The sequence below is a fragment of the Caulobacter sp. 602-2 genome (assembly GCF_011043625.1).
Lineage (GTDB): Bacteria > Pseudomonadota > Alphaproteobacteria > Caulobacterales > Caulobacteraceae > Caulobacter.
Map to the genome: position 1 here is coordinate 1 of NZ_JAAKGT010000014.1, position 56,345 is coordinate 56,345.

General features: G+C 68.8%; 50 protein-coding genes and 1 tRNA gene (1 of these 51 running past the window's edge). 24 read left to right on the forward strand and 27 right to left on the reverse strand.

The window, feature by feature from the left end:
* Positions 1–41: 41 nt before the first annotated feature.
* The 4 genes from G5B46_RS21165 to G5B46_RS21180 all read right to left on the reverse strand — a co-directional run bounded on the left by G5B46_RS21165 (position 42) and on the right by G5B46_RS21180 (position 7,635).
* The gene (locus G5B46_RS21165; RefSeq protein WP_165262167.1) at positions 42–2,396 is read right to left on the reverse strand and encodes a transketolase; all 2,355 of its coding nucleotides are present in this window, start codon (positions 2,394–2,396) and stop codon (positions 42–44) included.
* 14 nt (positions 2,397–2,410) lie between these two features.
* Complete coding sequence (locus G5B46_RS21170; RefSeq protein WP_165262169.1) at positions 2,411–5,557, reverse strand: efflux RND transporter permease subunit; 3,147 nt, start codon at positions 5,555–5,557, stop codon at positions 2,411–2,413.
* Complete coding sequence (locus G5B46_RS21175; RefSeq protein WP_165262171.1) at positions 5,557–6,684, reverse strand: efflux RND transporter periplasmic adaptor subunit; 1,128 nt, start codon at positions 6,682–6,684, stop codon at positions 5,557–5,559. Before G5B46_RS21175 ends, G5B46_RS21170 begins: the two co-directional genes overlap by 1 nt.
* A 174-nt stretch (positions 6,685–6,858) precedes the next feature.
* Positions 6,859–7,635, reverse strand: coding sequence for a class II aldolase/adducin family protein (locus G5B46_RS21180; RefSeq protein ID WP_165262173.1), 777 nt, complete (start codon positions 7,633–7,635; stop codon positions 6,859–6,861).
* A 151-nt stretch (positions 7,636–7,786) separates the two neighbouring features.
* On the opposite strand from G5B46_RS21180, the gene G5B46_RS21185 reads away from it, so the two are divergent.
* The 5 genes from G5B46_RS21185 to G5B46_RS21205 all read left to right on the forward strand — a co-directional run bounded on the left by G5B46_RS21185 (position 7,787) and on the right by G5B46_RS21205 (position 13,875).
* Entirely contained in the window at positions 7,787–8,455 is a 669-nt protein-coding gene (locus G5B46_RS21185; protein WP_165262175.1) for a DUF969 domain-containing protein, read from the forward strand.
* A complete protein-coding gene (locus tag G5B46_RS21190; RefSeq protein ID WP_165262177.1) occupies positions 8,452–9,405 on the forward strand; it encodes a DUF979 domain-containing protein in 954 nt (317 codons plus the stop codon). Before G5B46_RS21185 ends, G5B46_RS21190 begins: the two co-directional genes overlap by 4 nt.
* Complete coding sequence (locus tag G5B46_RS21195) at positions 9,386–10,375, forward strand: DUF2891 domain-containing protein (protein WP_165262179.1); 990 nt, start codon at positions 9,386–9,388, stop codon at positions 10,373–10,375. Before G5B46_RS21190 ends, G5B46_RS21195 begins: the two co-directional genes overlap by 20 nt.
* 283 nt (positions 10,376–10,658) lie before the next feature.
* Positions 10,659–13,007, forward strand: a complete 2,349-nt coding sequence (gene ligA / locus G5B46_RS21200) for an NAD-dependent DNA ligase LigA (RefSeq protein WP_165262181.1) — start codon at positions 10,659–10,661, stop codon at positions 13,005–13,007.
* A 1-nt stretch (position 13,008) separates the two neighbouring features.
* Positions 13,009–13,875 (forward strand): exonuclease domain-containing protein, encoded by an 867-nt coding sequence (locus G5B46_RS21205; RefSeq protein ID WP_165262183.1) that lies wholly within the window; start codon positions 13,009–13,011, stop codon positions 13,873–13,875.
* 106 nt (positions 13,876–13,981) lie between these two features.
* On the opposite strand, the gene G5B46_RS21210 is transcribed toward G5B46_RS21205, so the two are convergent.
* Genes G5B46_RS21210 through G5B46_RS21220 form a run of 3 tightly spaced genes read right to left on the reverse strand, consistent with a single transcriptional unit; the run spans position 13,982 to position 16,324 of the window.
* A complete protein-coding gene (locus G5B46_RS21210; protein WP_165262185.1) occupies positions 13,982–15,052 on the reverse strand; it encodes an alpha/beta fold hydrolase in 1,071 nt (356 codons plus the stop codon).
* An 8-nt stretch (positions 15,053–15,060) separates the two neighbouring features.
* Positions 15,061–15,462 carry a hypothetical protein gene (locus G5B46_RS21215; RefSeq protein ID WP_165262187.1) on the reverse strand — a complete coding sequence of 134 codons (402 nt, stop codon included), beginning with the start codon at positions 15,460–15,462 and terminating at the stop codon, positions 15,061–15,063.
* A 4-nt stretch (positions 15,463–15,466) separates the two neighbouring features.
* A complete protein-coding gene (locus tag G5B46_RS21220; RefSeq protein WP_165262189.1) occupies positions 15,467–16,324 on the reverse strand; it encodes an NAD(P)-dependent oxidoreductase in 858 nt (285 codons plus the stop codon).
* A gap of 126 nt (positions 16,325–16,450) precedes the next feature.
* On the opposite strand from G5B46_RS21220, the gene G5B46_RS21225 reads away from it, so the two are divergent.
* The 4 genes from G5B46_RS21225 (at position 16,451) to G5B46_RS21240 (ending at position 19,084) form a co-directional block, all read left to right on the forward strand.
* Entirely contained in the window at positions 16,451–17,350 is a 900-nt protein-coding gene (locus G5B46_RS21225) for a flagellar motor protein MotB (RefSeq protein ID WP_165262191.1), read from the forward strand.
* A gap of 111 nt (positions 17,351–17,461) precedes the next feature.
* Positions 17,462–18,307, forward strand: a complete 846-nt coding sequence (locus tag G5B46_RS21230; protein ID WP_165262193.1) for an arginyltransferase — start codon at positions 17,462–17,464, stop codon at positions 18,305–18,307.
* 127 nt (positions 18,308–18,434) lie between these two features.
* Positions 18,435–18,710, forward strand: a complete 276-nt coding sequence (locus G5B46_RS21235; RefSeq protein WP_165262195.1) for a hypothetical protein — start codon at positions 18,435–18,437, stop codon at positions 18,708–18,710.
* 50 nt (positions 18,711–18,760) lie between these two features.
* Positions 18,761–19,084, forward strand: coding sequence for a hypothetical protein (locus tag G5B46_RS21240; protein ID WP_165262197.1), 324 nt, complete (start codon positions 18,761–18,763; stop codon positions 19,082–19,084).
* Here the strand turns inward: G5B46_RS21240 and G5B46_RS21245 are convergent.
* The 9 genes from G5B46_RS21245 to G5B46_RS21285 all read right to left on the reverse strand — a co-directional run bounded on the left by G5B46_RS21245 (position 19,071) and on the right by G5B46_RS21285 (position 27,205).
* Positions 19,071–19,664, reverse strand: a complete 594-nt coding sequence (locus tag G5B46_RS21245) for a hypothetical protein (protein ID WP_165262199.1) — start codon at positions 19,662–19,664, stop codon at positions 19,071–19,073. The two genes, G5B46_RS21240 and G5B46_RS21245, sit on opposite strands and share 14 nt — an antisense overlap.
* 90 nt (positions 19,665–19,754) lie before the next feature.
* Positions 19,755–20,522 carry an SDR family oxidoreductase gene (locus G5B46_RS21250; RefSeq protein WP_165262201.1) on the reverse strand — a complete coding sequence of 256 codons (768 nt, stop codon included), beginning with the start codon at positions 20,520–20,522 and terminating at the stop codon, positions 19,755–19,757.
* A gap of 31 nt (positions 20,523–20,553) precedes the next feature.
* Positions 20,554–21,879, reverse strand: a complete 1,326-nt coding sequence (locus tag G5B46_RS21255) for a serine hydrolase domain-containing protein (RefSeq protein WP_165262203.1) — start codon at positions 21,877–21,879, stop codon at positions 20,554–20,556.
* A gap of 100 nt (positions 21,880–21,979) precedes the next feature.
* Entirely contained in the window at positions 21,980–22,162 is a 183-nt protein-coding gene (locus tag G5B46_RS21260) for a hypothetical protein (RefSeq protein WP_165262205.1), read from the reverse strand.
* A 75-nt stretch (positions 22,163–22,237) separates the two neighbouring features.
* Positions 22,238–23,464 (reverse strand): SGNH/GDSL hydrolase family protein, encoded by a 1,227-nt coding sequence (locus G5B46_RS21265; protein WP_165262207.1) that lies wholly within the window; start codon positions 23,462–23,464, stop codon positions 22,238–22,240.
* A gap of 195 nt (positions 23,465–23,659) precedes the next feature.
* Positions 23,660–24,454, reverse strand: a complete 795-nt coding sequence (locus tag G5B46_RS21270) for a rhamnogalacturonan acetylesterase (RefSeq protein WP_165262209.1) — start codon at positions 24,452–24,454, stop codon at positions 23,660–23,662.
* The gene (lldD, locus tag G5B46_RS21275; RefSeq protein WP_165262211.1) at positions 24,454–25,593 is read right to left on the reverse strand and encodes an FMN-dependent L-lactate dehydrogenase LldD; all 1,140 of its coding nucleotides are present in this window, start codon (positions 25,591–25,593) and stop codon (positions 24,454–24,456) included. The genes G5B46_RS21270 and lldD overlap by 1 nt, the downstream gene beginning before the upstream one ends.
* Positions 25,594–25,608: 15 nt before the next feature.
* On the reverse strand, positions 25,609–26,370 hold the full coding sequence (locus G5B46_RS21280) for an SDR family NAD(P)-dependent oxidoreductase (protein WP_165262213.1): 762 nt from the start codon (positions 26,368–26,370) through the stop codon (positions 25,609–25,611).
* A gap of 34 nt (positions 26,371–26,404) precedes the next feature.
* Positions 26,405–27,205: an IclR family transcriptional regulator gene (locus G5B46_RS21285; RefSeq protein ID WP_346764959.1), complete on the reverse strand. Its 801-nt coding sequence runs from the start codon at positions 27,203–27,205 to the stop codon at positions 26,405–26,407.
* Between the two features lie 247 nt (positions 27,206–27,452).
* Between G5B46_RS21285 and rhmD the strand changes: the two genes are divergently transcribed.
* The 8 genes from rhmD (at position 27,453) to G5B46_RS21325 (ending at position 38,372) form a co-directional block, all read left to right on the forward strand.
* Positions 27,453–28,631 carry an L-rhamnonate dehydratase gene (gene rhmD / locus G5B46_RS21290; protein WP_165262217.1) on the forward strand — a complete coding sequence of 393 codons (1,179 nt, stop codon included), beginning with the start codon at positions 27,453–27,455 and terminating at the stop codon, positions 28,629–28,631.
* A gap of 42 nt (positions 28,632–28,673) precedes the next feature.
* Positions 28,674–29,537, forward strand: coding sequence for a fumarylacetoacetate hydrolase family protein (locus tag G5B46_RS21295; RefSeq protein WP_165262219.1), 864 nt, complete (start codon positions 28,674–28,676; stop codon positions 29,535–29,537).
* Entirely contained in the window at positions 29,534–30,283 is a 750-nt protein-coding gene (locus tag G5B46_RS21300; RefSeq protein WP_165262221.1) for an SDR family NAD(P)-dependent oxidoreductase, read from the forward strand. The genes G5B46_RS21295 and G5B46_RS21300 overlap by 4 nt, the downstream gene beginning before the upstream one ends.
* A gap of 68 nt (positions 30,284–30,351) precedes the next feature.
* Positions 30,352–31,269, forward strand: coding sequence for an amidohydrolase family protein (locus G5B46_RS21305; protein ID WP_165262223.1), 918 nt, complete (start codon positions 30,352–30,354; stop codon positions 31,267–31,269).
* 29 nt (positions 31,270–31,298) lie between these two features.
* On the forward strand, positions 31,299–31,634 hold the full coding sequence (rhaM, locus tag G5B46_RS21310) for an L-rhamnose mutarotase (protein WP_101717582.1): 336 nt from the start codon (positions 31,299–31,301) through the stop codon (positions 31,632–31,634).
* Between the two features lie 7 nt (positions 31,635–31,641).
* On the forward strand, positions 31,642–35,433 hold the full coding sequence (locus tag G5B46_RS21315; RefSeq protein ID WP_165262225.1) for a beta-galactosidase: 3,792 nt from the start codon (positions 31,642–31,644) through the stop codon (positions 35,431–35,433).
* Between the two features lie 38 nt (positions 35,434–35,471).
* Positions 35,472–36,581: a glycoside hydrolase family 88 protein gene (locus G5B46_RS21320; RefSeq protein WP_109099342.1), complete on the forward strand. Its 1,110-nt coding sequence runs from the start codon at positions 35,472–35,474 to the stop codon at positions 36,579–36,581.
* Positions 36,582–36,746: 165 nt separating this feature from the next.
* The gene (locus tag G5B46_RS21325) at positions 36,747–38,372 is read left to right on the forward strand and encodes an MFS transporter (RefSeq protein WP_165262227.1); all 1,626 of its coding nucleotides are present in this window, start codon (positions 36,747–36,749) and stop codon (positions 38,370–38,372) included.
* Positions 38,373–38,583: 211 nt separating this feature from the next.
* On the opposite strand, the gene G5B46_RS21330 is transcribed toward G5B46_RS21325, so the two are convergent.
* The 6 genes from G5B46_RS21330 to G5B46_RS21355 form a co-directional block, all read right to left on the reverse strand.
* Positions 38,584–40,371, reverse strand: a complete 1,788-nt coding sequence (locus G5B46_RS21330; protein ID WP_165262229.1) for an ATP-binding protein — start codon at positions 40,369–40,371, stop codon at positions 38,584–38,586.
* A gap of 201 nt (positions 40,372–40,572) precedes the next feature.
* Entirely contained in the window at positions 40,573–42,009 is a 1,437-nt protein-coding gene (locus G5B46_RS21335) for a glycosyl hydrolase family 28-related protein (RefSeq protein WP_165262231.1), read from the reverse strand.
* Entirely contained in the window at positions 42,006–42,968 is a 963-nt protein-coding gene (locus tag G5B46_RS21340) for an alpha/beta hydrolase (protein ID WP_165262233.1), read from the reverse strand. The genes G5B46_RS21335 and G5B46_RS21340 overlap by 4 nt, the downstream gene beginning before the upstream one ends.
* Positions 42,969–42,995: 27 nt before the next feature.
* Positions 42,996–44,258: a rhamnogalacturonan acetylesterase gene (locus tag G5B46_RS21345; RefSeq protein ID WP_165262235.1), complete on the reverse strand. Its 1,263-nt coding sequence runs from the start codon at positions 44,256–44,258 to the stop codon at positions 42,996–42,998.
* Positions 44,259–44,415: 157 nt separating this feature from the next.
* Positions 44,416–45,222, reverse strand: a complete 807-nt coding sequence (locus G5B46_RS21350; protein WP_165262237.1) for a hypothetical protein — start codon at positions 45,220–45,222, stop codon at positions 44,416–44,418.
* Positions 45,223–45,479: 257 nt separating this feature from the next.
* A tRNA-Lys gene (locus G5B46_RS21355) sits at positions 45,480–45,554 on the reverse strand.
* 126 nt (positions 45,555–45,680) lie between these two features.
* Between G5B46_RS21355 and G5B46_RS21360 the strand changes: the two genes are divergently transcribed.
* Complete coding sequence (locus G5B46_RS21360; RefSeq protein ID WP_240903599.1) at positions 45,681–46,529, forward strand: hypothetical protein; 849 nt, start codon at positions 45,681–45,683, stop codon at positions 46,527–46,529.
* A gap of 147 nt (positions 46,530–46,676) precedes the next feature.
* Here G5B46_RS21360 and G5B46_RS21365 read toward each other — a convergent pair whose 3' ends face one another.
* The gene (locus G5B46_RS21365; protein ID WP_165262239.1) at positions 46,677–47,789 is read right to left on the reverse strand and encodes an Mrp/NBP35 family ATP-binding protein; all 1,113 of its coding nucleotides are present in this window, start codon (positions 47,787–47,789) and stop codon (positions 46,677–46,679) included.
* A gap of 105 nt (positions 47,790–47,894) precedes the next feature.
* Here G5B46_RS21365 and hflK point away from each other — a divergent pair, with 105 nt between their 5' ends.
* Positions 47,895–49,010: an FtsH protease activity modulator HflK gene (gene hflK, locus G5B46_RS21370; protein WP_165262241.1), complete on the forward strand. Its 1,116-nt coding sequence runs from the start codon at positions 47,895–47,897 to the stop codon at positions 49,008–49,010.
* Complete coding sequence (locus G5B46_RS21375; protein WP_165262243.1) at positions 49,007–49,858, forward strand: protease modulator HflC; 852 nt, start codon at positions 49,007–49,009, stop codon at positions 49,856–49,858. The genes hflK and G5B46_RS21375 overlap by 4 nt, the downstream gene beginning before the upstream one ends.
* A gap of 102 nt (positions 49,859–49,960) precedes the next feature.
* Here the strand turns inward: G5B46_RS21375 and G5B46_RS21380 are convergent, their stop codons facing one another.
* The 3 genes from G5B46_RS21380 to G5B46_RS21390 are packed head-to-tail and all read right to left on the reverse strand — an operon-like array spanning position 49,961 to position 51,990.
* Positions 49,961–50,626 carry an HAD family phosphatase gene (locus G5B46_RS21380; protein ID WP_165262245.1) on the reverse strand — a complete coding sequence of 222 codons (666 nt, stop codon included), beginning with the start codon at positions 50,624–50,626 and terminating at the stop codon, positions 49,961–49,963.
* The gene (gene serB / locus G5B46_RS21385) at positions 50,623–51,471 is read right to left on the reverse strand and encodes a phosphoserine phosphatase SerB (RefSeq protein ID WP_240903600.1); all 849 of its coding nucleotides are present in this window, start codon (positions 51,469–51,471) and stop codon (positions 50,623–50,625) included. The genes G5B46_RS21380 and serB overlap by 4 nt, the downstream gene beginning before the upstream one ends.
* Positions 51,472–51,513: 42 nt before the next feature.
* Positions 51,514–51,990, reverse strand: coding sequence for a hypothetical protein (locus tag G5B46_RS21390; RefSeq protein WP_165262249.1), 477 nt, complete (start codon positions 51,988–51,990; stop codon positions 51,514–51,516).
* Here G5B46_RS21390 and miaA point away from each other — a divergent pair.
* Entirely contained in the window at positions 51,989–52,924 is a 936-nt protein-coding gene (gene miaA, locus G5B46_RS21395) for a tRNA (adenosine(37)-N6)-dimethylallyltransferase MiaA (RefSeq protein ID WP_165262251.1), read from the forward strand. The genes G5B46_RS21390 and miaA overlap by 2 nt on opposite strands.
* Here miaA and G5B46_RS21400 read toward each other — a convergent pair.
* Complete coding sequence (locus tag G5B46_RS21400; RefSeq protein WP_165262253.1) at positions 52,857–53,402, reverse strand: hypothetical protein; 546 nt, start codon at positions 53,400–53,402, stop codon at positions 52,857–52,859. The genes miaA and G5B46_RS21400 overlap by 68 nt on opposite strands.
* A 448-nt stretch (positions 53,403–53,850) precedes the next feature.
* Between G5B46_RS21400 and G5B46_RS21405 the strand changes: the two genes are divergently transcribed.
* The 3 genes in view from G5B46_RS21405 to G5B46_RS21415 are tightly spaced (at most 41 nt apart) and all read left to right on the forward strand, a layout consistent with a single transcriptional unit that may run on beyond the window.
* Positions 53,851–55,656 (forward strand): acetolactate synthase 3 large subunit, encoded by a 1,806-nt coding sequence (locus tag G5B46_RS21405; RefSeq protein ID WP_165262255.1) that lies wholly within the window; start codon positions 53,851–53,853, stop codon positions 55,654–55,656.
* A gap of 41 nt (positions 55,657–55,697) precedes the next feature.
* Positions 55,698–56,255, forward strand: coding sequence for an acetolactate synthase small subunit (gene ilvN / locus G5B46_RS21410; protein WP_101711904.1), 558 nt, complete (start codon positions 55,698–55,700; stop codon positions 56,253–56,255).
* A gap of 5 nt (positions 56,256–56,260) precedes the next feature.
* A protein-coding gene (locus G5B46_RS21415; RefSeq protein WP_165262257.1) for a hypothetical protein crosses the window boundary here: on the forward strand, positions 56,261–56,345 show its 5' end (the start). The gene runs 803 nt beyond the window's last position; only the first 85 of its 888 coding nucleotides appear in the window; its start codon is at positions 56,261–56,263; the stop codon falls past the right edge of the window.

The window sequence follows — 56,345 nt, forward strand, 5'->3', positions numbered from 1 at the left end:
CTCTGGGGGAGGTGGCCCGGAGGGCCGGAGGGGGCCCTTCCCTAAACCAGCAGGTCCGCGCAGGCGTCGAGCACCGCGTCGGCGTCCAGGCGGTACTTCGCATAGAGGTCCGGCAGATCCCCCGACTGACCGAAGGTCTCCAGGCCCAGCGCCCGCAGGCGGTGGCCATGCACCGAGCCCAGCCAGGACAGCGTGGCCGGCGCGCCGTCGACCAAGGTGACCAGGCCCGCATCGCGCGGCAGGTCGGCCAGAAGGCGCTCCACCGTCGAGGTCCGCTTGGTCCCATCCGTCCAGCGCGAGCGGCCAGCGGCGGTCCAGTCGCGGTGCAGCACGTCGGCCGAGGTCACGGCCAGCAGGCCCGCGCCCGGTTCGTCCTCCAGAAGCGCGGCGTGGGCCTCCAGGGCTTCGGGCGCGAGGGCGCCGCTGTAGACGATGGCCAGGCGCGCGTCCGGCGCCGGACGCTTCAGCCAGTAGGCGCCTTCGACGACGCCCTGCTTCCACGATCCGTCCGGCCGCTCAGGCTGGGCGATGCTCCTGGTGGACAGGCGAAGATAGGTCGAGCAGCCGTCGGCGGCCTGGATGCGCTCGAAGGCGTGAGCCATCAACACCGCCGTCTCGTCGGCGAAGGCGGGCTCGTAGCTGTCCAACCCCGGCTGGCTCATGCCGATCAGCGGCGAGCCGATCGACTGGTGCGCGCCGCCTTCCGGGGCCAGCGTCAGGCCCGACGGCGTGGCCACCAGCAGGAAGCGGGCGTCCTGGTAGCAGGCGTAGTTCAGCGCATCGAGGCCGCGAGCGATGAAGGGGTCGTAGAGCGTGCCGACCGGGAACAGACGCTCGCCGAACAGCGGCGCGGTCAGGCCAAGCGCCGCCAGGGCGATGAACAGGTTGTTCTCGGCGATGCCCAGTTCGACGTGCTGGCCCGTCTCGCCCATCGACCACACCTGGGCCGAGGGGATGCGACGGCGCTTGAAGACGTCCTCGTGGGCTCGGCGGTGAAACACCCCGCGCCGGTTCACGAAACCGCCCAGGTTGGTCGACACCGTCACGTCTGGCGAGGTGGTCACCACCCGGCCGGCGAACTCATCCTTGCGGGCGGCGATGTCGAACATGACCTTGCCGAAGGCGGCCTGGGTCGACTGCTCGGCCCCGCCAGCCACCGCCGCCAGCAGTTCGTCCTGGGTCGGCGTGGCCAGGGTCGCCGCCGTGTAGTTGCGATCGTTGGCCGCCGCGAAGGGCGCGCGGGCCACGAGGCCCTTCAACGCCGTGCGCTCGGCCGACGACAGGCCCGACAGCGCGTCCCACTCCTCGCCCTCGACCACGCCCAGCCGCTCGCGCAGCTCGGCGATCTGGGTGGGGTTCATCAGGCCCGCGTGGTTGTCCTTGTGGCCCTGGAACGGCAGTCGCAGGCCCTTGACGGTGTAGGCGATGAAGAACCGCGGGGCGTCGTCCCGGGAAGCCCGTTCGAAGGCCTCCAGGATCGTCTCCAGGCAGTGGCCGCCCAGCTCGGTCATCAGCTCGCCCAGATCGACGTCCTTGTACGACGCCACCAGCGCCAGGGCGTCGGGCTCGCCGGCCAGGTCGGCGGTCAGGCGCTCGCGCCAGGCCGCGCCGCCCTGATAGGTCAGGGCCGAATAGAGGTCGTTGGGCGCGGTCTCGATCCAGGCCTTCAGCGCCGCTCCGCCCGGTCGTTCGAAGGCTTCGCGCTGGCGCTTGGACCACTTCAGGGTCTCGACGGTCCAGCCGGCGGCCTCGAAGATCTCGCCATAGCGGGTGAACATCCGGTCCTTGGTCGTCGCGTCCAGGCTCTGGCGGTTGTAGTCGACGATCCACCAGGTGTTGCGCAGGTCGTGCTTGCAGGCCTCGATCAGGGCTTCGTAGATGTTGCCCTCGTCCAGTTCGGCGTCGCCCAGCAGCGAGATCATCCGCCCCATGCTCTCGGGCTTCACCGAGCCGCGCGCGGCCAGATAGTCCTGGGCCAGAGAGGCGAAGGCCGTGACCGCCACGCCCAGGCCCACCGAGCCGGTCGAGAAGTCGACGTCGTCGACGTCCTTGGTGCGCGAGGGATAGGACTGCGCGCCGCCCAGGGCGCGGAAGGCCTTCAGCTTGTCCAGGCTCTGGCGGCCGAACAGATGCTGGATGGCGTGGAAGACGGGGCTGGCGTGCGGCTTGACCGCTACCCGGTCCTGCGGCCGCAGCGCCTTCATGTAGAGCGCCGTCATCAGCGTGGTCATCGAGGCGCACGAGGCCTGGTGACCGCCGACCTTCAGCCCGTCGCGGCTTTCGCGAAGGTGGTTGGCGTTGTGGATCGTCCACGACGCCAGCCAGAGAATGCGTTCCTCGAGACGTCGCAGCAGCGCGATTTCCTGCCGCTTGGCCGTCAGAGACCCGTCAGCCATGCTTCCTCACCCGTTTATACGGGTGAGGTATGCCCCTCGCCCGCCTTTTCGCGCGCTTCATAGTCCTCGATCTGCCGCGCCGTCCACTCCGGAGATTTCGTGAAGCGTGCGAGCAGGTTGTAGAACACCGGAACGATGAACAGCGTTAGCAGGGTCGCCACGATCGCGCCGAAGAAGATCACGGCCCCGATCGTCTGGCGGCTTCCCGCCCCGGCCCCGGTCCAGAGCAGCAGCGGCAAGGCGCCCATGGCCGTGGCGATCGAGGTCATGATGATCGGGCGCAGGCGCAGGGCCGCCGCCTCGATCACCGCCTCGGTGACCTTCAGGCCCTCGTCGCGCAGTTGGTTGGCGAACTCGACGATGAGGATGCCGTTCTTGGCGGCGATGCCGATCAGGATGATCAGGCCGATCTGGCTGTAGGTGTTGATGGTCGAGCCGGCCATCACCAGGCCGAACAGGCCGCCCAGCACCGCCAGCGGCACGGTCAGCATGATCACCGCCGGGTGGATCCAGCTTTCGAACTGCGCGGCCAGCACCAGGAACACCAGCAGCAGGGCCAGGCCGAAGGCGATGGCGATGCCGCCCGAGCCTTCCAGGTAGTCCTTGGCCTGGCCGCCCCACTTGATGCTGACGCCGGGGGTCGGATGTTGCGCGGCCTGGGCCTGGAAGAAGCTGACGGCGTCCTCGACGGTGTAGCCGGGCGACAGTTGCGTGGTCAGGGTCACCGAGCGCAGGCGGTCGACGCGCGGGCGGTCGGGGGTGTCGCCTCTAAGCTCGGTCCTGACCACCGTCGACAGCGGCACCAGCCCGCCGGCGTTGGTGCGCACCTGCAGCTTGTCGAGGTCGGCCACGCTGCGGCGCTGGTCGAGCTCGGTCTGCAGGATGACGTCGTATTCCTGGCCGTTCTTGATGTAGGTCGTCGCCTGGCGCGAGCCGAACATCGTCTCCAGCGCCCGGCCTACGGCCTGGGCCGAGACGCCGAGGCTGGCGGCCTTGTCGAGGTCGATCTGCACCGACAGGCGCGGCGCGGTCGGCTCGTAGTCGATGCGCGGGCGCGAGAAGCCCGGGTTCTCCTGCGAGGCGGCCAGGATCGGCTTCAGCCAGTTGGACAGCTGGACGTAGTCGTTGCCGACGGCGATGAGGTCGACATTGGTGCCGCCGCCGCCACCGCCGCCCCCGCCGCGCTGGAAGGCGCCGCGAACGCTGGCCACGGCGCGCACGCCGGTGATCTTGGAAAGGTCCTTGTTCAGCTCGGCCGCCACGTCGTCGGCGGTCTTGTCGCGCTCGCCCCAGCCTTTGAGCACCACCACGCCGTTGCCCGAGTTGAACTGGCTCTGGCCAAAGCGCGGAATGGTCAGGATGGTCCGCTCGGCAACGCCGTCCTCGCGATAGCGGGCCATGATCTTCTCGATCCGGGCGCCGATCGCGGCGGTGTAGTCGAAGCCGGCGCCTTCGGGCGCGCTGATCTGGATGTCTACGCGGCCGCGGTCCTCGGCCGGCACCAGTTCCTTGGGCAGGCTGACGAACAGCAGGGCTGCGAAGCCGGCCAGCAGGATCACCGCCCCGCCGGCGGCGAAGCTGGCGGCCCGCACGCCCAGCAGGCTCTCGAGCGAGGCGCGGTAGCTGTCCTTCAGCCGGTCCATCGCCCAGTCCATGCGCTTGTTGAACCAGCCCCCGCCGTGCGCGGGCTTGAGCAGCTTGGAGGCCATCATCGGCGACAGCGACAGCGCCAGCAGGGCCGAGAAGGCCACGGCGGCGGCGATGGCCACGGCCAGCTCGACGAACAGGCGGCCGATATAGCCGGGCAGGAACATCAGCGGCGCGAACACCGAGATCAGCACGATGGTGGTCGCCACCACCGCGAAGAACACCTGGCGCGAGCCGCGCTGGGCGGCGATCAGGGCCGGCTCGCCCTCGTCCACCCGGCGCTGGATGTTCTCGACCACGACGATGGCGTCGTCGACCACCAGGCCGACGGCCAGCACCAGGGCCAGCAGGGTCAGGAGGTTCAGCGAGAAGCCCAGCGGCGCCAGGACGATGAAGGTCGACAGGATGCAGATCGGCGCGACGATCGAGGGGATCAGCGCCGAGCGCCAACTGCCCAGGAAGATCAGGTTGACCAGCGCCACCAGGGCCACGGACATGCCCATGGTGATCCAGACCTCGTGGATGGCCTCGGCGGTGAACACCGAGTTGTCCACGGCCACCACCAGCTTGGTGCCCGGCGGCAGGGTTTGGTTGATGACCTCGACCTCCTTGCGGACGGCCTCGGAGATGGCGACGTCGTTGGCCTGCGACTGGCGGGTCAGGCCGATGCCGACCTGGTCGACGCCGTTGCCCCGGAACAGGCGCCGGCGCTCGTCCGGCCCTTCCTCGATACGGGCCACGTCCGACAGGCGCAGCACGAAGCCGTTGCCGTCGGCGGCGCGGATCGGAAGACGGGCGAAGTCGGCCGGCGTGGCGTAGGCGCGGGCCACGCGGATGGTGAAGTCCTTGGCGCTGCTCTCCAGCGAGCCGGCGGGCAGTTCCAGGTTCTGGGCGTTCAGCGCGTCCTCGACGTCGCTGACGGTCACGCCGCGGGCGGCCATGGCGTCGGCGTTCAGCCAGATGCGCATGGCGTAGATCTTGGCCCCGAACAGGTTGGCCTGGGCCACGCCGTCGATGGTCGACATCCGCTCGACCAGGTAGCGGTCGGCGTAGTCGGCCAGTTCCAGCGGATCCAGCGTCGTCGAGGTCAGGTTCAGGATGATGATCGGCGAGGCGTCGGCGTTGGCCTTGGCGATCTGCGGCGGGTCGGCCTGGTCGGGCAGGTTGGCCGAGACGCGGCTGACGGCGTCGCGCACGTCGTTGGCGGCGGCGTCCAGGTCGCGGTCCAGGCGGAAGGTGATGCTGATCTGCGAGCGGCCGTCGCGCGACGAGCTGTTGACCCGGTCGATGCCCTGGATGCCCGACACCTGGCGCTCGATCACCTGGGTGATGCGCTCTTCGATGACCTCGGCCGAGGCGCCGCGATAGACGGTCGAGATCGACACCACCGGCGGGTCGACATTGGGCAGTTCACGGATCGGCAGCGAGCCGAAGGCCGCCAGGCCGATGACGCAGAGGATGATCGCCGCGACGGCGGCGAATACCGGGCGGCGGACGGAGATGTCGGACAGCATCAGCCGGCCTTACGGTCTTGGCCGGGCTTTCCGCCCTGCGCGCCCGGGCCGCCGGCCGGCTTGGCGACGTCGCGCACAGCGCCGCCGTCCTGCACGCGGTTGAGGCCGTCGGCCACCACCACGTCGCCGGCCTTCAGGCCCGAGCGGATCTCGACGAAGCCGTCGGCCGTCAGGCCGGTGGTGATGTTGGTGCGGCGGGCGACCTGGCCCTTCTCGCCCTTGGCGACCAGGAACACCGAGGCCTGCTGGCCTTCGAACTGCACGGCCGCTTCCGGCACGGCCAGGCCCTGGCGCACGCCCTGGTCGATGGCGACCTTGACCAGCATGCCCGGCTTCAGGCGACCGCCCGGGTTGGGGAACTCGGCGCGGGCCTTGATGGCGCGGGTGGCCGCGTCGATACGGGTGTCGATCTGGGCGATCTGGCCCTGGAAGGTCTCGCCCGGCAGAGCGTCGGGGCTGGCCTTGATCGGCAGGCCCTCGCGCAGGGTGGCGAGGTAGCGGTCGGGAACGGCGAAGTCGACGCGCACCACCGAGGCGTCGTCGAGGCTGACGATGGCCCCGCCCGGCGCGATCAGCGTGCCGGGAGCGACGTCGGAGATGCCGACACGGCCGGCGAACGGCGCGCGGATCACGCGGTCCAGGCGCTGGGCCTTGGCAGAGGCCAGGGCGGCCTTGGCGCTTTCATAGGCGGCCAGGTTCTGCTCGGCCGTGGCGCGCGGGGCGATGCCCTTGTCGGCCAGGGTCTTCCAGCGGTCGTAGTTGCGCTTGGCCTGGTCCAGGTTGGCCTGGGCCTGGGCGATGTCGGCGGTTTCCTGGTCGTCCTTGAGGGTGACCAGCACCTGCCCGCGCGAAACCAGCTGGCCGTCGCGGAAATGGACAGCGGTGATCAGCTCGGTGGTGTTGGAGGTGATCGTCACCGACTGGCGGCCCTTGGCCACGCCCAGCACTTCGATGCGGTCGGTGAAGGGGCGCTCGCCCACCTTGACCTGCGAGACGGCCGTGGCGCGGCCGCCAGGGCCGCCCTGCCCTTCGGCCTTGCCGCCGAACAGCAGCTTGGCTCCGCCGGCCAGGATCATCAGAACCAACGCGACCCCGGCCGCGATGAGGAAGAAGTGCCTGCGGATCACAAATACGCTCCGGCGCCGTTGAACCGGCGCCCTTAAGGTCTAGGTTGGGGCGACATATGACCCCACCCTAGACCCGCGTCTAGTGACACTAGAATTACGCGGCATTTCAACTCTGCAACACTTGAACGCCATCAACTTGACGTAACGTCGGTCGCCAAGCTTGGCCGTTCGCGTCTAGGCCGCGTAGCCAGGGGACTCCCGGTCGAGCTTGCGCAGGCAACCGGGCCAGGCCAGGCCCGCGATCATGCCCAGGCCCATGCCCGTCTGGCTGCGAACCTCGGCCTGCGCTGCCTCAGGAGCGAGCAGCACCTGATCGCGCCCTGCGCTGAGAGCCATCACCTGCTGGGCGCAGGCGCGCTCCAGGAAGAACATCCCGAGCCAGCATTCGGCCGCCGTGCGGCCCACGGCCAGGGTGCCGTGGTTGCGCAGCAGCATCAGACGCCTGTCGCCCAGGTCGGCCACCAGGCGCTCGCGCTCGTCGAGGTTCAGGGCGATGCCCTCGTAGTCGTGATAGGCCAGCTGCGGCGTGACGATCAGCGCCTGCTGGCTCAGCGGCAGCAGGCCCTCGGCATGGGCGGCCACCGCCACGCCCTGGTCGGTGTGCAGATGCATCACGAACTGGGCGTCCTCGCGCGCGGCGTGGATGGCCGAGTGGATCGTGAAGCCCGCCGGATTGATGAAGTACGGCGTCTTGTCGACGACATTGCCGTCGAGATCGACCTTCACCAGGCACGAGGCGGTCATCTCGCCGAAGAACATGCCGTACGGGTTGATCAGGAAGTGGTGCTCGGGCCCCGGGATCCGCGCCGAGATGTGGGTGAAGATCATGTCGTCCCAGCCGTGCACCGCGACCAGGCGGTAGAGGGCCGCCAGGTCGACCCGGGCCTGCCATTCGGCCTCGCTGACCTGATCCTTGATCGATGCGGCGATCGCGCCGGTTCCGTCGGCCATGACGCTTGCTCCCGTAAGTTATCATTGTTGAGTTGAGCGTCGCGCCGTCGGGCGCCGACGTCAAGCGACCCGCGTTCGATCGGATCGTACTTGCCAGCGCCCTTTCCCCGTCGGACGGTCCTGGCGGATTCGAAGACGGGGGATCTGCCGCATGTTGCCCTTGATCGGCGTGGGCGTGATCGTCCTGGGCTTCGCCCTGCGGTTCAATCCGCTGCTGGTGGTGGTCTGCGCCGCCATGGCCTCGGGCCTGGCCGCGGGCCTTGGCCCTCTGGAGGTGCTGGCCGCCTTCGGCAAGGCCTTCAACCAGAACCGCTATGTCAGCATCGCCTGGCTGATCCTGCCCGCCATCGGCGTGCTCGAGCGCTCGGGCCTGCAGGAGCGCGCGCGTATGGCGATCAAGAGCCTGAAGGCCGCCACCGCCGGCCGGATCCTGGTCGTCTACCTGCTGCTGCGCCAGCTGACAGCGGCCATGGGCCTGATCTCGATCGCCGGCCACGCCCAGACCGTCCGCCCCCTCGTCGCCCCGATGGCCGAGGCCGCCGCCGAGAACCAGGGCGAGCTGGACGACGCCACCCGCGACCAGGTCAAGGCCATGAGCGCCGGCACCGACAATGTCGGCGTCTTCTTCGGCGAGGACGTCTTCATGGCCATCGGCTCGATCCTGCTGATCGTCGGCTTCCTCGACCAGAACGGCCTGGTGGTCGAGCCGCTACACCTTTCGGTCTGGGCCATCCCGACGGCGATCTGCGCCTTCCTCGTACACGGGGCGCGCCTGCTGCTCTTCGACCGCAAGCTCTCGAAGCGCGAGGTGAAGGCATGATCGGCCTGCCGCTCGTCTACCTGCTGGCCGGCTTCATGTTCACGGCCTTCGCAGCCCTGAGCCTTAGCGACAAGGCCAACCCGAAGCGCCTGGGCAACGCCGCCTTCTGGGGTCTGTTCGCGATCAGCTTCCTGTTCGGCGACAGCCTGGGCGACCTGGGCAACGGTTTCCTGGTGGTGGCGCTGGCCCTGCTGGCCGGCACGGGCCGCCTGGGCGTCGGCCAGCCCAGGACCACCACGGGCGAAGAGCGTGCGCAGATGGCGCAGCGCTTCGGCCTCAAGCTGTTCCTTCCCGCCCTGCTGATCCCAATCATCGTGCTGGCGGGCACCTTCACCTTCAAGGCCCTGACCTGGCACGGCCAGCACGTCGTCGATCCCAAGCAGGCGACCCTGGTGTCCCTGGCCATCGCCGCCGTCGTCGCCGCCGTCCTCGCCCAGCGCCTGTTCGGCCAGCCCGCCGCCTCGCCCCTGCAGGAAGGCCGCCGCCTGATGGACCTGGTCGGCTGGGCCGCCCTGCTGCCGCAGATGCTGGCGGCGCTGGGCGCGGTCTTCGCCCTGGCGGGCGTGGGTCAGACCATCGGCGACATCACCCTGGCGATCACGCCGGTCGACAGCCGCCTGGCCGTGGTCGTCGCCTATTGCCTGGGGATGGCGATCTTCACGGTGATGATGGGCAACGCATTCGCAGCCTTCCCGGTGATGACCGCCGGCATCGGACTGCCGCTGGTGATCGGCCGCTTCGGCGGCGATCCGGCCGTGGTCTGCGCCATCGGCATGCTGTCGGGCTTCTGCGGCACCCTGCTCACGCCGCTGGCCGCCAACTTCAACCTCGTTCCCGCCGCTCTCCTGCAGCTGAAGAACCGCTACGCCGTCATCCAGGCCCAGGCGCCGACGGCTGTGCTGATGCTGCTGATCAACATGGTCCTGATGTATGTCCTCGCTTTCCGCTGAGACCGCCGCCCGCTTCGCCCAGGCCGCCCTGGGCCACGTCGCCCGCGAGTATCCCAACAAGCTCGACCACGTGATGGCCAGCGACGCCGACGCGCAGGGTCCGCGCGCCCTGCACCCGATCTTCTTCGGCAGCTTCGACTGGCACTCCTGCGTCCATGGCTACTGGACCCTGGCGACGCTCCTGCGCCTGCATCCCGAAATCGCCGAGGCCTCGGCGATCCGGGCCCTGTTCGATGACGCCTTCACCGCAAAAAAGGTCGCCGCCGAGGTCGCCTATCTGGCCCGCCCCGAAAGCCGTGGCTTCGAGCGCCCCTACGGCTGGGCCTGGCTGCTGAAGCTGCAGGCCGAACTGCTGGCCCACGACGCGCCCTGGGCCGCGACCCTGCAGCCCCTGGCCGACGCCTTCGTCGCCCGCTACCGCGCCTTCCTGCCGATCGCCGACTATCCGATCCGGGCCGGCGTGCATTCCAACACCGCCTTCGCCCTGGCGCTGGCCGCCGACTATGCCGACGCGACCGGCGACGCCGAGTTCCGCGCCCTGCTCGCGGGCAAGGCCGCCGCCTGGTACGGCCAGGACCGCGCCTGCCAGGCCTGGGAGCCCTCGGGCGACGACTTCCTGTCCTCGGCCCTGGTCGAGGCCCTGGCCATGCGCCGCCTCCAGCCCGACACCTTCGCGACCTGGTTCGCCGCCTTCCTGCCGGACCTGGCCGAACGCCGGCCCGCCACGCTGTTCTCCCCGCCCAGCGTCAGCGACCGCACCGATGGCAAGATCGCCCACCTCGACGGCCTTTCGCTGTCGCGCGCCTGGTGCTGGCGCGCCGTGGCCAAGAACGCCCCGCCGGCTATCGCCGCCGTCGCGCTGGAGGCCGCCGACCTGCACCTGGCCGCCGCCCTGCCCCACGTGACCGGCGACTATATGGGCGAGCACTGGCTGGCGAGCTTCGCCCTGCTGGCGATGCTGGAGGAGTAAGCGGCGATCCTTCTCCCCTTGCGGGAGAAGGTGGCGGCGAAGCCGTCGGATGAGGGGTCTCTCAGAAATTGGACGCCTCGCCCGGCCTGACCGCCACGCGCAGCTTCGAGGTTTGAGAGACCCCTCACCCGACCTGCTCCGCAGGCCACCCTCTCCCGCAAGGGGAGAGGGATCGCACCGATTCCATTGCAGGAAATGGGACCTCCGGCCCTTCGGGCCACCTCCCCCAGAGGGGGAGGATCATCTAAGTTGCCCCGCCGACCGCAACCGGATTCGTCTACCCGTGCTCCTGATCTCCGTCGCCGACCTCACCGAAGCCCAAGCCGTCGAGGAACTGGAGCGTCTCGCCGACGAGATGGCCGGCCACGACCTGCGCTACTATCAGGACGACGCGCCGACGGTCAGCGACGCTGAGTACGACGAGCTCAAGCGCCGCAACGCCGACATCGAGGCGCGCTTCCCGCACCTGATCCGCGAGAACTCGCCGTCGCTGAAGGTCGGCGCCGCGCGCTCGGCCCAGTTCTCGCCGGTCGAGCACGGCGTGCCGATGCTCAGCCTCGACAACGCCTTCTCCAACGACGAGGCGACCGAGTTCGACGCCCGCATCCGCCGTTTCCTGCGCATCGGCGCCGACGAGCCGGTGTTCTACACCGCCGAGCCCAAGATCGACGGCCTGTCGGCCTCGATCCGCTACGAGAAGGGCGTGCTGGTCCAGGGCGCCACGCGCGGCGACGGCCGCGTGGGCGAGGACGTCACGGCCAATCTCAAGACCATCGCCGACATCCCCCATAAGCTGAAGGGCTCGGGCTGGCCGGACGTGATCGAGATCCGCGGCGAGGTCTATGTCGAGCTCGAAGCCTTCGCCGCATTCAATCGCGCGGCCGAGGAAGCCGGCCAGCGCACCTACGCCAACCCGCGCAACTTCGCCGCCGGTTCGCTGCGCCAGATCGACCCGAAGATCAGCGCCACGCGCCCCTTGCGCTTCTTCGGCTACGCCTGGGGCCTGGCGTCCGAGCCCTTCGCCGCGGGCCAGTGGGAAGCGCTGGAAAAGCTGGAGGAATGGGGTTTCGTCACCACCGCTCCGCCGGCCCAGAAGGTCGAGGGCGCGCAAGGCTTGCTCGACGTCTATGCCCACTTCGAGACCCTGCGCCCGCAGCTGCCCTTCGATATCGACGGCGTGGTCTACAAGGTCGACGACCTGGAGCGGCAGCGCCGCCTGGGCTTCGTGTCGCGCTCGCCCCGCTGGGCCATCGCCCGCAAGTTCCCCGCCCAGCGCGCCAAGACCATCCTTGAGGCCATCGACATCCAGGTCGGCCGCACCGGCGCCCACACGCCCGTCGCACGCCTCAAGCCCGTCACCGTCGGCGGCGTCTCGGTGACCAACGCCACCCTGCACAACGCCGACGAGATCGCCCGCCTCGACGCCCGCATCGGCGACACCGTCGTGCTGCAACGCGCCGGCGACGTGATCCCGCAGATCGTCGAGGTCGATCTCGCCGTCCGTCCAGACGATGCAGTCCCCTACGACTTCCCGCACGTCTGCGAATGCCCGCTGAAGACGGCCCTGACCCAGGAGATCAACGCCAACGGCGTGGAGTCCGTGGTCCGCCGCTGCACCGGCGAGTTCGCCTGCCCGTTCCAGCGCGTCGAGCACCTGCGCCACTTCGTCTCGCGCCGCGCCTTCGACATCGAAGGCCTGGGCGAAAAGCAGCTGCAAGCCTTCTTCGAGGAGGGCTGGATCAACGAGCCGGCCGACATCTTCAAGCTGGCCAAGGACGAGGAGAAGCTGGCCGCCTTGCGTGAGCGCGACGGCTACGGCGAGACCTCGGTCAAGAACCTGGTGGCCGGCATCGAGGCCCGGCGCACGATCGGCCTCGATCGGATGATCTACGGCCTGGGCGCGCGCGACATCGGCGACACCACCTCGACGGTGCTGGCCCGTCACTTCGACACCTTCGCCGACCTTCGGGCCGCGTCCGAAGCCGCCGCCGCTGGCCTGCCGGGCGCGACCTATCTGGAACTGTCGACCGCCGCCGGCGTCGGCCCCAAGGCGCTGGATCTTCTCGTGGAGGCCGGCCGCGCCGGCGTGCCCGCCGACCCCTGGCCCCAGTCCGAAGACCTGGAGCTGAAGATCGGCCAGGTGGTTCCGAAACTGACCAAGCCGGCCCGCGCGGCGCTGGCCCAGCGCTACGGAACCTGGGACGCCTTCGCGCAAGGCCTGGCCGAGGCCGCCAAGGGCGCGCCGGGCGAGGACTACCTGCATCTGGCCGCCGTCGACGGCGTCGGCCCCGTGGCCGCCCAGTCGCTAGCCCGCTTCTTCGCCGAAGAGCACAACCGCCAGAAGGTCGAGAACCTGCTGGGCGAGCTCGACGTCCAGGCCGTGGCCAAGCCCAAGACCGACACCGCCGTGGCCGGCAAGACCGTGGTCTTCACCGGCTCGCTGGAGAAGATGACCCGCGACGAGGCCAAGGCTCAGGCGGAGTCGCTCGGCGCCAAGGTCGCCTCGTCGGTGTCCAAGAAGACCCACCTGGTCGTCGCCGGCCCCGGCGCGGGCTCCAAGCTCAAGACCGCCCAGGACCTCGGCATCCAGGTGATGACCGAAGACGAGTGGCTGGCCCTGGTCGCCGGCTGACATGAAGGTCGTCGCCATCGACTTCGAGACGGCCAACGAGACCCGGTCGAGCCCCTGCTCGATCGGCCTGGCCTTTATCGAGGACGGCGCGGTCGCACGCGTCGACCACCACTACATCCGGCCGTGGGACATGCGCTTTGCGCCGTTCAACATCGCCTTCCACGGCATCGGCCCCGACCACGTGCGCGAGGCCGACGAGTTTCCCGCCGTGCTCGACCGGCTGCGCGAGGATCTGGACGGCGCCCTGGTGCTGGCCCACAACGCCGCCTTCGACATCAGCGTCATCCGCCGCACCTGCGAGCACTATCGGATCACGCCGCCGGCCTTCGACTACATGTGCACCGTGCAGGTCGCCCGCAGCGTCTGGCCAAGCCTGCCCTCGCACAAGCTGAACGTCGTCGGCCGTCACCTGGGCGTCAGCTTCAAGCACCACGACGCGGCCGGCGACGCCTATGCCTGCGGCCAGGTCGCCCTCGCCGCCGCCGGAGCGACGGGCGCGGGCCGTATCCACGACCTGCCCGGCCGCATCGGCCTGACGCTGGGCCGGCTGAGCCGGGACGCCTACGCCCCCTCGCAGAGCCGCAGCCTTCCCAGGAAGGCCCCGCCCCCGCCCCGCCCCGTCCTGCCGCCCGGCGCCGAGCGCCGGCTGGCGGGCCGCACGGTGGTCTTCACCGGCCAGCTCGACACCATGAGCCGCCCCGACGCCCAAGGCCTGGCCGCGGCGATGGGCGCGCGCGTGGTTCTCTCGGTGACCAAGGCCGTCGACCTGGTGGTCGCCGGCCCCGGCGCCGGCGCCAAGCTGCGCACCGCCCGCGAGCGGGGATTGCAGATCATGGACGAAGAGGCCTGGCTGGCGCTGGTGGGGTGATCCCCCTCCGGCCCTCCGGGCCACCTCCCCCAGAGGGGGAGGATCTAGTCAGCAAGATGCTCCCCCTCTGGGGGAGCTGTCGCGAAGCGACTGAGGGGGTCTTCCCCTACTTCCCCAGAAACGCCGCCAGCCGGTCCTTCCACAGCACCGCCCAGGTATGGCTGCCGTGGCCCTTGGTCTTCTCGCTGGCCGGCAGCAGCACGAACTGCCCGTGCTTCAGCCGCTTCACCTCGCGCTCGGCGATGCCCAGCTCTGGCGGATTGATGAAGTCGTCGGCCGAGTTGATCCACAGCACCGGGACCTCGATCTTCTCCAGCTCCGCCGATGGGTCGTAGGTGCGCGAGGCGTCGACCTGGTAGAGCAGGTCATTGGCGTCCAGGCCCGCGATGCGGCGGTTGAAGTCGGCCTCCAGCGCCTTGTCGGTCGCCTCGCGGGTCGGCAGGGCCAGCTGCATCGGCAGGGCCGAGGCGCCGGCGATGATCAGGAAGTCGGTCGCCGTGCGCAGGCCCTGCATCGGCTGCTGGGCGTAGTCGCCGCCGTTCCAGGCCGGATCGGCCTTGATGGCGTCCATGGTCATCTTGCGCCACATGCGGTTGCGGCCGGCGATGGCCACCGGCTGGCAGGCGAACGGCGCGAGCTTTTCGGCGAAGCCCGGGTAGGTCTCGCCCCAGACGAAGCCGTGCATGCAGCCCATCGAGGTGCCCATCAAGAGCTGCAGGCGATCAACCTTCAGGCCCTCGACCAGCAACTGGTGCTGGGCCCGCACCATGTCGTCGTAGTCGTAGTGCGGGAAACTGGCCTTCAACCCATCCGAGGGCTTGGAAGATTTCCCGTGGCCGATGCCGTCGGGCAGGATCACGTACCACTTGGCCGGATCCAGCAGGCCGCCGGGAACCAGCAGTTCGTCGGCGAACTGCGGCGACAGGAACTGCTTTCCGCTGCCGCCTGTGCCGTGCAGCACCATCACCGCATTGGTCACCCGCCCTTGCGCGTCGCGCCGCGGCTCGCCCAGGGTCGTGTAGTGCAGCCGCAGTTCCGGCAGGGTCTCGCCCGAACCGAACTCGAAGTCCTTGACGACGAAGTCGCCTTCCTTGTGCGTCACGGCCGGCGCGGCCAGGGCCGAGGTCCCGGAAAGAGCAACACCCAGGGCCAGGCTGGCGGCGAAACGACGGATCATGGCGCTCCTCATGCGCGGACGGTTTCGAACACCTGCCGCAGGTTCGCCGCGCGCGCCCCCTGCGACCGGATCATCAGGAACTTGCCCGAGAACTCGCCCGGCAGGGTCCAGGTCCCCTCCACTTCCGAGCCGTCGGCGCTGAGCACGCCGGCGTAGAACACGTCGTGCTCCCAGCCGTTCGCGCCGTCATAGGTCTTGGTGAAGGTCAGGCTGGCGCCCGAGCGCTTGCCCAGCAGGGTCGAGAACACCTCGGCCACGCCGTATTCGTCGTAGGCGACCTCGTGCACCGCCCCGCTGACCCACGCGCCGCTCTCCAGCACGGTGGCGGTGAACGGCACGGGCGCGACGGCGGCCGGGTAGGAATAGAGCCCCTGCCACACGCCGGTCAGGTTGGTGAGCGCCTCGCTCATGGCTTCACTTGTTTTCGAGACGGGCCACGAGGCTGGAAGTGTCCCAGCGATTGCCGCCCATGGCCTGCACCTCGCCGTAGAAGCCGTCGATCATCCGGGTCATGTCGAGGGCCGCGCCGTTGCGGGCCGCCTCGTCCAGCGCGATGCCCAGGTCCTTGCGCATCCAGTCGACGGCGAAGCCGAACTCGAACTCGCCGCGCGACATCGTCCCCCAGCGGTTCTCCATCTGCCAGGACTGGGCCGCGCCCTTGGAGATCGCCGCCAGCACGTCGTCGGTCGGCAGGCCCGCGCGCTTGGCGAAGTCCAGCGCCTCGGCCACGCCCTGCACCACCCCGGCGATGGCGATCTGGTTGCACATCTTGGTCAGCTGGCCCGCGCCCGACGGCCCCATGCGGCGCATGGCCTTGGCGTAGACCGAAAGCACCGGCTCGGCGGCGGCGTAGGCGGCCTCGTCACCGCCGACCATGATGGTCAGCTGGCCGTTCTCGGCGCCCGCCTGGCCGCCGGACACCGGCGCGTCGAGGAAACCGACGCCCTTCTGGGCGCAAAGGTCGGCCATCTCGCGCGCCACCGTGGCCGAGGTGGTGGTGTGGTCGACGATGATCGCGCCGGCCTCCAGCGCGGGGATAATTTCCGCCACCACGGCGCGGACGTCGTCGTCGTTGCCGACGCACAGGGCCACCAGCTGCGCGCCCTTGCTGGCGCCCGCGATGGTCGGATCGCTCGTCCCGCCGTGCTTTTCCACCCAGCGTGCGGCCTTCTCGGCGGTGCGGTTGTAGACGGTCACGTCATGGCCGGCGGCCTGCAGGTGGCCCGCCATCGGAAAGCCCATGACGCCAAGACCGATGAACGCCGTCTTCATACGCGAGACTCCTTGCCGCACCCTGCGAATTGGCCCCGTGCATGAGCCCTTCGGGCCCGTATCGCAACGCCATTTTAACGTCCTGCGGGCAGGTTGCCCCGACAGGGTTAAGCAGGCTTAAGCACGATGGCGTCGACCGGCGAAGCGCCGATCATCATCAAGAAGGTCAAGAAGGGCGGCGGCCATGGTCACCATGGCGGCGCCTGGAAGGTGGCCTATGCCGACTTCGTGACGGCGATGATGGCCTTCTTCCTGCTGATGTGGCTGCTCAACACCACCAGCCCCGAACAGAAGCAGGGCATCGCCGACTACTTCGCGCCGGCCTCGATCTCGTCCAGCACCAGCGGCTCGGGCGGCATCCTGGGCGGCACCTCGCTGGGCGACGACGGCGCCAAGGCCGACGGCAAGATGTCGGTCGTCCAGCAGATGGCCCCCGAAGCCCCCGACCAGACCAACCAGGACGGCCAGTCCTCGACCACCGCCAGCCTCGACTCGGCCAGCGAGCAGGCCCTGCGCGACGCCCTGGCCAAGAAGGAGCAGGACAGCTTCGCCTCGGCCGCCCAGTCCCTGCGCCAGTCGCTGCAGGACATGCCCGAACTGGCCGAACTGTCCAAGCAGATCCTCATCGACCAGACCCCGGAAGGCCTGCGCATCCAGCTGGTCGACCAGGAAGGCCGCTCGATGTTCAAGGAGGGCTCGCGCGAGCCCAACGACCGCGCCCGCCTGCTGCTGCGCGCCGTGGCCAAGGTCATCAACCAGCTGCCCAACCGCATCACCGTCTCGGGCCACACCAGCGCCGACCAGCGCGGCCGCAAGGCCGACAGCGACTGGGCCCTGTCGGCCCAGCGCGCCGACTCCTCGCGGCAGATTCTCCGCGGCGCCGGCGTCGACGACGACCGCATCTACCAGGTTTCGGGCAAGGCCAACTCCGAACCGCTGTATGCGGACGATCCGACCCTGGCCGGCAACCGCCGCATTTCCATCGTTCTGCTGCGCGAAAAGCCCGTCCTGCCCGATAACCTGTGACCGTTAGCCGCGTCGCGCGTTTGTCCTGCTTGCACAACGGCCCGGCATGCCGCCTAATCACCTTCACGGTTTAGGCGGGGGCCTGACCGGGCGTAAGGGGATTGGGAAGACGTGACGCAGCATTTTCCGACGCGACAGCTTCGGTTCTTCCTGACGGCTCCGACCCCTTGCCCGTACCTGCCCGGCCGCCAGGAACGGAAGGTGTTCACCCACCTGCCCCTGTCCGACGGCCCCGGCGTCAACGACAGCCTGACCCAGGTCGGCTTCCGTCGCTCCCAGAACATCGCCTACCGCCCGGCCTGCGAGACCTGCCGCGCCTGCCAGTCGGCCCGCGCTCCCGCCGCCGATTACGAATTCTCGCGCTCCGAGCGCCGCGCCCTGAACCGCAACAACGATCTGGTCCGCTGCCTGGTCGAGGCCGAGGCCACGCTGGAGCAGTTCGAGCTGCTGCGCCGCTACCTCACCGCCCGCCACGCCGACGGCGGCATGGCGGAAATGACCTGGCCCGACTACGTGGCCATGGTCGAGGACACCGCTGTCCGCACCCACCTGATCGAGTACCGCCGCCCGTCGGTGGATCGCGGTCCCGGCGAACTGGTCGCCTGCGTGCTGGTCGACGTGCTCGCCGACGGCCTGTCGCTGGTCTACAGCTTCTACGACCCGACCGAGGAACGCCGCAGCCTGGGCTCGTTCATCATCCTCGACCACATCGTCCAGGCCCGCCTGACCGGCCTGCCCTACGTCTATCTGGGATACTGGGTCCCGGGGTCGGAGAAGATGGCCTACAAGGCCCGCTTCTCGCCGCTGGAGATCCTCAAGCCCGGCGGCTGGTCGCTGATGTCGGCCCGCGAACGCGGCGCCCGCCCGCCCAAGGCCGCCCCGGCCCCCGCGGTGCGCGAGATCGAACTGTCCGACGCCGTGCCGCTGACCGAACTGCCGGCGGCCGGAAAGCCTTAGGACCCTCTTCCTGTCATTCCCACCTTGGAACCAGGGCCTTCACCGCCATCGACACCCGCCCATAGCGGACGCGTCGAGTGGCTGCGAAGGGGGGATTGTGGACACGGGAGCGTCCTAGTTTGATCGAATGCCCAAGCATCTGAAAATCAAGCTGGAACCCTTGCGCGAGATCGGCTGGCGCGACTGGAATCCCATTGGCGCTGGCTTGCCGGCGGATGAGTATGACACCTATCTCCTCAACGCCGCCGGGCAGATCGTCAACGGCAGGTCAGACGATGCCGTCGCGGACTACCTGGTGTCGGTCGAAGTCGACACCATTGGGCTCACACCCTCTCCCGGTGTCCGTGAGCGTGCGTTGGTCGTCGCTTCAGCAATCCGCACCTACGTGCAGACGTTAAGCTAACAACCGTCCGCAAGGTCGATTGACGTTCGTGCTAAATAGCGAGTTTTGTTGTGAGCAGACGATACTATCGGTGCGATTGGAAAAGCCTCGACGAGGCAAATCCGACCGCGATCTTCTACGAAGTGGATGCGCAGGATCTGGTGACTCGAACTATAAACGTCTTCGCTGACGACGAAGCTGTCGGGCATGAGGCGAGCGAGTTCCCAGCCGAGACAAGGATGGGCCAGAGCCTAGTGGACGGAACGTTCTCGCGAGCTACCGAAGGTATGGCGGTCGGCGAGACCGATCAGACCGGTGATGGTGACATCACTCTGCACGAGATTGATGAGCGCGAGTTTGAAACGGCTTGGGAGCTGACCCTTACGTCCAACTAGGGTGGAAGCTGGTCTTCAGTGGCTGCTGACGCGCAGATCGGCCGAGGCCGCTCTGCCCTGCCGAAGCGGACGCTGTCATGCCGATCGGCATCACCGTTTCCGGCTTGGATACGCAGCGTTCGAAGTGCTGGCCTGATGGGCCAAAGCCATTTTTGAAATGAATGAGACGCGTCGTAGCCTTCGCGTCGATATAGGCGATTACGACTTCGAACTCTTCTACCGGGGCCAGTCGAAATCCCCCTGAGGCGGCGGCCATGCGGCGCTGCTCGGCCTGCGGGACGCGCACGCCCATGCGTTCGAGTTTTTCCACCGGATCGGTATAGCCCCCAAAGAGACAGGCCGTCGTCCAGCGGCCGCCGTTGAGGGGCGCAAGGTCCAGCGTGTCCCGCGCCGTAGGTTCACGGTGTTCGAACGCAGACACCAGCCGGTCGAACTCACGGGTGAAATGGGCGTAATCAGGGTCGGCGACGTCATAGGCGGGTTCAAAGACCCAAGCCTCATGAACTCGCCAACCGAGAAACAGGGCAAGAGCTACTGCGAGAACGATCGTCGCCCCGGCGGCATAAGAACGCCACTTCATGATCCGTCCACCCACCGCGAGCGTTTGCCGGCTCCCGCCATTCCCGCCCTTATGGCGGGAACGACGGGAAAAGTAAGGGCTACGCGCCCCCTACCGCGACCAGGCCACGCCGCCGTCCACCGCCAGCGTGGACCCCACCACATAGTCCCCAGCCCGCGAGGCGAGATAGATCGCCGCCCCCGCCATGTCCTCGGCCTCGCCGATGCGGCCGGCGGGAATGAACTTGGCCACCGCGTCGGCGTGGTCGCGGGCGACGCGGTTCATGTCGCTGGCGAAGGCGCCCGGCGCGATGGCCGACACCGCGATGTTCTCCGGCGCCAGGCGCAGGGCCATGCGCTTGGTCATGTGGATCAGGCCCGCCTTGCTGGCGCCGTAGGGATAGGTCTCCTCCTTGGTCACCGACAGGCCGTCGATCGAAGCGATGTTGATCACCTTGGCCACGCGGGCCTTGGCCGCCTCGCGCAGCGGGGCCAGCAGGGCCTGGGTCAGGAAGAAGGGCGTCTTCATGTTGAGGTCGACGGTCTTGTCCCAGCCGGCCTCGGGGAACTCGTCGATGCCCGCGCCCCAGGCCGCGCCGGCGTTGTTGACCAGGATGTCGAGCTTGCTCTCGCGCTCGAGGATGCGGGCGGCCAGGCCCTGCACGCCCTCCATCGTCGAGATGTCGCCTGGCAGCGAGACGCACTCGCCGAACTGCGACAGCTCCTGTGCGGCCTCGTCGCAGGCGGCGGCCTTGCGGGCGGTGATGTAGACCCTGGCCGCTCCGTGGCGCAGGAAGCCTTCGACGATCATTCGGCCGATGCCGCGCGAACCGCCGGTGACGAGGGCCACGCGGCCCTCGAGCGAAAACAGATCCTGCATGTGATTTCCTCCGTCAGCCCTTTGGCGGGCCTTATTTTTCGGGATTGATGAGCGCCTGGTAGACCAGGGTGGAAGCGCGGTCGCCAAGGTCGCGCAGGGCCGGATCGCCGTCCTTGGCCAGCACGTGGATCATGCCCAGGAAGAAGAGGTCGTTCTCGGGATCGATCCAGAACCAGGTGCCAGCCGCGCCGCCCCAGCTGTAGGTCCCCTTCCCCGCCAGCGTGCCCGCGCGGGCCGGATCGGTGATCACCATGAAGTCGAGGCCGAAGCCCTTGCCGCTGGCCTTGGAGAACTCGGCCTTGGGGTCGTCGAGGATCGCGTCGGGCAGATGGTCGGAAGCCATCAGCTTGACGGTGGCCGGCGACAGGATCCGCGCCCCGTCCAGTTCGCCGCCGTTCAGCAGCATCTGGCAGAAGCGGGCGTAGTCGGCGTTGGTCGACACCAAGCCGCCGCCGCCCGAGGCCACCACCGGCGGCTTGGTGACGTCCAGCACCATGAAGCCGTCGGCCGGCTGGATCTTCTGCTCCTTGCCGTTCCACATGTAGAGACTGGCCAGACGATCGGCCTTCTCGGCCGGCAGCCAGAAGCCGGTGTCCTTCATCTTCAGCGGGTCGAAGATCCGGGCCTGCATGAAGTCAGGCAGGCTCTGGCCCGACAGCTTCTCGACGATGAAGCCCTGGATGTCGACGGCGACGCTGTACTTCCACTGCTTGCCGGGCGGGCCCACCAGCGGCAGCTTGGCCACCTTCTCGACGAACTCCTGGCCGCTCTTGGAGCCCAGCACGCCGGTCGAGACATAGGCCTTGTCGATCGGGTTGTTGGGCACGAGGCCGTAGGCGAAGCCGCCGGTGTGGCTCATGATCTCGCGCATGGTCGGCGGCCGGTCGGCGGCCTCGGTCACGAACGAGCCGTCGGCGTTGACGCCCTTGTAGACGCGCAGGTTGGCGAACTCCGGCACGTACTTGGTCACCGGGTCGTCGAGGCTCCACTTGCCCTCCTCGAACAGGATCATCATCGCCACGCCCGTGACCGGCTTGGTCTGGGAGTAGATGCGGAAGATCGTGTCCTTGGTCATCGGCGGGCCGCCGAAGCCCCGCGCGCCATAGGTTTCGAAGCTGACCACCTTGCCGTGGCGCACCAGCATGGTCGTCGCGCCCGGCAGGTGGCCGGTGGCGACCAGATCCGTCATCAGGGCGTCGAGGCGCTTGAGCCGTTCGGGCGAGACGCCGACGCTTTCCGGCGCGGCCGCGACCAGATGATCCTTCGGCGCGGCCAGGGCGGGCGCGCCGCTCCACGCCAGGGACAGAGCCAGGGCCGTCGCCAACCCGAAACGCCGCCCCGAACCTTGCCTAGCCATCGCGTCACCCCAAACAGCCGTTTGAAGCGACCTTACCCAGGATTGCGACAGGCGCAATCGCGCCGCGCCCGGTCGGCGCGGCGCGATCGTCGAAACACGGCTACTTTTTCTTCTTCGCGTTGGCGGCGAACACCGCCAGGAACACCGTTCCCACCCCGGCGAACACCGCGATCAGGCTGGCGAAGATCGCCACCGACTTCCTGGAGTCGCCGTCGGCGGCATGGGCCAGGGCTGGCGTCGCCAGCAACATCGCGCTGGCCAGCAGCGTCTTCACGGTCTTCATCGAGAAAGCCCCCACAAACGGATACCGGCCCGAGCTAACCCGCCCGCCACCCTCGCGGCAAGGCGGATCACGGATCTACTTGCCCGGGAACAGCGCCTTGTCCGCCGCCTGGGCCATCAGCTCATACCCGGCATCGTTGGGATGCAGGTGGTCGCCGTTGTGCAGGCCCTCGCGGATCCGGCCCGGCTTGGCCGCGTCGCGGACGGCCCCGTCGAAGTCGATGACGCCGTCGAACTCGCCGCCGGTGCGGATCCAGGCGTTGACAGCCTGACGCGTGGCCTCGCCCTTATCGTGATAATAGGCCGCGCCCTCGAACGGCGGGATGACGCCGCCATAGACCTTCACGCCGCGCGCGTGGGCCCGGGCGATCAGCTGGCGATAGCCGGCGATCAGGTCTTCGGGACCGACGACGTCGGCCGTGAAGCCCGGCTGCACGGCCCGGCCGATGTCGTTGATGCCCTCCAGCACCACTACCGCTTTGACGCCCGCCACGCTCAGCACGTCGCGGTCGAAGCGCGACAGCGCGCTGGGGCCCGAGACCTCGCGCAGCAGCCGCCCGCCGCCGACGCCCATGTTGACGACGCTCCAGCCCTGACCGCGCGCGGCCAGGCGGGCCGCCAGCTGCTCGGGCCAGCCCTTGTCGGCGTTGGGGGTCGAGCCCGAGCCTTCGGTGATCGAGTCGCCGATGGCCACCAGCACCGGCGCCTCGCCCTGCCCGCGCACCTCGACGCCGCTGATCAGGCCAGGCCCCTTGAGGGCTTCCTCGCCGGGGATCGCGTCCTTGGCGACATGATTGCCGGGCGGGGCCACGAACAGGCGCACGCGGTGGCCGGCCGGGGCCTGGGTCCCGACGTAGAAGACCGCCGCCGACACGTAATCCATCGCCTTCACCGGCAGGATCACCGGATCGCTCAGCACCGGCGCGCCCGGCGGGATCGTGAACTCGGCCTTGCCGCCGACGGTCACCGCGATCGGCGCGCCCAGGATCTTTCCGTCAGCTCCGGCCCGCGCGAGCGTGATCGCGCCCACCGCCAGCGGACGCTCGTTCAGTTCGTTGGACAGGCGCAGCCGCACGGCTTCGCCGCCGGCGTTCAGGCGCATCACCTGGCGCACGGTGACGTCGGTGAAGGCCCGCGCTTCGCCTGGACGGGCGACGGCCTGCGGCGCGATCGGCGCGTTGCCCCAGGCGCTGCGCCAGGCAGGCGCCGGGGCGACGGCGGCCGCGGGGGCTTTCGGCGCGGCCAGCAGCGGCGCGGGCGCCAGCGCCAGCAAAAGGGCGGCGGACAGGATGGATCGGTTCATCGGCGTTTCCCCACAACGGCGGTTGACGTCCGCCGCCTCAGTGATATTCTCAATATATCGATCAATTGTCCATATTGTGAGAATTGATCGATGGATCGAAGCTCGATCCTTCCCTGTTCTGCCTGACCTCGTACTTCCCCCTCTGAGGTCCAGGAGCGCCGGCCCCGCCGTCGCTCCTTTCTTTTTGCCTCAAGCTCAGGGACGGCCCGCGCAGGTGGGCTCGCCACGCGCCGAGGCGTCGGCGACGGCGCGCAGCACCAGCTTCGAGGCCGGGACCTTGGCCCCCTTCAGCCCCTTGGCCACGATGCCGGCGGCCATGCGCGCGCCCAGCTCGTTGGGATGGGTGGTGTCGTTGATGCCCTCGGGGTGGCTGGCGATCTTGTCGGCCGCCGAATAGATCATGAAGCGCTTGGCGCCTTCGGCCTCGCCCAGCTTCTGCAGGACGGCCTGGCTTTCCTTGTCCAGGTCGATCAGCGGGGTCTTCGTTTCCGCCGCCACCCGCCGCACGGTCGCGGAATACGGGCCGTGGGTGTCCTGGATCTGGCCGTCCTTGAAGATCAGCTTGGCGATCGGGGTGATCAGCACCGGCTTGGCGCCGGCCGTGCGCACGTCGGCCACGAACCGCCGCAGGTTGTCGGCATAGGCCCCGTTCGGGTCGGTGAAGCGGACGATCTTCTTGGTGTCGGCGTCGTTGTGGCCGAACTGGATCAGGACGGTGTCGTCCTTCTTCAGCTGCGCCATCAGCACCGACCACAGCCCCTCCTCCTGGAAGGTCTTGGTCGAGCGCCCGCCGCGGGCCAGGTTGACGATCTGCGCCTCCGGCTTCAGCGAGCACTTCAGCACCATGCCCCAGCCCATCTGCGGGAAGCTGCGAGCGCTGTAGTCGGCGGCGGTGGAATCGCTGGCGATGACGATCCGGTTCGGGTCGGCCAGGGCGGCCGGCGCCGCCCCCATGACCAGAGCCAGTGCGAGGGCGGCGGCGATCTTCATCAGCGGGTCTCCGCCAGGATTGAACGGTCGATCTCGGAGACGGAGTTGACGCCGGTCAGCGCCATGGCCACCCGCATCTCCTTCTCCATCAAGTCCAGAAGCTGGGTCACGCCCGCCTGGCCACGCGCGGCCAGGGCGTAGACGGCGGCCCGGCCCAAAAGGACGCCCTTGGCGCCCAGGGCCAGCATCCGCACCACGTCGAGGCCCGAGCGCACCCCGCCGTCGGCCAGCACGGTCAGCTTGTCACCCACCGCCTCGGCGATAGCCGGCAGCGCCTTGGCCGACGACAGCACGCCGTCCAGCTGGCGGCCGCCGTGGTTGGACACCACAACCCCGTCGGCGCCGATGTCGGCGGCGGCCTTGGCGTCCTCGGGGTCGAGCACGCCCTTGATGACCAGCGGCCCCTTCCAGGACTGCCGGATCCATTCCAGGTCCTTCCACTGGATCGAGGGATCGAAGTTCGCCCCCAGCCAGCCCATGAAGTCCTCAAGGCCGGTATTGCCCTTCAGCACCGGGGCCACGTTGCCCAGGGTATGGGGACGGCCCATGACGCCGACGTCCCACGCCCATTGCGGCCGGCCCATGGCCTGCAGCATCCGGCGCATCGAGGCGTTCGGACCGCTCATGCCCGAATGGGCGTCGCGGTAGCGCGCCCCCGGCACGGGCATGTCGACGGTGAAGACCAGGGTGGTGGCCCCCGCCGCCTCGGCCCGCGCCAGGAGGTCGCGCATGAAGGCCCGGTCGCGCAGCACATAGAGCTGGAACCACAGGGCCCGGCTGGACGCCGCCGCCACCTCGTCCACGTCGCACACCGACACCGTCGACAGGCACAGCGGCACGCCCTTGGCCGAGGCCGCGCGCACCGCCTGGCATTCGCCGCGCCGGGCGTACATGCCGGTAAGGCCCACGGGGGCCAGCACCACGGGCATGGACTGCTCCACGCCGAACAGGCTGGTCGCCGTCGAGACCTTGGACACGTCCTTGAGCACCCGCTGTCGCAGGGCCAGGTCCGCCAGGTCGGAGACGTTGCGGGCCAGGGTCCGCTCGGCGTAGGCGCCGCCGTCGATGTAGTCGAAGAGGAAGCGCGGCAGCTTGCGCCGCGCAGCCTCACGGAAGTCGGTGGTGGACGAGACGATCATGGAAGGACGATCGATCTACTGCAGGTTCACGAACGCGCCGCCGTCGACCAGCAGGGCCGCGCCGGTGACGTAGTTGGCCAGGTCCGAGGCCAGGAACACGATCGGGCCGGCCAGGTCGTCGGGCTCGCCCAGGCGGCCCAGCGGGATGCGGCCGCTCATGTATTCGCGCTTGGCGACGTCGGCGAGGTCTTCCTTGTTGATCGCCGTCTCGATCGTGCCCGGCAGCACCGAGTTGCAGCGGATGCCATACTTCCCGAGCGCGATAGCGGTCGATTGCATGAGGCTGTGCACGCCAGCCTTGGTCGGGGTGTAGTGCGTCTGCATGCCGCCGCCGACCAGGGCGCTGATCGACGAGACGGCGATGATCGAACCGCCGTGACCCTGCTTGACCATCTGGTTGGCCGCCGCCTGCACCATGTAATAGGCGCCGAACAGGTTCACCTTCATGGTCCGCTCCATCACTTCCGGCGGCATGTCCAGGAAGGCGTGGAACGGGCAGATGCCGGCGTTGTTGACGAAGACGTCGACCTTGCCGAAGGCGGCGACGGCGGCGTCGACGAAGGCCTGGGCGGTTTCGACCTGGGCCACGTCGCCCTTCACGGCGATGGCGCGACGCCCAAGGGCCTCGATCTGCGCCACGGCGTCGGCCGCGCCGGCCTCGTCGGAGTGGTAGTTGATCGCCACGTCCGCGCCGTGACGCGCGGCGCCGATGGCGGCCGCCTTGCCGATACCGCCCGAGGCGCCGGTCACCAGCACCACCTTGTCCTTCAGAAGCATAGTTCCTCCGTCTTCACTCACGCGCGGGGAAGCGTCAGGTCTTTGCGCCTGACCCCCGCTTGCCGTTCCAGCCCAGATCGCGGCTGATCGCGTCGGCGGCCGAACGGATGTCGTCCACCAGGACCCCCATCCGCTCGTCGTCCATGTATTGAGCCGCGCCCGAGACGCTGATGGCCGCCACCACCTGCCCGCCCGCACCGCGCACGGGGGCGGCGACGCAGCGGATGCGGTCCTCGTTCTCTTCAAGGTCGAATGCCACGCCGCGCTGGGAATAGTCGTGCATCCAGGCGATCCACTGCTCTTCGTTCGGCGCGCCGGCCGCGGCCGGGCCCTCCTTGCGATAGAGCGCGCGCCAGCGGCTCTCGTCGTCGTCCAGCACCAGGGCCTTGCCCAGGCCGGTCGAGCGGATCGGCTGGCGATCGCCCACGCGCGAAGAGATGTTGATGCGGCGACGCCCGGTCAGCTTGTCGAGATAAAGAGCGCGGTCGTCGTCGAGCACGCCCAGGTGGACGGTGTCCTCCAGCTCTTCCCACAGCTTTTCCAGGTGCGGGCGCGCGATGCGCGGCAGGTCCATCTGCTGGCTGGCCAGATAGCCCAGCTCCAGAAGCTTCGGACCCAGGCTGTAGCCTTCGCGCGGGGTCTGGGTCAGCAGGCGACGCTCGACAAGGGCGGTGGCCAGTCGGTGCGTGGTGCTGCGGGTCAGGCCGAGTCGGGCCGCCAGCGCCGGCAGGCCGATGGCCCCCGCATCGGCCACCACGTCGAGCACGTCCAGGCCGCGAAACAGCGTCTGGCTGCCGCTTGGGCTCTTGGTCGCCGCGCCTTCGTCGTCCGCCACCGGTTCCGCTCCCCTTGACGTGCTGGGTTTCATTTTGTAGCACTACCTCTCATAATATGGAACGCAAGACAAGGGCTCGCGTCAGCGACTCTTTCGGTCGCGGGGGTCCTGCGATCAGCGTGTCATACGATGTTCTGGGGAGGTAGCGCGAACAGTCGTTCGCGTCGTTCGGCGGCCCCGCTGGCGCGCCTCCCTTGGTAGGGGCAGATCCGGTCGCGAGAAGACCGGGCGATGGTTGGAGCACGAGATGCCGCTTCCCTTGATCAAGGCTGTTCGCGCCTATGTGGTCCGCGGGGGCGGCGCCGACTATCACGACCAGGGCGAAGGCCACTGGATCGACGACCACATCGCCACCCCGATGTCGCGCTATCCGGAATACCGCCAGAGCCGCCAGAGCTTCGGCATCAACGTGCTCGGCACCCTGGTCGTCGAGATCGAGGCCGTCGACGGCACGATCGGTTTTGCGGTGACCACCGGCGGCGAGCCGGCCGCCTACATCGTCGAAAAGCACCTGGCCCGCTTCCTCGAAGGTCGTGATCCGACCGAGGTCGAGAAGATCTGGGACCAGATGTACTTCTCCACCCAGTACTACGGCCGCAAGGGTCTGGTCGTGAACGCCATCTCGGGCGTCGACCTGGCGCTCTACGACCTGATCGGCAAGCTGCGCCAGGAACCGGTCTACGCCCTGCTAGGCGGCAAGGTCCGTGACGAGCTGACCTTCTACGCCACCGGCGCCCGTCCGGACCTGGCCAAGGAAATGGGCTTCATCGGCGGCAAGATGCCCCTGCACCACGGCCCGGCCGAGGGCGAGGAAGGCCTGCGCAAGAACCTCCTGGAACTCGAAACCATGCGCAACCGCGTGGGCGAGGACTTCTGGCTGATGTTCGACTGCTGGATGTCGCTGGACCTCAACTACGCCACCAAGCTGGCCCACAAGGCCCACGAGTATGGACTCAAGTGGATCGAAGAGGCCCTCAGCCCCGACGACTACTGGGGCTATCGCGATCTGAAGAAGAACGCCCCTCCCGGCATGCTGGTCACCACCGGCGAGCACGAAGCCACCCGCTGGGGCTTCCGCATGCTGCTGGAGATGGAATGCTGCGACATCATCCAGCCGGACGTGGGCTGGTGCGGCGGCGTCACCGAACTGATCAAGATCGCCAACCTGGCCGACAGCAAGGGCGTGATGATGATCCCGCACGGCTCGTCGGTGTACAGCTACCACTTCGTCATCACGCGCCATAACAGCCCGTTCGCCGAGTTCCTGATGATGGCGCCCAAGGCCGACGAGGTCGTGCCGATGTTCCATCCCCAGCTGATCGGCGAGCCCGTGCCGGTCAACGGCAAGCTCAAGCTCGGCGACGCGCCCGGCTTCGGCGTCGAACTGAACCGCGACGTCGGCCTGCATCGTCCCTACCCGCGGTAAGCCGCGTCCCCCTCCCCCATTTTCCCCTAGAGCCAGAAGACCATGAAACTGTTGCGTTACGGCCCGCGGGGCGCCGAAAAGCCCGGCCTGCTGGATTCCGAAGGCAAGATCCGCGACCTCTCGGGCCACGTGTCCGACATCACCGGCGCGGAACTGACCCCGGAAGGCCTGGCCAAGATCGCCGCCATTGACCCGACCACCCTGCCGGTGGTCGAAGGCTCGCCGCGCTACGGCGTGCCGATCGCCAATGTCGGCAAGTTCCTGGCCATCGGCCTGAACTTCGCCGACCACGCCAAGGAAGCGGGCCTGGAGCCTCCGCCCGAGCCGATCTTCTTCACCAAGGCCATCTCGTGCCTCAACGGCCCGAACGACCAGGTCATGCTGCCCAAGGGCGCCGAGAAGGGCGATTGGGAAGTCGAGCTGGGCGTCGTGATCGGCAAGCGCGCCCGCTATGTCGAGCAGGACGAAGCCCTGGACTACGTCGCCGGCTACGTGCTGGTGAACGACGTCTCCGAACGCGCCTTCCAGAAGGAGCTCGGCTCGCAGTGGGACAAGGGCAAAGGTTGCGACACCTTTGGCCCCGTGGGCCCGTGGGTCGTCACCGCCGATGAAGTGGGCGACTGCCAGAACCTCGACATGTGGCTCGACCTCAACGGCAAGCGCATGCAGACCGGCAACAGCAAGACGATGATCTTCGGCGTCGCCGAGCTGATCGCCTACATGAGCCGCTTCGTCACCCTGGAGCCGGGCGACATCCTGACCACGGGCACCCCTCCGGGCGTCGGCGAAGGCCAGAAGCCCGAGAAGATCTTCCTGAAGGCCGGCGACGTCATGACGCTGGGCATCGAGAAGCTCGGCACGCAGCGCCAGGAAGTCATCGCCTGGACCAAGGAAGGCGTCTCGTGACCGTTTACGCCAACCGCTTTTCGGGCCGCACCGCCGTCATCACCGGCGGCGCCTCGGGCCTGGGCAAGGAAACCGCCCGCCGCATCGTCGCCGAAGGCGGCAAGGTCGCCCTGTGGGACCTGAACGCCGACGCGCTGGAAGCCGCCGCCAAGGAAGTCGGCGCGACCTTCACCGTCGCGCTGGACGTCTCCGACGAAGGTCAGGTGGCCGCCGCCACCACGGCCAGCTTCGAAGCCCTGGGCAAGATCGACGTGCTCGTGAACTCGGCCGGCATCACCGGCGCCACCGTTCCGGTGCATGAGTTCCCGCTCGACAGCTGGAAGCGCGTGATCGACATCAACCTGAACGGCCTGTTCTACTGCTGCCGTTCGGTGGTGCCGCACATGCTGGCGGCCGGCTACGGCCGCATCGTCAACGTCGCCTCGGTGGCCGGCAAGGAAGGCAACCCCAACGCCAGCGCCTATTCGGCCTCTAAGGCCGGGGTCATCGGCCTGACCAAGTCGCTGGGCAAGGAACTGGCCGGCAAGGGCGTCATCGCCAACAGCCTGACCCCCGCCACCTTCGAAAGCCCGATCCTGGAACAGCTGCCCGCCAGCCAGGTCGAGTACATGCGTTCGAAGATCCCGATGGGTCGCCTGGGCGAAGTCGAGGAAAGCGCCGCGATGGTCTGCTTCATGGCCAGCGAAGAGTGCAGCTTCACCACCGCCGCGACGTTCGACACGTCGGGCGGCCGGACGACCTTCTAGTTTGAGACCGGGCCCGCCTGTCCCTCGGGATGGGCGGGCCTGCAGCTTGCGAGACCAAGGGGACAGGCATGGCGTACGCGGGTCCGATCATCGACGCCCACATGCACCTGTGGGATCTCGACAAGCACTACTATTCCTGGCTGCAGGACGTCCCCCTGCCCAATAACCCGGCGGGCGACATGAGCCTGATCGCCGGCAAGAACTACCTGCCCGCCGACTACGCCGCCGACGCCCTGCCCTGGCGCGTCCAGAGCCTGGTCCACGTCGAGTGCGGCCTGCCCACCGACAAGCAGCTTTCCGAGACCGACTGGCTGGAAGGCCTGATCGCCGCTGGGGCGTCCATTGGCGCGCCGATCGGCGCCATCGTCGCCGGCGCCAACCTGGATGATCCGAACGTAGAGGCCCTGCTGGAGGCTCACGCCTCGCGGCCGCACGTGCGCGGGATCCGCCAGATCGTCAATTTCCACGCGGACCCGGCCAAGACCTACGGCCCGTCCGATCTCTTGCTGAACGACCAGTGGCGCGCGGGCTTCAGCCTGCTGGCCAAGCACGGCCTGTCGTTCGACCTGCAGCTCTATCCCGCGCAGATGGAAACCGCCGCGGCCCTGGCCGACGCCCATCCCGACATCGCGCTGGTGGTGAACCACGCCGGCATGCCGACCGACCGCGATGAGGCGGGCCTGGCGCTGTGGCGCTCCGGCATGGCCGCGCTGGCCCAGCGCCCGAACGTCACCTGCAAGGTCTCGGGCCTGGCCATGGTCGACCGCGCCTGGACGGTGGACAGCCTGCGTCCGTTCATCCTGCAGGTCATCGAGACCTTCGGCGTCGAGCGGACCATGTTCGCCAGCAACTTCCCGGTCGAGAAGGTGCACGGCTCGTTCGACGCCTTCTACAGCGCCTACGACGCCGTCACGGCCGGGTTCAGCGAGGCCGAGCGCCAGCGCCTGTTCGCCGGCACGGCCGCCGCCGTCTACCGCATCGCCTGAAAACCAAGAAACGACGCCAGGAGGAAACCATGAGCACGCTGACCGAGGGCCGCCCGATCGCCTTCCGCATGCAGCTGAAGCCCGGTGTCGCCGCCGAGTACGAGCGCCGTCACGACGAGCTGTGGCCCGACCTGGCGCAGGCCCTTCGGGAAGCCGGCATCTACGACTATTCGATCTTCCTCGACGAAGAGACCATGAGCCTGTTCGCCGTGCTTCGCCTGAAGCCCGACAACAACAAGGACGCCCTGCCCCTGCAGCCGGTGATGAAGCGCTGGTGGGACTTCATGGCCGACCTGATGGACGTCCATCCGGACAACAAGCCGGTCGAATGGCCGCTCAAGCCCGTCTTCTACTTCGAGGGCTGAGCCAGTGATGATGAAGCGTCCCGCCCTCTTCGGCCTCGCCGCCGCCCTGCTCGCCACGACCGCGCTCTCCAGCGCGAATTCGGCTGAGCCGACGCGCTACGTCATGACGGCGTTCACCAACGCCAGCCAGTCGAACATGAGCGTGTACGACTCGGCCGACGGCTCGCGCTTCACCCTGCAGAAGCCGCTGGCCTACACCCCGCCCAAGGGGCTGATCCGCGATCCCAGCGTCATCAAGCGCAAGGACGGCTTCTACTACGTCGCCTACACCACCGGCTGGACCGGAAACACGATCGGCCTGGCCCGCAGCAAGGACCTGGTCGACTGGACCTTCCTGCGCGACGTCACCGTCGACGTGCCTGGCTCGACCAACACCTGGGCGCCGGAGTGGTTCGTCGACGCCGACGGCTCCGAGCACCTGATCCTGTCGGTCTCGACCACGGGCATCGCCGGGCAGTTCCAGCCTTACCGGATCACCGCGCAGGACGCCGACCTCGCCAGCTGGAGCGCGCCGCGCCCGCTGTCGGGCATGGGCCCCAACTACATCGACGCCTTCGTCGTGCGCGAGGGCTCGCAGTACCAGGCCTTCGCCAAGAACGAGACGACCAAGTTCATCGAGCTGCTGACCGCCCCGTCGCTGGATGGCCCCTGGCAGGTCAAGGGCGGCGGCGACTGGGCCGGCTGGGGCAAGTTCCTCGAAGGTCCCGCCCTGACCCGCACGCCTGAAGGCGCCTGGCGCATCTATTTCGACGAGTACATGTCGAAGCGCTACTGGTACTCCGACAGCACCGACGGCTTCCGCACCTGGACGCCCAAGAAGGAACTGCCCGAGCTGTCGGGCACGGTCCGCCACTTCACGGTGCTCAAGGAAGGCGGCGAGCAGGCGGTCGCGGCCAAGCCGGCGCAAGCCCACAAGATCACCTGGGACAAGTACTCCCTGAAGGTCGACGGCAATCGCATCTATTCCTGGGGCGGCGAGTTCCACCCCTTCCGCGTGCCCAGCCCCGACCTGTGGCGCGACATCCTCCAGAAGATGAAGGCCAGCGGCTACAACACCGTCGCGATCTACATCGACTGGGGCTACCACTCGCCCAAGCAGGGGGTCTACGACTTCTCGGGCATCCGCGACATGGATCGCGTGCTGACCATGGCCAAGGAAGAAGGCCTGTACGTCATCACCCGCGCCGGGCCGTACGTGAACGCCGAGCTGACGCGCGGCGGCTTCCCCGGGCACCTCGTCAACCAGCAGGCCCGCGCCCGCACCGACGCGCCGGAATACATCCAGGCCGCCGACGAGTGGCTGAGCCAGATCAACAAGGTCATCGCCCGCCACCAGCTGACCACCGGCCAGGGCACGGTCATCGCCCACCAGATCGAGAACGAGCTCGACGTCGTCGGCGCCCCGCAGCAGCGCTACATGCAGTGGCTGGCCGACAAGGCCCGCGCTGATGGCATCACCGTCCCGCTGTTCCACAACGACAAGGGCCGCAACGGCTACTGGGTGCCCAAGGGCTCCAACGTGCCGGGCGCGGTCGAAGGCCCGACCGACCTCTACGCCTTCGACGGCTATCCGGGCGGCTCGTGCAAGGTCGACTCGACCCCCTCCTCGCCCGGCGTGGCGCCCGACTGGGGCCTCTACGGCGCCGGCGGGGCCAAGGGCGGCGCTTCGGCCAGCCCCAACACGCCCGGCTTCGCGGCCGAGTTCGGCGGCGGCTGGTTCGACTACTGGGGCAGCAACGGCGACTACGACTGCACCGCCATCCATCGCGGCGTCGGCTACCAGCGGGTGTTCTACGGAACCAACATCGCCAACGGCCTGACGATCCAGAGCTTCTACATGACCTATGGCGGCACCTCGTGGGGCTGGTCGCCGGCCCCGGTGGTGTTCAGCTCCTATGACTACGGCTCGGCCATCGACGAGGCCCGCGGCCTGCGCGACAAGGCCCGCATCATGAAGCAGATGGGCCAGTTCCTGAACGCCGTTCCGGACCTGCGCCGCATGGACAAGGGCGAGGCCGTCGTTCCCTCGAACGACAAGGTCCGCGTCTATCACAACGTCAACGCCGAGACCGGCAGCCACCTCTATGTGGTGATCCACAACCCCAGCAGCGCCACCGGCGACGAGGCCTTCACCTTCAAGGTCAAGACCCGCGACGGCGAGTACCTGGTCCCCTCGCGGATCAAGGGCCAGGACAGCAAGATGCTGATGGCCAGCTACGACCTGGGCGGCCAGCGTCTCGTCTATTCGACGTCCGAGATCCAGACCCACCTGCCCTGGAACGGCGGCGACCTGGCCCTGATGTACGGCCGCGCCGGCGAGGCCGGTGAGACCGTCCTCCGTTACGCCGAGGCGCCCAAGGTCGAGGTGCTGGAAGGCCAGGTCTCGTCGAGCTTCGACGCGGCCAAGGGCGACCTGAAGCTCTCCTACACCCACACGGGCCTCGCCCGCGTGCGCATCACCGGCGGCGGCCGTCCGCCGCTCGTGCTGCTGCTGGCGGATGAAGCCACCGGCCAGACCTTCTGGCGCCAGGACACCGCCGCCGGCCCGACCCTGCAGCGCGGCCCCGGCCTCGTGCGCTCGGCCAGCGTCAAGGGCGCGGTCCTGTCGCTGACCGGCGACACCGAAGCCGAGAGCGCCCTGGAAGTCTTCGCGCCCAAGGGCGTCAAGTCCGTCCGCTGGAACGGCGCCGCCGTCGCCGCCAAGGCCACGGCTTCGGGTTCGCTGCTGGCCAGCAAGTCGCTGGCCGGCCCCGCCGCCGTCACCGTGCCGGATCTTGCCAAGCTCGACTGGAAGACCGCCGCCGGCTCGCCCGAGTCGGAACCCGCCTTCGACGACAGCGCCTGGGCCAAGGCCGAGGGCAAGCGCGGCGGCTCCACCGTGCGTCCGCCGACGGGCCAGCCCGCGCTCGACATGAGCACCCACGGCTTCCACCACGGCGACGTCTGGTATCGCGGCCGCTACAAGGGCCGCGCCGACATCGACACCCTGACCCTGCACTACGGCGCCGGCGGCGCCGGCATGCTGCAGGTCTGGCTGGACGGCAAGTTCCTGGGCCAGCACGAGCTGGACGGCGGCCTGCCCCGCCCGATCACCACGGGCGTGGCGACCTTCAAGCTGCCGGAAGACCTGCGCGGCGACGGCGAGCATGTCCTGTCGGTGATGGTCCGCAACAACGGCCACAACTGGGACCTCGACGCCGACGACTTCCACAAGGAAGCCCGCGGCCTGGTCTCGGCCTCGCTGTCGAGCCCGACCAGCTACAGCTTCGCCGTGCCGATCAGCTGGAAAATCCAGGGCAACAAGGGCGGCGAGGACATCGCCGATCCGGTGCGCGGCCCGATGAACGAAGGCGGCCAGTACGGCGAACGCAACGGCTGGCACCTGCCGGGCTTCCCCGACCAGGGCTGGACCAAGGCCGACATGGGCGCCACTCAGCCCTACGCCGGCACCACTTGGTATCGGACCAACTTCGACCTGGCTTTGCCCAAGGACCAGGACGTGACGCTGGGCCTGACGATCGGCGATCCGAAGACCCCGCGCTCGCCCGGCCGCTATCGCGTGCTGATCTTCGTCAACGGCTGGAACATGGGCCAGTTCATCGCCCACGTCGGCCCGCAGCGGACCTTCGTGCTGCCCAACGGCATCGTCGATCCGCACGGCAAGAACACCATCGCCCTGGCCGTGACCAGCGACGGCGCCCCCGGCGACGCCCTGGAAGCGGTCAAACTGGAAGTGCTGCGCAACGTGGAAGGCGGCGTGCCCGTCGCCCGCGTCCCCGCGCCGAACTACAAGCAGTAGGCCCCCGCCTACCCCGAACTTACCTTTAGGAGACTACCGTGCCCAATCTCGCTCACGGCATCGAGGCCAAGGACGTCAAGGCCAAGATCGCCCTTCTGATCAGCAACCTCGTCGACATCACCGACGAGACGGGCGAGTTCCTGCTGCGCCTCGACGACGGCCGCGTCATCGACACCAAGGGCTGGAACGACTGGGAATGGACCCACGGCGTGGGCCTCTACGGCCTGTGGAAGCAGTACGAGATGTACGGCGACGAGCGCGCCTTCGACATCATGACCAAGTGGTTCGCCGACCGCTTCGAGGCCGGCACCCCGACCAAGAACATCAACACGGTCTCGCCGTTCCTGACCCTGGCCTACCTCTACGAGGCCACCGGCGACCACACCTACATCCCCTATCTCGAGACCTGGGCCGACTACGTCATGTACGAGGGTCCGCGCACCGAGGAAGGCGGCTTCCAGCACATCGTGTTCAACAGCGAGAACCCGCAGCAGCTGTGGGACGACACGCTGATGATGAGCGTGCTGCCGCTGGCCAAGATCGGCCTGCTGCTCGACCGCCCCGACTTCGTCGAGGAGGCCAAGCGCCAGTTCATGGTCCACATCAAGTACCTGGCCGACCGCAAGACCGGCCTGTGGTTCCACGGCTGGACCTTCGAGGGCCGTCACAACTTCGCCGACGCCCTGTGGGCCCGCGGGAACTGCTGGGTGACGATCGCCATCCCGGAATTCATCGAGCTGCTCGACCTGAAGCCGGGCGACGGCCTGCGCGCCTTCCTGATCGACGCCCTGGAAGCCCAGATCAAGGCCCTGACCGAGTACCAGGACCAGGAAACCGGCCTGTGGCACACGATCATCAACGACAAGACCTCGTACCTTGAAGCCTCGGCCACCGCCGGCTTCGCCTACGGCGTGCTCAAGGCCGTGCGCAAGCGCTACATCGGCAAGGAATACGAAGCCGTCGCCATCCGCGCCATCAAGGGCGTGCTGGCCAACATCGACGACGCCGGCGAACTGCAGCAGGTCTCGTTCGGCACCCCGGTGTTCGACACGATCCAGGGCTACAAGGACATCCCGCTGACCTCGATGCCGTACGGCCAGTCGCTGGCCATGCTGGCGCTGGGCGAGTTCCAGCGCGCCTTCATCTAACTCTCTCACCGACCTTCCCTGCGGAGGCGGGGATCCAAGCTGGCTCTATCGCGAGAGCGCCGGAAACTCGGCTTGGATCCCCGCCTGCGCGGGGAAGAACGGATGGGGGAATACAATTCAGAGGCTCACCAGAAGCCTTTCGAAGTTTTGGGACACGAAACGAACATGGCCACGCCAGACGCCCGCAAACCGTCCTGGATCAACTATTGGGGCTGGGGCTCCGGCGACATGCTGGGGGCCGGCGCGCAAGCCGTGATCACCGGCTGGCTGGCCTACTTCTTCATCACCTTCTGCGGGCTCACGCCGATCGAAACCGGCATGATCCTGGGCCTGCCGCGCCTGCTCGAGGCGATCACCTGCCCGCTGATCGGCTACATCTCCGACAACCTGCGCCACACCTGGATCGGCCGTAAGGTCGGGCGGCGGAAGATCTTCCTGCTGCTGACCATCCCGCTGCTGCCCAGCTTCGCCCTGATCTTCGTCTCGGGGCAGACGTTCACCTACTACCTGGTGACGTTCATCTTCTTCGAGTTCGTCTACACGATGTTCCTGATCCCGTGGGAAACCCTCGCGGCGGAAATGACGAAGGATTACAAGGAGAAGGCCAAGTTCGCGGGCGCCCGCATGCTGATCGCCCAAAGCTCGGCGATCCTGGCCTCGTACCTGCCCACGCTGATCATCAACAACTTCGGCGGCAAGGACAGCTCCAACACCTTCCTGATCATGGCGGCCATCTTCGGCGGCCTGTTCAGCCTGGTCGTGGTGCTGGTGGTGCTGTTCACCTGGGAGCGCCCCTACACCGAGGACGAGAAGCTGATCCAGCCCGAGGCCATGGACTGGGGCAAGGCGGCGCTGATCCCGGTCAACATGTTCCGCGACCTGTTCTCGACCCTGAAGCTGAAGGCCTTCCGCCAGCACCTGTCGCTCTATCTGGGCGGCTACATCAGCCAGGACATCTTCAACACCGCCTTCCCGCTGTTCGTGGCCACGGTGATGGTCGGCTCGACCCTGGTGATCTCCCAGGCGATGACGATGATGTACTTCGCCCAGCTGATCTCGGTGATGATCGCCATCCGCGTGATCATCAAGACCGGTCCGACGGCCGCCTACCGCATGGCCATCACCTTCGTCGGCGCGGCCCTGCTGCTGTTCCTGGGCTTCTACCTCGTCAAGCCGGCCGGCTTCACCGCGAGCGTCGAGGGCCTGCACGGCAACATCTTCAACGCCGCCGGTTCGGGCTTCAACCCCACGGTCCTGTTCTGGTTGTTCCTGCCGATCATCCTGGCGGGCCTGGGCCGCGGCACGCTGAACTTCGTGCCCTGGGGCGTCTACAACTACCTGCCCGACGTCGACGAGGCGGTCACCGGCCAGCGTCGCGAGGGCATCTTCGCCGGCGTCATGACCTTCGTGCGCAAGATCGCCCAGTCGGGCGCCATCCTCCTGACCACCACCCTCCTGGGCCTGGGCGGCTTCGTCTCGGGCGGCAAGGGCCAGGTGGTCCAGCAGACCCCGCAGGCGATCCACACCCTGGTGCTGATCATGGTCGGCGGCCCGATCCTGGTGATGGTCACCGGCATGATCATCTCGTGGAAGTTCCGCCTCAACGCCAAGACCCACGAGGTGCTGGTCCACGAGGTCGAACGCCTGCGCGCCGGCGCGACCGAGGCCGAGACCCCCGAGTCCAAGGCCATCGTCGAGGACCTCACCGGCTGGAAGTACGAACGCCTCTGGGGCCGCGGCGAAAAGGCCAGCCCCCCGGTCGGCAGCGACCAGATCCCCGACATCAACTGAGACTGATCCCTCTCCCCCTGCGGGAGAGGGTGGCCTCCCGAAAGGGAGGTCGGGTGAGGGGTCTCCCAGAAGCCAAACGCCGCGACAGCCGATCGGCCGTCGCGGCGTTTTCGTTCGTGCAACCCCTCATCCGTCGACTACGTCGACACCTTCTCCCGCAAGGGGAGAAGGACGAGACCCAAGACCCTCCCCCTTTCGGGGAGAGGGCCTGTCAGGCCGCCTCGGCCTGCCCCCAGCGCGCCACCATCTCCAGCAGCCGCGAGGGATTGATCGGCTTGCCCAGGTGGTCGTCCATGCCGGCTGCCATGCACGTGGCCACCTGCTCGGGCAGCACGTTGGCGGTCATGGCCACGATCGGGGTGCGCAGGCCCATCGGCTCCAGCGCCCGGATACGGCGGGTGGCCGTCAGGCCGTCCATTACCGGCATCTGCACGTCCATCAGCACCAGGTCGTAGGCCTTGCCGGCCTTGAAGGCGTCGACCGCCGCCACCCCGTCGACGGCCGTCTCGACCTCGACGTCGAACGGCGCCAGCAGCGCGCCGATCAGTTCGCGGTTGGCCGCGTTGTCCTCGACCAGCAGCAGCCGAACGGGCCGGTCCAGCGCCGCCGGCTGCGGCGCGGGGGGCAGGTCGTTGGCCACCGTCTCGGTCACCGGCAGTTCGACCTCGAACCAGAAGGTCGAGCCCTGCCCGGCGACGCTGTCGACGCCGATCTGGCCGCCCATGGCCTCGATGATCCGCTTGCAGATCGCCAGGCCCAGGCCCGTGCCCCCGAACCGGCGCGAGACCCCGGCGTCGGCCTGGATGAAGCGCTCGAACACCGCCTCGTGCATGTCGTCGGGCAGGCCGATGCCGCTGTCGCGCACCGCCATCCGCAGCCGCTGGCCCAGGGCCGAGCTCTCCTGGTTCACGCTGATGACGATCTGCCCCTCGCTGGTGAACTTCACCGCGTTGGACAGGAAGTTCAGCAGCACCTGGTTCAGCCGCGCGGCGTCGCCCAGCAGCGGCTTGAGGCCCGGGCCGAACTCGATCAGCACCGGCAGGCCCTTGGCCTGGGCCTGGCTCTCGATCAGGGCCGCGGCCGAGCGGGCGATCTCGCAGGGCTTGAACGGCTCGGCGTCCAGCTCCAGCCCCGCCTCCAGGCGCGAGAAATCCAGCACGTCGTTGATGACGCCAAGCAGGGTGTTGCTGGCCTCGTGGATCAGGCGCACCTGCCGCGCGTCGGTCTCGTCCAGGGCCGACGACTGCCGCAGCAGGCCCGAAAAGCCGATGATCGCCGTCAGCGGCGTGCGCAGCTCGTGGGTCATGTTGGCCAGGAAGTCGGCCTTGGCCGCCGCGGCCGCCTGGGCCTGGTGCGCGGCCGTCGCCAGCTCCTGCGCCAAGCGTTTGCGCTCGGTGATGTCGCGGCTGGTGGCGATGAAGCCGCCGCCCTCCTCCTTGGGCACCAGCGAATAGGTGCTCTCGATCCAGATCGTCTGGCCGTCCTTGCGGCGGAACTGGTACTCCAGCGTGCTGCTGTCACTGGGCGTCTGCAGCGTGCGGATGGCCGCCACGGCCTGGGCGCCGTCCTCCTCGCTGACCCCAAGCAGGTTGGGCGCGACCAGGAACTCGGCGGGGGTGTAGCCCGTCAGCCGCTCGATGGCGGGCGAGTTGTAGCGCCTGCGCCCATCGGGCCACCACATCGACAGGGCGTCGGTCAGGTTGTTGGCCAGGATCCGGTACAGCGACTCGTGCTCGCGCAGCCGCGACAGGGTCCGCTCGGCCTCGCGGCGGCGGCGCTCGGCCTCCTCGGCCGTCTGGCGCTGGATCTTCAGGCTCTGCGACAGGTCAAGCTTGGCGGCCTTCAGGTTCAGCCGCTGGCTGTGCAGGACATAGAACAGCGGCCCGCCCACGATGACGACGATCACCATCGTCATCCACGGCGTGAAGACCTCGGCGCGCTTCAGGATCAGGATGTTGACGCAGTAGTCCGTCGTCACCGCCATCAACGCGGCCAGCACGACAGTCGCAACGGTTCTCAGGAACGTGGCTAGAAACATGGCCCCAGGGTCGACGTCACGCCGGATCGAAACAGCTCGATCCCGTTCCTTTTCGCTCATCTAGGAAGCGAAGGTGCTAAAATCGACGCGCATGGGTCATCAAATCGACCCGCGCGACGCTAAGCCGCACTGTCGGGCTCGTTCCGAGAAGGCCGCGCCGGGCTACCGCCCGGCGAAACGCTCGGCCGCCATGTCCTGGCCGTCGATCCGCACCGCCGCCCGGGCGTCGGCTCCGCCGCTCAGCGCCAGACCCTCGATCACCAGCCCCCGTACGTGCCGCGCCCACAGGCCCCAGGCCGGGGGATCGCCGAACATCCGCGGCTCGGGATAGGCGTCCTCCAGTTGCGCCGGCTCGACGCCCGCCTCCCCCGCCCCGCCCAGGAAGCTGAGGGTCAAGTTCTCCAGCCGCACGTCCTCGATCGGATGCTCGGCCAGGCCCGCCAGGATCACCGGCAGGTCGGCCTTCGCCGTCTCGCCCGACAGGTTGCGCACGCTCACCCGGCGCAGCGCGCCCGGCCGCGTCCCCTCCGGCCCGCGCAGCCGCGCGCCCAGCCGCAGGAACAGCGGCGCGCTGGTCATCTCGACCAGGCGGACGTTGTCGATCTCGACGTCCTCGATGGTCCCGCCGTCGACGGTCTCCAGGGCCAGCCCGCGCGAGCGCTCCAGCACGCAGTCGGTGATGCGGATCCGCCGGAAGCCGCCGTTGCTCTCGGTGCCGATCTTGATGCGGCCGGTCACCCGGTCCTGGTCGGGCGAGATCTGCTGCTCGCGCCCCAGCGTGCCGTCCAGCACCGTGCCCGGATCGAAGCCCGAGACGTGGCAGCGGGTGATCTCGACGTCCTGCGTGGGCAGCGCCGCGCCCAACGCCATCGAGGCCTTCAGCACGATCGCGTCGTCGTTGGGGGTGTTGACCCGGCAGTCGCTGATGCGCACGCGCGAGCAGCCGTCGATGTCCAGGCCGTCGCGGTTGGTGTCGACCAGCAGGTTCTCGATGACCAGGTCCTCGCAGCCGGTGGCCAGCACCGCGAAGTGCCCGCCGCGCACCAGCGTGAAGCCCGACAGCCGCACGTTCCGGCAGCGCTTGAGCCCGATCGCCTTGTTGCCCTGGCCGATCATCGCCGCCCGTTCGGGCACCAGTTCGGCCATCGCCTCGGCCGAGAGGCCCACCATGCTCAGCGGAAACTCGCCCGCCTGCCGGCGCCAGCGCGAGCCCGGCCCCTCGCGGGTCAGGCCCTCGCCGTCGATGCGGCCGGGCCCCTCGATCGCCACGTCCTCCAGGTCCTCGCCCCAGAGCAGGCTGTTGCGCCAGTGGCTGTGCCCGAAGTCCTGGTAGAGGTCGTGGGGGTTGTCCTCCGGCGGATCATAGGCCCCGCCGTGCCGGGCCGGATCGGCGGCGACCAGCACGCAGCCCTCCTCCAGCTTCAGCCGCACGCCGCCGGCCAGCCGGATCGAAAAGCAGAGATAGCGCCCCGCCGGCAGCCGCACGGTCCCGCCGCCGGCCGCGCGGGCGGCCTGGACGGCGGCGTTGATCGCGTCGGTGTCCAGCGTCTCGCCGTCGCCCCTGGCCCCGAAGGACCGGACGTCGAAGACCTGGCTCACGTGTAGAGGCCGTGGCGACGCAGGAACGGCGGCAGTAGCTGCGGCCAGCCCATGTCCATGCCCTGCGGACCGGTCACGCCGAAGCCGTGGCCGCCCTTCTCGAACATGTGCAGTTCGCTGGGCACGCCGGCCGCGCGCAGGGCCGAGTACAGGAGCAAGCTGTTGTCGGCCGGCACCACCTTGTCGTCGGCGGCGGTGGCGATGAAGGTCGGCGGGGTGTCGGCCGGCACGTCCAGCTCCAGCGACGCGGCCTTGCGGCGCGCTTCGGAGGCGTCGCCGGCCAGCAGTTCCCGCATCGACGCGCCGTGCGCGAACGGCGCCTGCATGGTCACCACCGGATAGAACAGCCCCGCCACCGACGGCCGGGTCGACAGCTTGTCGATGGCGTCGATCGGCGCGTAGGTGTCGCGCTTGAACTGGGTGGCCAGGCGCCCGGCCAGGTGTCCGCCGGCCGAGAAGCCCATCACCCCGACGCGCGCCGGATCCAGGCCCAGCTCGCCCGCGCGCGAGCGGATGATGCGGATGGCCCGCTGGGCGTCCTGCAAGGCCACGTCCGGCCCCGCCGCCCAGCCGTCGGCCGGCAGGCGATAGGTCATGACGAAGGCGGTCACGCCCTGGTCGGCGATCCACTTGTCGATCGCCCCGCCGGCCTTGCTGACCGCCACGCGCTTGTAGCCGCCGCCCGGGATCATAAGGATCGCCGCGCCGTTGGGCTTTTCCGGCCGGCGCATCATCAGCACCGGGTCGGTGATGTTGAGGAAGGCCGTGTCGTTGGGATCGCCGCCAGGCGTGCGCAAGATCACCTGCTCCTTGACCGTCACCTTCTCGCCGCCCGGAGCCTTGCCCGGCCAGATCGGCTGGATCTCCAGCGTCGGCCTGACGGCCGGAGCCGTCTGGGCCAGGGCGGGGCTGGCGGCGGTCGCGCCGGCCAGGGCCAGCAGGGAGCGACGGTCGATCATCGGATACCTCTTACCTCGCAAGGAGGATCAATTGCCGCGCAGGGCCGCGTTGCTGCGGGCCGCGCTGGGAGCCATGACGAAGCTGTCGGGAGGCGTCGGCTTGGCCGGATCGAACGCACCGGCGTCGGCGGAAAGATGGCGCGCCAGTTCGGGAACGCCGGCCCTGATCCCCTCGACGATGCAGCGCGCCAGCTCATAGGCGCCGTAGTTGTCGTGGTGGGTGATGTCCTTGCCGCCGTCGGCGAAGGCCTTGGGCGACTGCGCCGGGCCCAGGGCCTCGTAGAAGGCGCGGCTCATCGCGGCCAGGTCGATGACCGGCACGCCCAGCTCGGCGCCCACCGCCCGCACCGCAGCCGGATAGTCGCCGTGGGTGTTGATGATCCTGCCCTCGCCGTCGAACCGGCGGCGATGCATCGAGGTCACCAGCACGGGCGTGGCCTTCCTGCGCCGGAATTCGCCGACATAGGCCCGCAGGTAGTCGCGATAGGTGCTGTCGGCCGCCACATAGGTCTGGGGCCAGTTTTCCTTCTGGTCGTTGTGGCCGAACTGGATCAGCGCGAAATCGCCGGCCCGCGTCTGGCTCAGCACCTTGTCCAGCCGGTGCTCCATCAGGAACGACTTCATGGTCTCGCCGGACTCGGCGTGGCTGGCCACCGACACGGTCGGCGCGAAGAACCTGGGCAGCATCTGGCCCCAGCCGGCGGCCGGCTCGAACGGCTGGTCGGTGACCGTGGAATCGCCCAGCAGGAAGACGCGCGGCACGCTGGCGGGCTCGACGGTCATGCGGGCCACCTTCGGGGCAGGCCCGCAGAACTCCACCGTCAGCCTGTCGTCCCAGTTGGGCGTGCCCTTCTCGCGCGGATTGAGGATCACGCCGGTCCCGCCCGGGGCGTTCTTCGGCGGCGGCGGCAGCGAGGCGTCGCGGACATTGACCACGAACGTCACCTCGCGGCGCTCCTTGGCCTTGGTGCGGATCTGCTCGGCCATCAGCCGCCGGGACTCGGCCTTCACGGTCAGGTCCGCGCCGCCCTCGACCTCCAGCGTCACGCGCCAGTCGCCTTCCGGCGCGGCGACCGAGAACGACCGCCCCTCGCCCGGCTCGAAGCCGTAGCCCAGAGCGGCGTCGTACAGCCGGTCGGCGGCGACGGGCGTGAAGCCCTCGCGCGGCCTGGCGGTGAAATCGAACCTGCGGGTCGTCACTTGTCGCGCCTGTGCTCCAACGGGCGCCAGCAGCGAGGCCGACACCACCCCGACCAGGACCTCGCGCCGTCGCGCGCCCTTGACGTCCATGATCGCACCTCCCGAACGGCCACGCGTCGATCCCGGAAGGTCGACGTCCTTGGTCGGACCATCCCGAAGAACAGGAGGTAGCGCAAGCAATTTCACATATCAGAAAGCAATCCCGAATTGTGGGATTAAAGGATCCGCGACGTCCGGCGTCGAAGCCTCAGTTCGCCTTCGCGCTCCAGCCCTGCAGCACTTCGTCCTGCGGGAACAGCTGCAGCCCGTTGCGAAGCCCGACCGAGGTCCAGAACGCCGACTTGCGGATGACCAGGCCACGGTACGCGATCGAGCGATAATAGATCGGCACCTTGCGGCGAAGCGGCTTGAGCAGCCGGCGCAGCGCCCGCAGGTCGCCGTCCAGCGCGGCCCGGAACATCACCTTGGCCGTCTCGCTGCTGGCGACCATGCGAATCGTGTCGTGGTCCATGAAGGGCGCATGCACCTCTTCGATCCGGCCGACCTTGCGGATCAGCTCCACGTGCTCGCGATCAAGCGGCTGATAGGGGTCGTAGACGATGATCGAGCGCCCCGGCAGGCTTCGCACGGCTTCGCCGCCGTTCAGGTCCTGGCGGAAGAACTCCTGGTAGCGCTTGTCGTGCGGGACCAGCGCCGGATCCAGCGAGAACTGCGGCGAGAACGCCAGGGTGGTGGTGGCGCCCAGCGTCTTGCCGTGCGCCAGCGCGGCGTACGCGCCCATGCTGTTGCCGTAGGCCAGCACCTCCCGATAGTCCGACAGTACGCCGCGAACGCGCCTGGCGATCTCCTCGATGTCCTTGGCGGGGAACCAGTTGGGCCGCTTGGCGACCACGCCGACGCAGCCGATGTCCAGCTTGCGCACGACCGGCGAGGCCCAGAAGTCTTCTTCGTCGGGCCGAAATCCGAGACTATTGAAGGTAATGAGGGCGTAGGGCGCACTTCCCAACCGGAAGTACGCCTTCAGATTCTCGGTTTCGATCCAAGGCTGCATCATTGATTGCAGATTACCATCGAAGCCCGACCTCGAAACCGGATATTTTGCAATGTATCCGATGTGAAACCTAAACGAAGGCTCTCCGGGACGACGGCGCCGCACGGCCCGCGACGCCCGGCCGGCGGATTCGGCGATTCGATCCCCGACCGTCCCCGAACCGGGCTTCGGACCAGGCGCGCACTGTTCCCGATGATGCGTCGCCTCGGCGGACGCCCCGTCGGGGCGATCCGCTAAGTCGTTATTCTTCAAAGGAAAGTTGGTAGGCCGGCTGGGACTCGAACCCAGGACCATTCGATTAAAAGTCGAATGCTCTACCACTGAGCTACCGGCCCGCTGTCGACACGGAGGTAGGCCGTGGAAGCGGCGCGGAACATAGTCGGGCCACGTCTGCGTCGCAAGCTCGCTTTCATGTTTCACGGCGGATGACGACACGGCTCGTCGCGCGTTAGGGTCAAGTCATGCGAAGCCTGCTTCTCCTCGCCGTCGCGCTCCCCCTGCTGGCCGCCTGCGCGAGCACGCGCCAGCCCGAGCCCGAGGTTTCCAAGGCTCCGGCCGAGGTCGACTCTCCAGACAAGATCCAGACCACCTCGGAGGCCAACAAGGACGGCCTGTCGGGCGCGGTCACCGCGCCGCTGCGCGACGTCAACCTGATGCGCACCAAGATCCCGCCGGTGCTGCTGGAGGCCATGCAGGATCCCTACGCCCGGCCCCAGCCCTCCAGCTGCGGCCAGCTGACCGCCCTGGTGAAGCCGCTCGACGCGGCGCTGGGGATCGACCTCGACCAGGTGCCGCCGGGCGAGGACGAAGACCTGATGGACCGCGGCCGCAAGGCGGCCGGCGACGCCGCCCTCGGGGCCATGGCCAGCGCGGCCCAGGACCTGATCCCCATGCGCGGCTGGGTCCGCAAGCTGTCGGGCGCCGAGAAGCACGACCGCCTCGTGCAGTCGGCCATGGCCGCCGGCGCCGTGCGCCGCGCCTATCTCAAGGGCCTGGGCGAGGCACGCGGCTGCATGCCCCCGGCCACGCCCCAGCATCGCGGCGAGCCCCAGCCCGAACCGGCCAAGAAGCGCCGCTTCCCGTTCATGGGCGGCAAGGACGAGCCGCCGCCTACCCCGCCCAAGCCCAAGCCCTCGGTCGTCGGCCCCACCGTCGAGCCGATCCCCGACGTCCACGCCCCGCCGGCCGCCGCCGCGCCTGCGCCCGAAGCCGCCAAGGGCAAGCGCAAGCCCGCCTACCCCATCACCCCCGTCCCCGCCGCCCCGCAACCGACACAGCCCACGACGCCGCAAGGCCCGACCAGCGATTGACGCGCGGCGGCGCTCTCCGGAGGACACCAAATAGATCCTCCCCCTCTGGGGGAGGTGACCCGGAGGGCCGGAGGGGGTCAGCGCCGGAGGCTCAGCGCGACCATGAAACCTGCGGTCACCGCCCCTCCAGGAACAACAACCCTCACCCTAGTGCGAAATGCTCTTCCACACCGCGCTGGCCGCATCGACGAAAGCCTTGGCCGCGGCGCTTTCGGGCGCGGCCAGCACCGCGGGCCGGCCCGCGTCGCCGGCTTCGCGCACGCTCATCTCGATCGGCACCTGGGCCAGCACCGGCGTGCCCAGCGCCTGGGCCTCGGCCACGCCGCCGCCCGAGCCGAAGATCGGGATCGGCGCGCCCGTCGCCGGGTCGGCGAAGAAGGCCATGTTCTCGATCAGGCCCAGGATCGGCGTCGCGGTCTTGGCGAACATCGCCGCGGCCCGGCGCGCGTCGATCAGGGCGATCTCCTGCGGGGTGGTGACCAGCACCACGCCGTCGATGCGCAGCTTCTGCACCAGGGTCAGGTGGATGTCGCCGGTGCCCGGCGGCAGGTCGACGACCAGCACGTCCAGCGGCTCGTCCTCGGTTCCCCAGGCCACGTCGTGGATCAGTTGGCGCACCGCCGACGAGGCCATCGGCCCGCGCCAGATCATCGCCCTGCCCTCGTCGACCATGAAGCCGATCGACATCAGCTTCACGCCGTGGGCCTGCATCGGCAGCAGCTTCTTGTCCTCGAAGGTCGGCTCGCCCTCGACGCCCATCATGCGCGGGGCCGAGGGGCCGTAGATGTCGGCGTCCAGCAGGCCCACCTTCAGGCCCAGCCCCGCCAGGGCGCAGGCCAGGTTGGTCGAGACCGTCGACTTGCCCACCCCGCCCTTGCCCGAGGCGACGGCGATGACGTGGCGCACGTGGGCCGGCTTTTCAGAGGCCGGCGGCGGCCCCACCTGGGCCTGGGGGTCGTCGGCGACGCGGGCGCCCTTGCGCACCCGGGTGGTCTCGGCGGCCGCCTGGGCGGTCAGCACCACCTGGGCGCGGGTGATCCCCGGCAGCGCCGCCAGCGCCTTCTCGGCCGCCTCGCGCACCGGTCCGTAGCCGCCGACGCGCGCGGCCGGCACCTCCAGCACGAAGCCGGCCTTGCCCTCGCGCACCACCAGTCCCTGCACCAGTCCGGCCTTCACCAGGCCAAGGCCGGTGGCCGGATCCTCGATGCGGTCGAGGGCCTCGCGGGCGTCGTCGGGGGTGGCGGAAGGGCTCGCGGTCACGTCTTTGTCTTGCCTTGTCGTGCGGGGGTCCTCATATCCGCGTACGGGGGGGCTTTTACAACCCCGCCATCCGCAAGAACGAGCGACGGGAAGATAGCGCCGCCCATGCCCTGGAACGACAACGCCGGACCCGGCCCCTGGGGATCGCCCCCTCCGGGCGACGACAAGAACGACGGTGGGCGGAACAAGTCCGACCCCGGCCGCCGCCCCTCCGGTCCGCCTGGCGTTCCGCCGCCCCCGATCGACGTCAGCGAGCTGGTCGAGCGCGTCACCGAGCGCCTGCGCGGAACCTTCGGCGGCCCCGGCCGCGGCAAGGCGATCGTGCTTGGCGCCGGGGCCGTGGTCGGCCTGTGGCTGCTGACCGGGACCTATGTCGTCCAGCCCAACCAGCAGGGCGTGGTCACCACCTTCGGCGCCTACAGCCGCACCAGCGATCCTGGCCTGCGCTATCACCTGCCCTGGCCGGTCGAGGCCGTGCAGCGCGTGCCCGTCACCTCGATCCAGACGCTCGACATCGGCGGCGTCCCCGGCGCCGAGGTGCCGGCCGAACGCCTGATGCTGACCGGCGACGAGAACATCGTCGACCTGTCGTTCACCGTTCAGTGGCGCGTGTCCGACGCCGGCAAGTACGTGTTCAACGTGCGCGAGCCCAACGTCGTGCTCAAGGACGTGGCCGAAAGCGCCATGCGCGAGGTGGTCGGCAAGACCGCCCTCACCCCGATCCTCACCAACGGCCGCGGCGAGGTCGAGGCCCAGACCCGCATCCTGATGCAGCGGGTGCTCGATCGCTACGACATCGGCGTCCACATCGAGGGCGTCCGCATCCAGGTGGCCAACGCCCCCGAGCCGGTCGTCGACGCCTTCCGCGACGTGCAGCGCGCAGCCCAGAACGCCCAGTCGGCCGCCAACGTCGCCCGCGGCGAAGCCGCCCAGGTGATCCAGCAGGCCAAGGGCTATCGCGAGCAGGTGGTGCGCGAGGCCGCGGGCGACGCGGCCCGCTTCAACCAGGTCTACGACCAGTACAAGCTGGCCCCGGCCGTGACGCGCGAGCGCCTCTACATCGAGACCATGCAGCGGGTGCTGGCCAACTCCAACAAGGTGATCGTCGACAACAAGGGCGCCAACGCCCCGGTGATCCTGCCGTCGGACACCTTCCGCGCCAGGTCCGTCGCCCCGCCGGCCGCCGCCGCCCCTGCCGCCACCGACGGAGCCGCCCGATGAGCCGTCTTGCCAACAACACGCCCCTGATCGCCGTCGGCATCGCCGCGATGGGCGCGCTGATCCTAGTCAGCACCACGGTCTACAAGGTCGACCAGCGCCAGCAGGCCCTGGTGGTGCGCTTCGGCAAGCCGGTGGCCGTGGTCACCTCGCCCGGCCTGCACCTGAAGTCGCCGATCGACAACGTGCTGCGCTTCGACAAGCGCAACATCGACCTGTCGGCCAACCAGGAGGAAGTGACCGCCGCCGACCAGCAGAAGCTGGTGGTCGACGCCTTCGTCCGCTACCGCATCTCCGACACGCGCCAGTTCTTCCGGGCGCTGGGCAGCGAGACCGTGGCCCGCGACCGCCTGGACCGCATCGTCAACGCCGCCCTGCGCGAGCAGATCGGCCGCGCCGACTCCGGCGACGTGATCGCCGGCAAGCGCGCCCAGATCATGGCCGCGATCCGCGACGAGGTGGCTCGCCAGGTCAAGGCCTCGAACCTCGGGATCCAGATCATCGACGTGCGCATCAAGCGCGCCGACCTGCCCCAGCCCAACCAGCAGGCCGTCTACGAGCGGATGCAGACCGCCCGCAAGCAGGAAGCCGCCGAGCTGCGCGCCATCGGCGACCAGCAGCGCCGCGAGATCGTCGCCACCGCCTACGAGGAAGCCGAGAAGATCCGAGGCGAAGCCGACGCCCAGCGCGCCCAGCTGTTCGCCTCCAGCTTCGGCCGCGACCCGTCCTTCGCCGCCTTCTACCGCTCGATGCAGGCCTACGAGCAGTCGATGGGCAGGGGCGACACCACCTTCGTCCTGTCGCCCGACAGCGCCTACTTCAAGTATTTCGAGAAGGGCCCGGGGGGCTGACGCCCCCTCAGTCGGCTTCGCCGACAGCTCCCCCAGAGGGGGAGCATCTGCTCGGTAGATCCTCCCCCTCTGGGGGAGGTGGCCCGAAGGGCCGGAGGGGGCTCACCCCGCCCGCTTCAGCAGGTCCAGCACCACGTGCAGGCTGTCGGCGATGTGGACGCACTTTTCGTGCATCTCCTCGGTCGGGTCGAGGATGTCGGGCACCATGATGGTCATCATCCCCGCCCCGTGCGCCGCGCGGACGCCGGGATGGGAATCTTCCAGCGCCAGGCAGGCCAGCGGATCCACGCCCAGCCGCTGGGCGGCCAGCAGGTAGGGATCCGGGTGCGGCTTGTGCCGCGTCACGTCGTGGTGGGCGACCACCGCGTGGAAGCGCGGAAGAAGATCGAAGCGGCCCAGATACCGCTCCACCGCCGGCAGGCCGTTCGAGGTGGCGATGGCCCGCGGCAGGCCCATCTCGTCCAGGTGGTCGAGGATCTCCTGCACGCCGGCCTTCAGCCGGATCTCCGCCTCCAGCAGCAGCTCGACGTCGGCCCACAGCCGCTCGAAGAACGGCTTGACCGGAAAGGTCTCGCCATAGAGGTCGCGCAGCATCACCGCGCATTCGGGATTGGTCTTGCCGACCATCGAGGCGTAGGTCGCCGCCGTCACCGGAACCCCGAACGCCTGGCCGGCGTCGATCATCGCGGCGCGATAGACGGTCTCGGTGTCGAGCAGCAGGCCGTCCATGTCGAAGACCACCGCCTCGACGCGGCGGGGGAAGCTCACCGCCAGAACTCCTCGGCGCGATAGCCCTGGAAGTAGAGCAGCGCGGTCAGGTCGGCATGGTCGACCTTGGCGTCGGCCTGGGCGGCCACGATCGGCTTGGCGCGGTAGGCGACGCCCAGGCCGGCGGCCTCGATCATCGCCAGGTCGTTGGCGCCGTCGCCCACGGCCAGGGCGTCGGCCGGGGTCAGGCCCAGAGCGGCGGTCTCCTCCTCCAGGGCGGCGAGCTTGGCCTCCTTGCCGAGGATCGGATCGCCGACCTCGCCGGTCAGGGCCTCGTCCTGCTCGATCAACGTGTTGGCGCGGTTCAGGTGGAAGCCGGCGGCGTCGGCCACCCGGCTGGTGAAGAAGGTGAAGCCGCCCGAGACCAGGGCGCAGCGGGCGCCGTGGGCGGCCATGGTCCGAACCAGCGTCTCGGCGCCGGGATTGAGCCGCACGCGCTCGTCGAAACAGGTCTGCAGCGCCGTGGTCGCAAGGCCCTTGAGCATGCCGACCCGCTCGCGCAGGGCGCCTTCGAAGGCCAGTTCGCCACGCATGGCGCGCTCGGTGATCTCGGAGACCTTGTCCTTGACGCCGGCGAAGTCGGCCAACTCGTCCAGGCATTCGACGTTGATGATCGTCGAGTCCATGTCGGCGATCAGCAGGCGCTTCCTGCGGTTTTCGACGGGCTGGACGGCGAAGTCGACGGGCCTGTCGCCGATCGCGGCGATCACCCGCTCGCGGACCGAAGCAACCTCGCCCTCGAAGGTGACGTCGACGGCGTTCGGGCCGAGCGGAACGATCTGGCCCAGCGCAAGAGCGGCGGCGAGAGTTTCGGCCTCCGGGCCGACGAGGGTCAGGACGTGCATGGCGGGGCGGCTAAGCCAGTCGCCCCCCGCCGTCAACCCGCATTAGTCCATCTGGATGCCGGTGCAGCGCTGCATCAGGGCCATGGCCGCGCGCCGACCGCCCTGCTCGGCGGTTTCGCCCTCGACCGGCTGGGCGTTCTCGAACAGGAAGCTGAGGCCTTCCTCGTACACCTTCGAGGGCTTGAGGCCGCGCTGGGCGCCGTCCTCGAACGCCTCGTCCATCATGATCCGGCCCTTGGCGCCGAAGGCTTCCAGCACGAACTGGATGCCGCGCCCGTCCTGGCCCTGCTTGGCGAACAGCTGCGGATAGCTGGTCGAGACCTGCCCCAGGATCACCAGCACCGCGCCGCAGCCGGCCTTCTCCTCGCTGGACATCGCCTGGGCCGGCGCAGCGGGAAGGCGCGAAGCCGCCGACGGGGCGGGCGCCTTGGACTTGGCGGTCTCGGGCGTGGCGGCCTGAACCGAACCCGCCGCCAAGGAGGCGACCAGCGCCGCTGCGATCATGTATGTACGCTTCATGGACCGTGACGCCCCCAATGCAACCGTCGAAACGCCCTTCGCGCCCGACTCGCGCGTCTGGATGATCGCCGGGCCCACAGCCAGCGGCAAGTCGGCCTATGCGCTGGACCTGGCCGAGCGCACGGGCGGCGAGATCGTCAACGCCGACTCGATGCAGATCTACGCGGGCCTGCGGGTGCTGACCGCCGCCCCCTCGCCCGAGGAGGAAGCCCGCGCCCCACACCACCTGTTCGGCGTCGCCGATGCGGCCGAGGGCTGGTCGGTTGGCCGCTGGCAGACGGCGGCCGTCCGGGCCCTGCACGACATCGCCGCCCGCGGGCGGCCGGCCATCGTCGTCGGCGGCACCGGCCTCTACTTCCGCGCCCTGACCCATGGCCTGGCCGACGTGCCGCCGGTGCCCGAAAGCCAGCGCGAGATCTCCGGCCTGCTCTATGCCGCCCAGGGCGAGGCCGCGTTCCGCGATCTTCTGCGGCCGCTGGACCCGGTCGCGGAGGCCCGCATCGAAAGCGGCGACCGCCAGCGCCTCGTTCGCGCCCACGCCGTGGCCGTGGCCACCGGCCGCGCCCTCTCCGACTGGCAGGCCGACACCCGGCCGGTGCTGCAGGCCGGCGAATGGAGCGGCGTCGTGCTGGATCCGGCGCGGACCGAACTCTACGCCCGCTGCGACGCGCGCCTGGGCGTCATGGTCGAAAGCGGCGCCCTGGACGAGGTGGCGGCGATGGAACAGCGCGGCCTCGATCCGGCCCTCCCCGCTCTCAAGGCGGTCGGCTATCGCGAGCTCGCATCGCACCTGCGCGGCGAGACCAGCCTGGAGCAGGCGCTCGACGCCGCCCGCCAGGAAACCCGGCGCTACGCCAAGCGCCAGCTCACCTGGTTCCGGAACCAGACGCCGGACTGGACGCGGGTTTCGTCGGCGACCGCTCCGTCAGCCTGACGCCGGAGGCCAGAAGCCCCGGACGGACCCTCTGCTCGTACTCGGCCTTGAACAGGGCCGGGCTGCGCGCCTGGACGATCGCCCCCAGCCGGTCGGACGCCCGCGAAACCTCGGGCAGCTCCAGGCTGCACGACGCGTCGGGCCCGCTCGGGGTCTCTCCGGACTCGGTCTCGGTCAGGATGCGGGTCATCGGTTCGGTGCAGGCCGTCTGGCCGGTGATCGAGCTGAAGCAGAAGTCCCGCTGGTGATAGGCCTCGATGACCCACCGGCACTTGAAGGCCAGCCCATCGCCCAGGGCCGCCGAAGCCGCCTCCTCACGAGCCGACATCTTCAGGAAGACCGCCTGCCGCGCGAGGGCGGCTTCCGAGCGCCCGTCCTTGACCAGCACCAGGGGCCGGTCCTCCGTCGCGATGGACACCAGGCGATGCATGGCCGGCGGCTCGGCGGCGACGGCGGGCGGCGTGTCGGCCTGTGGCATTTTGATCCCCCTCTGAACTCTCGCCTCAGCTTGGCCCGCAGTCGCCAGCCGCGGCAAGTCCGAAGCCAGGCGGCGCCCGCATGCCCGCAGCCGCAAGATTGCAGGCAGGGCGTGACCGACTGACGGCCATCGCGAGCAAGCTCATTGCGCGTTGCATGGCATGGTCGGAGCAAGTTGCCGCCCACAATCGCGCCGGCGCGGCCGGTCGAGGTCTTTTATTGCGCCAAAGCGCGCCTTGACGCCCTTTCGCGAGCATGGCATTCCCCGATCATCCATTTGGAGCAACACTCGTGCGCAACACCATGATCGTACTTATGGAGCGGCCGTTCACGGCGTGACCTCGAAGTCACGCTGATAGATCGGTCGCGCGCACAAAGGTCCTTCGGGGCCTTTTTTCTTTTTCCGCCGCCTCCAAAGCCCAGTTTCACGTCCATCCGGGACTTTCGCCATGACCGCCCACCAGACCATCGAGAGCAACGCTCCCGCAGACACCGCGAACCGCGCCATGACCGGCGCCGAGATCGTGGTTCGCGGCCTCGTCGATCAAGGCGTCGAGGTGCTGTTCGGCTATCCCGGCGGCGCGGTCCTGCCGATCTACGACGCGCTGTTCCACGAGCCGCGCCTGCAGCACATCCTGGTCCGCCACGAGCAGGGCGCGACCCATGCCGCCGAAGGCTACGCCCGCAGCTCGGGCAAGCCGGGCGTCGTTCTGGTCACCTCGGGTCCGGGCGCGACCAACGCCATCACCGGCATCATGGACGCCCTGATGGATTCGATCCCGATGGTCGTCATCACCGGCCAGGTTCCGACCCACCTGATCGGCACCGACGCCTTCCAGGAAGCCGACACCGTCGGCATGACCCGCTCGTGCACCAAGCACAACTACCTGGTCAAAGACGTCCGCGACCTGCCGCAGATCATCCACGAGGCCTTCAAGATCGCCACCACCGGCCGTCCGGGCCCGGTGCTGATCGACATCCCCAAGGACGTCCAGTTCGCCAAGGGCGAGTACTACGGCCCGACCGAGGTCGCCTCGAACCACGCCTATTCGCCGCGCATCAAGGGCGACGCCGGCCGTATCGCCGAAGCCGCCAAGATGATCGCCCAGGCCCGCCGGCCGATCTTCTACACCGGCGGCGGCGTCATCAACGCCGGCCCCAAGGCCAGCGAGAAGCTGCGTGAGTTCGCGGCCCTGACCGGCGCGCCGGTCACCTCGACCCTGATGGGCCTGGGCGCCTTCCCGGCCGCCGATCCGGCGTGGCTGGGCATGCTGGGCATGCACGGCACGTTCGAAGCCAACAACGCCATGCACGACTGCGACGTGATGATCTGCGTCGGCGCCCGCTTCGACGACCGTGTCACCGGCCGCCTGGACGCCTTCTCGCCGGGCAGCAAGAAGATCCACATCGACATCGACGCCTCGTCGATCAACAAGAACGTCCGCGTCGACCTGCCGATCGTCGGCGACGCCGGCAGCGTCCTCGAGGATCTGATCGAGGCCTGGAAGACCGCCGGCCACCAGCCCAACAAGGCCGCCCTGACCGACTGGTGGGCCCAGATCGACGCCTGGCGCGCTCGCCAGTGCCTCGCCTACAAGCGCTCGGACACGGTCATCAAGCCGCAGTACGCCATCCAGCGCCTGTACGAGCTGTCCAAGGACAAGGACGTCTACGTCACGACGGAAGTCGGCCAGCACCAAATGTGGGCCGCGCAGTTCTTCCGCTTCGAGGAGCCGAACCGCTGGATGACCTCCGGGGGCCTGGGCACCATGGGCTATGGCCTGCCGGCCGCCCTGGGCGTGCAGCTGGCCCACCCCAAGAGCCTGGTCGTCGACATCGCCGGCGAAGCCTCGATCCAGATGTGCATCCAGGAACTGTCGACCGCCATCCAGTTCGACCTGCCGGTCAAGATCTTCATCCTGAACAACGAATGGATGGGCATGGTCCGCCAGTGGCAGCAGTTGCTGCACGGCGAGCGCTACAGCCACTCCTATTCCGACAGCCTGCCCGACTTCGTGAAGCTGGCCGAGGCCTATGGCGCGGTCGGCATCCGCTGCTCGGACCCGGCCGAGCTGGACGGCAAGATCCTGGAGATGATCAACAGCGACAAGCCGGTGATCTTCGACTGCCGCGTCGAGAAGCACGAGAACTGCCTGCCGATGATCCCCTCGGGCAAGGCCCACAACGAGATGATCATGGGCGAGGTCGAGGACATCGGTAACGTCATCGGCGAAGAGGGCGCGGGGCTGGTCTGATCGACCTCGCCCTTCGCCTTACACTGTTCTAGGCTTGATTCATGACCGCCAACGTTCAACCCGCCCCCGCCTCGGCCTACGATCTCAGCCCCAACGAGCAGGCCGAGCAGACCGCGACCTTCGCGCTGCTGGTCGACAACGAGCCGGGCGTGCTGCACCGCGTGGTCGGCCTGTTCGCCGCCCGCGGCTACAACATCGAAAGCCTCACCGTCGCCGAGACCGACCGCAAGGCTCACACCAGCCGCATCACCGTGGTCACCCGCGGCACGCGCCAGGTGCTCGACCAGATCGAGGCCCAGCTGAACAAGGTGGTCAACGTCCGCCGCGTGCATGACGTGACCCGCGACCCGAACGGCGTCGAGCGCGAGCTGGCCCTGGTCAAGGTGCGCGGCTCCGGCGCCGAGCGCGTCGAGGCCCTGCGCATCGCCGACATCTTCCGCGCCAAGCCTGTCGACACCACGCTGGAGAGCTTCGTGTTCGAAATCTCGGGCGCGCCCTCGAAGATCGACAAGTTCCTCGACCTGATGCGTCCGCTGGGCCTGGTGGAACTTTCCCGCACCGGCGTCCTTTCCATCGAGCGGGGCTTCGAAGGGATGTAAGCCGCATGGGCGTCGTCGGACCGGCCATTATCGCGGGAGCCCTGGCGCTCGCGGCCCAGGCCCTGCCGGTCACGCCCCTGGTTCCCGCCG

Excerpts from the sequence above, each read along its gene's own strand:
- G5B46_RS21165 (WP_165262167.1), bottom strand. The coding sequence starts at position 2,396 with ATGGCTGACGGGTCTCTGACGGCCAAGCGGCAGGAAATCGCGCTGCTG.
- G5B46_RS21170 (WP_165262169.1), bottom strand. The coding sequence starts at position 5,557 with ATGCTGTCCGACATCTCCGTCCGCCGCCCGGTATTCGCCGCCGTCGCG.
- G5B46_RS21180 (WP_165262173.1), bottom strand. The coding sequence starts at position 7,635 with ATGGCCGACGGAACCGGCGCGATCGCCGCATCGATCAAGGATCAGGTC.
- G5B46_RS21185 (WP_165262175.1), top strand. The coding sequence starts at position 7,787 with ATGTTGCCCTTGATCGGCGTGGGCGTGATCGTCCTGGGCTTCGCCCTG.
- G5B46_RS21190 (WP_165262177.1), top strand. The coding sequence starts at position 8,452 with ATGATCGGCCTGCCGCTCGTCTACCTGCTGGCCGGCTTCATGTTCACG.
- G5B46_RS21195 (WP_165262179.1), top strand. The coding sequence starts at position 9,386 with ATGTCCTCGCTTTCCGCTGAGACCGCCGCCCGCTTCGCCCAGGCCGCC.
- G5B46_RS21205 (WP_165262183.1), top strand. The coding sequence starts at position 13,009 with ATGAAGGTCGTCGCCATCGACTTCGAGACGGCCAACGAGACCCGGTCG.
- G5B46_RS21210 (WP_165262185.1), bottom strand. The coding sequence starts at position 15,052 with ATGATCCGTCGTTTCGCCGCCAGCCTGGCCCTGGGTGTTGCTCTTTCC.
- G5B46_RS21215 (WP_165262187.1), bottom strand. The coding sequence starts at position 15,462 with ATGAGCGAGGCGCTCACCAACCTGACCGGCGTGTGGCAGGGGCTCTAT.
- G5B46_RS21220 (WP_165262189.1), bottom strand. The coding sequence starts at position 16,324 with ATGAAGACGGCGTTCATCGGTCTTGGCGTCATGGGCTTTCCGATGGCG.
- G5B46_RS21225 (WP_165262191.1), top strand. The coding sequence starts at position 16,451 with ATGGCGTCGACCGGCGAAGCGCCGATCATCATCAAGAAGGTCAAGAAG.
- G5B46_RS21235 (WP_165262195.1), top strand. The coding sequence starts at position 18,435 with ATGCCCAAGCATCTGAAAATCAAGCTGGAACCCTTGCGCGAGATCGGC.
- G5B46_RS21245 (WP_165262199.1), bottom strand. The coding sequence starts at position 19,664 with ATGAAGTGGCGTTCTTATGCCGCCGGGGCGACGATCGTTCTCGCAGTA.
- G5B46_RS21250 (WP_165262201.1), bottom strand. The coding sequence starts at position 20,522 with ATGCAGGATCTGTTTTCGCTCGAGGGCCGCGTGGCCCTCGTCACCGGC.
- G5B46_RS21255 (WP_165262203.1), bottom strand. The coding sequence starts at position 21,879 with ATGGCTAGGCAAGGTTCGGGGCGGCGTTTCGGGTTGGCGACGGCCCTG.
- G5B46_RS21260 (WP_165262205.1), bottom strand. The coding sequence starts at position 22,162 with ATGAAGACCGTGAAGACGCTGCTGGCCAGCGCGATGTTGCTGGCGACG.
- G5B46_RS21265 (WP_165262207.1), bottom strand. The coding sequence starts at position 23,464 with ATGAACCGATCCATCCTGTCCGCCGCCCTTTTGCTGGCGCTGGCGCCC.
- G5B46_RS21270 (WP_165262209.1), bottom strand. The coding sequence starts at position 24,454 with ATGAAGATCGCCGCCGCCCTCGCACTGGCTCTGGTCATGGGGGCGGCG.
- lldD (WP_165262211.1), bottom strand. The coding sequence starts at position 25,593 with ATGATCGTCTCGTCCACCACCGACTTCCGTGAGGCTGCGCGGCGCAAG.
- G5B46_RS21280 (WP_165262213.1), bottom strand. The coding sequence starts at position 26,370 with ATGCTTCTGAAGGACAAGGTGGTGCTGGTGACCGGCGCCTCGGGCGGT.
- rhmD (WP_165262217.1), top strand. The coding sequence starts at position 27,453 with ATGCCGCTTCCCTTGATCAAGGCTGTTCGCGCCTATGTGGTCCGCGGG.
- G5B46_RS21295 (WP_165262219.1), top strand. The coding sequence starts at position 28,674 with ATGAAACTGTTGCGTTACGGCCCGCGGGGCGCCGAAAAGCCCGGCCTG.
- G5B46_RS21305 (WP_165262223.1), top strand. The coding sequence starts at position 30,352 with ATGGCGTACGCGGGTCCGATCATCGACGCCCACATGCACCTGTGGGAT.
- rhaM (WP_101717582.1), top strand. The coding sequence starts at position 31,299 with ATGAGCACGCTGACCGAGGGCCGCCCGATCGCCTTCCGCATGCAGCTG.
- G5B46_RS21315 (WP_165262225.1), top strand. The coding sequence starts at position 31,642 with ATGATGAAGCGTCCCGCCCTCTTCGGCCTCGCCGCCGCCCTGCTCGCC.
- G5B46_RS21325 (WP_165262227.1), top strand. The coding sequence starts at position 36,747 with ATGGCCACGCCAGACGCCCGCAAACCGTCCTGGATCAACTATTGGGGC.
- G5B46_RS21340 (WP_165262233.1), bottom strand. The coding sequence starts at position 42,968 with ATGATCGACCGTCGCTCCCTGCTGGCCCTGGCCGGCGCGACCGCCGCC.
- G5B46_RS21345 (WP_165262235.1), bottom strand. The coding sequence starts at position 44,258 with ATGGACGTCAAGGGCGCGCGACGGCGCGAGGTCCTGGTCGGGGTGGTG.
- G5B46_RS21350 (WP_165262237.1), bottom strand. The coding sequence starts at position 45,222 with ATGATGCAGCCTTGGATCGAAACCGAGAATCTGAAGGCGTACTTCCGG.
- G5B46_RS21360 (WP_240903599.1), top strand. The coding sequence starts at position 45,681 with ATGCGAAGCCTGCTTCTCCTCGCCGTCGCGCTCCCCCTGCTGGCCGCC.
- hflK (WP_165262241.1), top strand. The coding sequence starts at position 47,895 with ATGCCCTGGAACGACAACGCCGGACCCGGCCCCTGGGGATCGCCCCCT.
- G5B46_RS21375 (WP_165262243.1), top strand. The coding sequence starts at position 49,007 with ATGAGCCGTCTTGCCAACAACACGCCCCTGATCGCCGTCGGCATCGCC.
- serB (WP_240903600.1), bottom strand. The coding sequence starts at position 51,471 with ATGCACGTCCTGACCCTCGTCGGCCCGGAGGCCGAAACTCTCGCCGCC.
- miaA (WP_165262251.1), top strand. The coding sequence starts at position 51,989 with ATGGACCGTGACGCCCCCAATGCAACCGTCGAAACGCCCTTCGCGCCC.
- G5B46_RS21390 (WP_165262249.1), bottom strand. The coding sequence starts at position 51,990 with ATGAAGCGTACATACATGATCGCAGCGGCGCTGGTCGCCTCCTTGGCG.
- G5B46_RS21400 (WP_165262253.1), bottom strand. The coding sequence starts at position 53,402 with ATGCCACAGGCCGACACGCCGCCCGCCGTCGCCGCCGAGCCGCCGGCC.
- G5B46_RS21405 (WP_165262255.1), top strand. The coding sequence starts at position 53,851 with ATGACCGCCCACCAGACCATCGAGAGCAACGCTCCCGCAGACACCGCG.
- ilvN (WP_101711904.1), top strand. The coding sequence starts at position 55,698 with ATGACCGCCAACGTTCAACCCGCCCCCGCCTCGGCCTACGATCTCAGC.